This is a genomic window from Blautia sp. CGZ-1-C1, assembly GCF_056504575.1.
The window spans coordinates 1-48,495 of record NZ_JBWLUT010000009.1 but is presented as its reverse complement, the minus strand read 5'-3'; the positions used below and the strand labels follow the sequence as shown (position 1 = coordinate 48,495).

General features: G+C 42.4%; 42 protein-coding genes, 1 pseudogene and 1 riboswitch. Of the genes and pseudogenes, 3 read left to right on the top strand and 40 right to left on the bottom strand.

Annotated elements, in window-relative coordinates; translation table 11 throughout:
- Window positions 1–1,003, top strand: a 1,003-nt coding sequence (locus tag AC058W_RS00640) for a DUF1846 domain-containing protein (RefSeq protein ID WP_479389551.1), incomplete at its 5' end; no start/stop codon positions are given.
- Window positions 1,004–1,225: 222 nt separating this feature from the next.
- On the opposite strand, the gene AC058W_RS00635 is transcribed toward AC058W_RS00640, so the two are convergent.
- From AC058W_RS00635 to AC058W_RS00625, 3 genes are all read right to left on the bottom strand, one after another.
- Window positions 1,226–1,975 carry a glycerophosphodiester phosphodiesterase gene (locus tag AC058W_RS00635; protein ID WP_479389550.1) on the bottom strand — a complete coding sequence of 250 codons (750 nt, stop codon included), beginning with the start codon at window positions 1,973–1,975 and terminating at the stop codon, window positions 1,226–1,228.
- Window positions 1,976–2,123: 148 nt separating this feature from the next.
- Entirely contained in the window at window positions 2,124–4,226 is a 2,103-nt protein-coding gene (locus tag AC058W_RS00630; RefSeq protein WP_479389549.1) for a hypothetical protein, read from the bottom strand.
- 127 nt (window positions 4,227–4,353) lie between these two features.
- Complete coding sequence (locus AC058W_RS00625; RefSeq protein ID WP_117846094.1) at window positions 4,354–5,157, bottom strand: carbon-nitrogen hydrolase family protein; 804 nt, start codon at window positions 5,155–5,157, stop codon at window positions 4,354–4,356.
- 476 nt (window positions 5,158–5,633) lie between these two features.
- Here AC058W_RS00625 and AC058W_RS00620 point away from each other — a divergent pair, with 476 nt between their 5' ends.
- Window positions 5,634–5,873 carry a hypothetical protein gene (locus AC058W_RS00620; RefSeq protein WP_117677290.1) on the top strand — a complete coding sequence of 80 codons (240 nt, stop codon included), beginning with the start codon at window positions 5,634–5,636 and terminating at the stop codon, window positions 5,871–5,873.
- Window positions 5,874–5,993: 120 nt separating this feature from the next.
- Here AC058W_RS00620 and galE read toward each other — a convergent pair whose 3' ends face one another.
- The 6 genes from galE to AC058W_RS00590 form a co-directional block, all read right to left on the bottom strand.
- Window positions 5,994–7,010: a UDP-glucose 4-epimerase GalE gene (galE, locus tag AC058W_RS00615; protein ID WP_117677289.1), complete on the bottom strand. Its 1,017-nt coding sequence runs from the start codon at window positions 7,008–7,010 to the stop codon at window positions 5,994–5,996.
- Between the two features lie 352 nt (window positions 7,011–7,362).
- On the bottom strand, window positions 7,363–8,457 hold the full coding sequence (locus AC058W_RS00610) for an aminoglycoside phosphotransferase family protein (protein ID WP_182430664.1): 1,095 nt from the start codon (window positions 8,455–8,457) through the stop codon (window positions 7,363–7,365).
- A gap of 4 nt (window positions 8,458–8,461) precedes the next feature.
- Window positions 8,462–9,388, bottom strand: a complete 927-nt coding sequence (locus AC058W_RS00605; RefSeq protein WP_118516996.1) for a sugar phosphate nucleotidyltransferase — start codon at window positions 9,386–9,388, stop codon at window positions 8,462–8,464.
- Between the two features lie 158 nt (window positions 9,389–9,546).
- Window positions 9,547–10,425: a carbohydrate ABC transporter permease gene (locus tag AC058W_RS00600; RefSeq protein WP_019160841.1), complete on the bottom strand. Its 879-nt coding sequence runs from the start codon at window positions 10,423–10,425 to the stop codon at window positions 9,547–9,549.
- A 13-nt stretch (window positions 10,426–10,438) separates the two neighbouring features.
- On the bottom strand, window positions 10,439–11,344 hold the full coding sequence (locus AC058W_RS00595) for a carbohydrate ABC transporter permease (RefSeq protein ID WP_117677288.1): 906 nt from the start codon (window positions 11,342–11,344) through the stop codon (window positions 10,439–10,441).
- Between the two features lie 184 nt (window positions 11,345–11,528).
- Window positions 11,529–12,773, bottom strand: a complete 1,245-nt coding sequence (locus AC058W_RS00590; RefSeq protein ID WP_055153397.1) for an extracellular solute-binding protein — start codon at window positions 12,771–12,773, stop codon at window positions 11,529–11,531.
- Window positions 12,774–13,035: 262 nt separating this feature from the next.
- Between AC058W_RS00590 and AC058W_RS00585 the strand changes: the two genes are divergently transcribed.
- Window positions 13,036–13,935 (top strand): AraC family transcriptional regulator, encoded by a 900-nt coding sequence (locus tag AC058W_RS00585; protein WP_055153377.1) that lies wholly within the window; start codon window positions 13,036–13,038, stop codon window positions 13,933–13,935.
- Between the two features lie 40 nt (window positions 13,936–13,975).
- Here the strand turns inward: AC058W_RS00585 and AC058W_RS00580 are convergent, their stop codons facing one another.
- The 31 genes and pseudogenes from AC058W_RS00580 to AC058W_RS00430 all read right to left on the bottom strand — a co-directional run.
- Window positions 13,976–15,244 (bottom strand): ABC transporter substrate-binding protein, encoded by a 1,269-nt coding sequence (locus AC058W_RS00580; protein WP_479389548.1) that lies wholly within the window; start codon window positions 15,242–15,244, stop codon window positions 13,976–13,978.
- Between the two features lie 227 nt (window positions 15,245–15,471).
- Entirely contained in the window at window positions 15,472–16,815 is a 1,344-nt protein-coding gene (locus AC058W_RS00575; protein WP_119253747.1) for a sensor histidine kinase, read from the bottom strand.
- A gap of 33 nt (window positions 16,816–16,848) precedes the next feature.
- Complete coding sequence (locus AC058W_RS00570; RefSeq protein WP_055153383.1) at window positions 16,849–17,517, bottom strand: response regulator transcription factor; 669 nt, start codon at window positions 17,515–17,517, stop codon at window positions 16,849–16,851.
- A 370-nt stretch (window positions 17,518–17,887) separates the two neighbouring features.
- On the bottom strand, window positions 17,888–19,657 hold the full coding sequence (locus AC058W_RS00565) for a Na/Pi cotransporter family protein (RefSeq protein WP_118587932.1): 1,770 nt from the start codon (window positions 19,655–19,657) through the stop codon (window positions 17,888–17,890).
- A gap of 342 nt (window positions 19,658–19,999) precedes the next feature.
- Window positions 20,000–20,500: a transcription elongation factor GreA gene (gene greA / locus AC058W_RS00560; RefSeq protein ID WP_117677284.1), complete on the bottom strand. Its 501-nt coding sequence runs from the start codon at window positions 20,498–20,500 to the stop codon at window positions 20,000–20,002.
- 15 nt (window positions 20,501–20,515) lie between these two features.
- A complete protein-coding gene (locus AC058W_RS00555; protein ID WP_479389547.1) occupies window positions 20,516–23,221 on the bottom strand; it encodes an NYN domain-containing protein in 2,706 nt (901 codons plus the stop codon).
- Window positions 23,222–23,430: 209 nt separating this feature from the next.
- Window positions 23,431–24,336 (bottom strand): RpnC/YadD family protein, encoded by a 906-nt coding sequence (locus AC058W_RS00550; RefSeq protein WP_119242438.1) that lies wholly within the window; start codon window positions 24,334–24,336, stop codon window positions 23,431–23,433.
- 267 nt (window positions 24,337–24,603) lie between these two features.
- Window positions 24,604–25,359, bottom strand: a complete 756-nt coding sequence (locus AC058W_RS00545; RefSeq protein ID WP_118575284.1) for an ABC transporter ATP-binding protein — start codon at window positions 25,357–25,359, stop codon at window positions 24,604–24,606.
- Complete coding sequence (locus AC058W_RS00540) at window positions 25,359–26,444, bottom strand: FecCD family ABC transporter permease (protein ID WP_479389546.1); 1,086 nt, start codon at window positions 26,442–26,444, stop codon at window positions 25,359–25,361. The genes AC058W_RS00545 and AC058W_RS00540 overlap by 1 nt, the downstream gene beginning before the upstream one ends.
- 14 nt (window positions 26,445–26,458) lie before the next feature.
- Window positions 26,459–27,565, bottom strand: a complete 1,107-nt coding sequence (locus AC058W_RS00535) for an ABC transporter substrate-binding protein (RefSeq protein ID WP_181977728.1) — start codon at window positions 27,563–27,565, stop codon at window positions 26,459–26,461.
- Window positions 27,566–27,680: 115 nt separating this feature from the next.
- A riboswitch (cobalamin riboswitch) is annotated at window positions 27,681–27,960 on the bottom strand.
- Window positions 27,961–28,034: 74 nt separating this feature from the next.
- A complete protein-coding gene (locus AC058W_RS00530) occupies window positions 28,035–28,685 on the bottom strand; it encodes an ABC-2 transporter permease (RefSeq protein ID WP_479389545.1) in 651 nt (216 codons plus the stop codon).
- Window positions 28,682–29,527, bottom strand: coding sequence for an ABC transporter ATP-binding protein (locus tag AC058W_RS00525; RefSeq protein ID WP_117677640.1), 846 nt, complete (start codon window positions 29,525–29,527; stop codon window positions 28,682–28,684). Before AC058W_RS00525 ends, AC058W_RS00530 begins: the two co-directional genes overlap by 4 nt.
- A 3-nt stretch (window positions 29,528–29,530) precedes the next feature.
- Window positions 29,531–29,902 carry a GntR family transcriptional regulator gene (locus tag AC058W_RS00520; protein ID WP_118575280.1) on the bottom strand — a complete coding sequence of 124 codons (372 nt, stop codon included), beginning with the start codon at window positions 29,900–29,902 and terminating at the stop codon, window positions 29,531–29,533.
- A 137-nt stretch (window positions 29,903–30,039) separates the two neighbouring features.
- The gene (locus AC058W_RS00515) at window positions 30,040–30,906 is read right to left on the bottom strand and encodes a patatin-like phospholipase family protein (protein ID WP_181977746.1); all 867 of its coding nucleotides are present in this window, start codon (window positions 30,904–30,906) and stop codon (window positions 30,040–30,042) included.
- Window positions 30,907–31,118: 212 nt separating this feature from the next.
- Window positions 31,119–31,307 (bottom strand): 4Fe-4S dicluster domain-containing protein, encoded by a 189-nt coding sequence (locus tag AC058W_RS00510; protein WP_117677638.1) that lies wholly within the window; start codon window positions 31,305–31,307, stop codon window positions 31,119–31,121.
- Window positions 31,308–31,340: 33 nt separating this feature from the next.
- The gene (locus tag AC058W_RS00505) at window positions 31,341–32,726 is read right to left on the bottom strand and encodes a sodium-dependent transporter (RefSeq protein WP_117846105.1); all 1,386 of its coding nucleotides are present in this window, start codon (window positions 32,724–32,726) and stop codon (window positions 31,341–31,343) included.
- Window positions 32,727–33,248: 522 nt separating this feature from the next.
- Window positions 33,249–33,767: pseudogene (locus AC058W_RS00500) on the bottom strand (site-specific integrase); the annotation flags it as partial.
- Between the two features lie 455 nt (window positions 33,768–34,222).
- Window positions 34,223–34,636 (bottom strand): sigma-70 family RNA polymerase sigma factor, encoded by a 414-nt coding sequence (locus AC058W_RS00495; protein ID WP_479389544.1) that lies wholly within the window; start codon window positions 34,634–34,636, stop codon window positions 34,223–34,225.
- 456 nt (window positions 34,637–35,092) lie between these two features.
- Window positions 35,093–35,470, bottom strand: coding sequence for a metal-dependent transcriptional regulator (locus AC058W_RS00490; RefSeq protein ID WP_123158178.1), 378 nt, complete (start codon window positions 35,468–35,470; stop codon window positions 35,093–35,095).
- A 51-nt stretch (window positions 35,471–35,521) separates the two neighbouring features.
- Window positions 35,522–37,270: an ABC transporter ATP-binding protein gene (locus AC058W_RS00485; protein WP_479389543.1), complete on the bottom strand. Its 1,749-nt coding sequence runs from the start codon at window positions 37,268–37,270 to the stop codon at window positions 35,522–35,524.
- Complete coding sequence (locus tag AC058W_RS00480; RefSeq protein ID WP_479389542.1) at window positions 37,267–39,027, bottom strand: ABC transporter ATP-binding protein; 1,761 nt, start codon at window positions 39,025–39,027, stop codon at window positions 37,267–37,269. Before AC058W_RS00480 ends, AC058W_RS00485 begins: the two co-directional genes overlap by 4 nt.
- 68 nt (window positions 39,028–39,095) lie before the next feature.
- Window positions 39,096–40,715, bottom strand: a complete 1,620-nt coding sequence (locus AC058W_RS00475; protein ID WP_479389541.1) for an ABC transporter substrate-binding protein — start codon at window positions 40,713–40,715, stop codon at window positions 39,096–39,098.
- Between the two features lie 30 nt (window positions 40,716–40,745).
- Window positions 40,746–41,444: an ATP-binding cassette domain-containing protein gene (locus tag AC058W_RS00470; RefSeq protein WP_479389540.1), complete on the bottom strand. Its 699-nt coding sequence runs from the start codon at window positions 41,442–41,444 to the stop codon at window positions 40,746–40,748.
- Window positions 41,426–42,220, bottom strand: a complete 795-nt coding sequence (locus AC058W_RS00465; protein ID WP_479389539.1) for an ATP-binding cassette domain-containing protein — start codon at window positions 42,218–42,220, stop codon at window positions 41,426–41,428. The genes AC058W_RS00470 and AC058W_RS00465 overlap by 19 nt, the downstream gene beginning before the upstream one ends.
- The gene (locus tag AC058W_RS00460; protein WP_373213786.1) at window positions 42,220–43,011 is read right to left on the bottom strand and encodes an ABC transporter permease; all 792 of its coding nucleotides are present in this window, start codon (window positions 43,009–43,011) and stop codon (window positions 42,220–42,222) included. The genes AC058W_RS00465 and AC058W_RS00460 overlap by 1 nt, the downstream gene beginning before the upstream one ends.
- A complete protein-coding gene (locus AC058W_RS00455) occupies window positions 43,008–43,970 on the bottom strand; it encodes an ABC transporter permease (protein WP_479389538.1) in 963 nt (320 codons plus the stop codon). The genes AC058W_RS00460 and AC058W_RS00455 overlap by 4 nt, the downstream gene beginning before the upstream one ends.
- Window positions 43,971–44,096: 126 nt before the next feature.
- Entirely contained in the window at window positions 44,097–45,059 is a 963-nt protein-coding gene (locus AC058W_RS00450; RefSeq protein ID WP_479389537.1) for a helix-turn-helix domain-containing protein, read from the bottom strand.
- A 407-nt stretch (window positions 45,060–45,466) separates the two neighbouring features.
- The gene (locus AC058W_RS00445) at window positions 45,467–45,880 is read right to left on the bottom strand and encodes a sigma-70 family RNA polymerase sigma factor (protein WP_479389536.1); all 414 of its coding nucleotides are present in this window, start codon (window positions 45,878–45,880) and stop codon (window positions 45,467–45,469) included.
- 467 nt (window positions 45,881–46,347) lie between these two features.
- Window positions 46,348–46,536: a cysteine-rich KTR domain-containing protein gene (locus AC058W_RS00440; protein WP_479389535.1), complete on the bottom strand. Its 189-nt coding sequence runs from the start codon at window positions 46,534–46,536 to the stop codon at window positions 46,348–46,350.
- Between the two features lie 156 nt (window positions 46,537–46,692).
- The gene (locus tag AC058W_RS00435) at window positions 46,693–47,148 is read right to left on the bottom strand and encodes a hypothetical protein (protein ID WP_479389534.1); all 456 of its coding nucleotides are present in this window, start codon (window positions 47,146–47,148) and stop codon (window positions 46,693–46,695) included.
- 58 nt (window positions 47,149–47,206) lie between these two features.
- A partial coding sequence (locus AC058W_RS00430; protein ID WP_479389533.1) for an ABC transporter permease occupies window positions 47,207–48,495 on the bottom strand: 1,289 nt, incomplete at its 5' end.

Here is a 48,495-nt window from a genome sequence, read left to right as displayed (position 1 = left end):
GAATGACTATATCGAAACAACAAGACCACTGGTTGTCATTACTGCCCCGGGACCAGGAAGCGGAAAAATGGCTACCTGCCTTTCCCAGCTTTATCACGAATACAAACGTGGTGTCAAAGCAGGCTATGCGAAATTTGAAACTTTCCCAATCTGGAATATTCCGCTGAAACATCCGGTAAACTTAGCTTATGAAGCTGCAACTGCAGATTTAAACGATGTCAACATGATCGATCCATTCCATCTGGAAGCATACGGCGAAACTACCATTAACTACAATCGTGATGTAGAAGTCTTCCCGGTTCTTCAGGCTATGTTCGAGAAGATCATGGGTGAGTGCCCTTACAAATCTCCGACAGATATGGGTGTCAACATGGCAGGAAATTGTATCGTCGATGATGAGGTCTGCAAAGAGGCTGCACGTCAGGAGATCATCCGCAGATATTATAAGAGCATGGAAAATCTGGTACGCGGAACCGGACGCGAAGAAGAAGTTTATAAGATCGAGCTTCTGCTGAAACAGGCACATGTCAATATAGAAGACCGCAAAGTTGTTCCGGCTGCATTACAGCGTGAGGAAGAAACCGGTGCTCCGGCTGCTGCTATGGAACTTCCTGACGGACGTATCATTACCGGAAAAACTTCTGAACTCCTCGGTGCATCTTCAGCTCTGATTCTGAATGCCCTGAAAGAGCTTGCCGGAATCGATCATGACAAACATGTCATTTCTCCGGAGGCTTTAAGACCGATTCAGACTCTTAAGACAGAGTACCTTGGAAGCAAGAACCCAAGACTTCATTCTGATGAGACTCTGATTGCACTTTCTATCAGTGCTGCTGACAATGAAGATGCGAAACTGGCTCTTCAGCAGATTCCGAAGTTAAAAGGATGCCAGGTTCATACTTCTGTATTGCTTTCTCAGGTAGATATCCTGGAATTCCGTAAGCTGGGTGTTGAACTTACCTGTGAACCGAAATCTGAACATGCTAAGAAACCACAGAAATAACTAAGCAGAAAATACTACCAACGCATGCATAAATACTGAAATATCGATTTCAGAAGTTTTATCATCCACGCATAATAACTTTATAGTATTGATATACAAAATAAAATGATATGCAAAAAGTTCCTCTTTGATTATATGATTTATTCATATAAATGAGAGGAACTTTTTTAACACGCTCTATACAAAGCACTTCACAGCACATTGGGAGGATAATTATCTGATTTATTTTCCTACAATTTCCAATGCTCTGTCCGGATAATTGGTAATGACTGCTTCAGCGTCTGCATCTTTTACTAACTGGATATGTTCTGGTTTGTTTGCTGTCCAGACGTGCATTTTTAATCCTGCACGTTTTACTTCTTCCATAAACTGCGGATATTTCAGATGATAAACAGCAGGATGTACCGCATTGATTCCCAGATTCTTGGCATACATGGCAGGATTGATCCATCCATCGCTGAAAAGAATACCTGTCTGTACATGATCATCCAATTGTTTTAACTGCATCAGACTGTAATGGTTGAATGAGGAGTAGATCAGCTGATCTTCCATGTGCATTTCTTTTACCAGTTTCAATATCTTCTCTTCCATTCCTGGATAAAAGCAGATGCTGTTTTTTAATTCGATATTTACCATCATATCTGTGGTGCGCATCAAATCCAATACTTCTACCAGAGTTGGAACACGGTAAATCCCATTTGGTTCTACGTCTGTGCTGACCTTTAACTCTTTTAACTGTGCCAGAGTCATATCTTTGATCAGTCCTGTTTTGTCTGTGACACGATCTACGGTCTCATCATGCATAACGATCAGTTCGCCATCTGCTGATGTATGTACATCCAGTTCGATTCCATCTGCGCCCTGCTTAATGGCAAGTTCAAATGCTTCCATGGTATTCTCTGGTCTGTATCCGCTGGCACCTCTGTGTGCCCATACTTTTGTTGTTCTGTTTTTCCTTCTTATCTCTGCCATTTTCTATATGCCTCTCTTAAAATTATTCTAAAATGCCTTAATCGAGTAGGAGGGAGTGATTAGCTCCCTCCTACTCGATTCGTAACAGTTCAGTACTCTCGTGAGATAATAGAATACTGGATAGTTACTATCTTTCTATATTTAATAATCATAAAGATTCCGGTCTTTCTACCTCATAGTCTGACCAGTCATCAATGGAAGTGGAGGCAGATGTATCTGCGCTGTCCTGGTAAGAATCTACTGTGATCGTATAGTCACTGTCACCTTCTACATAAGTAGTTCCATCTGTGCCCACAACAGAGACTGTTTTACCGTCTGCATCTGTAATTGTTCCTGCATTTGACAGAGAAGTGATCTTGCTGTCACCGGTTACTGTCCATGTGGAATCTTTATCGATTACTACATTACAGTAGCCGTCTCCACCGTTTCCTGCATATGTTTCATCATTGACAAAAGCGCCTTCCAATGTGCTTCCATTAGTCATATAAAAGTCCAGATCACTGATAGAATCCCAGATTACATTTCCTTTCATATCCTGACTGTCCGCTGTGAAGTTACAGTCAGAACCGTTGGATCCGCTCTGTCCCCATCCACGCTGGTTATTATTTCCTGTGCACTGCAGGAAGAATTCGCTGTCATCATTATATGTGATGTCGACATCTTTTAATGCGATCGTACATTCTGTATTGGTTGTGTAAAATAAACCGCCGTTTTTGGATGTGATCGTTCCGCCATCCATCTGGAAAGTACTGTTTCCTACTTCAGAATCACCGGACATACTCTGATAAAGGATGACCGTCCATGTTGTATCATTCTGATCATCATCACTCATATTTCCGGTCAGGTTACTGTTATAGAGTCTCAGGGAATTTAATCCTTCAATGCAGACAGCTTCTGATCCGTTTGCTGTCAGCTCTGCATTATTGACAGCGATATCTGCTGTGCAGTAAACTGCCGGTGATCCTACTCCGTTAGATGTATAAGTTCCGTCATCTACCACCATTGTTCCGCCGCCTCTGTCACTTCGGATTGCCGCAGAGGATTCACCGTTTGTCTCTACGCTGAGATCCCATGCATAGAGTTTTCCGCCGCCAGCTGCATGAATACCGCCTGAAGTATCCTGCTGTGTGCTGATATCTGTATCTGCCGCATATACCGTTCCATCACCGTATGCAAAAAGTCCTGCGCCACCTTTGCTGTCAGTCGTTATCGTACTGTCTTTGACATAAGCAGTTCCGTCTGTGGCAAGGACTGCTGCACCTACACCATAAAAGCTGGAATTGTCACCGCCCTGACTGTCTGACGATGTTCTGGAGATTGCATCATTGTTAAATGTAACTTCTGCGCCGTTGGAAACCAATGCTGCATTCTCATTCGTTTCTGTGGACTCCAGGGATGTGTCGGAAACTGTTTCGTCTGAACTGTATTCATTAGCCGCTGCGTAACTGTCCACACCGGAATCCTGACCACCAGGACCTCCCTGGCCTCCACCTATTTCCATGGACTGAACTGTGATGGTTGCTGCGTTTCCGTCATCGTCTAATGTGATGGAGACTACATCTCCCTCTTTGATATCATTTAATGTAATCTCCTCGCTCTGATTTGCCCCTGATCCGTCTGGAGCTTCTCCATCTGGTTTCTCCGGAGCATTACCATCAGGTGCTCCCTGGCCTCCATCCATGGTCTGTTTTGTAATTATAGTACTATCGGTGACTGTAATTTCCTGTTCTTCGCCTGTAAGATCTAACATAGATGGAGCTTCGCCATCTGGTGCTCCCTGATTATCTTTGACTGAATCTTTATCTAAATTTTCTGCTGTATCTTCTTTCGTATCAGAAGTTTTATCTTTTGTCTCTGTATCTTTTGCTGCTTCGTTTGCTGTTTCATCTACATCAGCAGATTCATCAGTTCCATCATCAGACTCTTTCCCATTTTCTGGTTTTGCATCACCGTCTTCTGGTTTCTCAGGTGCTTCTCCCGGCTGTTCCATTTCTTTTCTGGTTCCTACTGCAATTGTGATTTTTCCATCCGCTACAGATTTCACTTCTCCCAGAATTTCATTTTCATCTGTTTCTTTCTTGCTGTCTTTATCTGTATTCTCGTCAGATGAATTAGTCGTATCTTCTGCAGTGTCACCTGCTTCTTTGGTGCTTTCTGTTTTACTGTCTGCTGCAAATGCTGTTGCTGTAGAACCCACGGATGTTGCTGTGATCATAACTCCCATAATCATTGCCAGATGTTTATACTTCATAGTGATACCTCTCTTTATATTTTTATACTCTCTTTGTTTTCTTTTGTTGATGGTATTACTATATCTGATAAATGTGTTTGAATTATGGGCAGTCTGCGAAAAAAATGTGTTCTGATCTGGATTAAAATTAATATAATTCTATTCTTCTATGCGTTAATAGAGGAAGCTGTTCTCTGATCTGTTCTTCCCATTCCAGATCAATTTCTTCTATTAAAATTCCTTCTTTTTCATCTAACTGATTTCTGACCTGTCCCCACGGATCTGTCACAATGGAATGTCCCCATGAAATATATCCCGCCTGTACGTTCCTGGAAGGCGCACATCCAAGCATATAAATCTGATTATCCAGTGCTCTTGCGCGAAAAGTCAGTTCCCAGTGTGCCGGTCCCGTCGTCATATTAAAGGCTGCCGGAACGAAGATCATCTTTGCCCCCAGCAGTACCATCCTCCGGGCAAATTCCGGGAAGCGGATATCATAGCAGATCATAACTCCCATTTTTCCAAATTCTGTATCAAATACGGTGGCGTGATTGCCTGGTGTAAGGGTATCTGATTCTTTAAAATACTGTCCATTTTTTACATTAATGTCAAAAAGATGCGCTTTTCTGTGTTTCCCGATCTGGTTTCCATTTCGATCAAAAATATAGGACGTATTGAAAACATTTCCAGCTTCATCTATTTCCGGCATCGAACCTGCGATGAGATAAATCTGATATTCTCTGGCATAATCAGACATTGCCTGCCAGGATGGGCCGCCTTCTTTTTCGGCATAAACCGGGAAATTTTCTGTCTGATATGGACAGCAGAACATTTCCGGAAGAACTACAAAATCCGGAGATTCTGTTTTTATCTTTTCTATATATTTCCCTGCTGTACGAATATTTTCTGTTTTATCTTCTACTGTTGGCATCTGAATGGCTGCTACTTTCATATTTGCTCTGTCCTTTCTATGGTAAATCAGTTATCTACAGTCTATCGGCTGTGCAGTTCTACAAGAATCAATTTTTACATATCTACTATATCAGTAAAAAAATACTCTTACAATCATACTCTATAAAGTTGCTTCTGTTTTTTTTATATGATATAGTAAAAACACCAGAATTTATTTCTGCTTTACGAAAGATAAAGAATTGACATAAAAATAATTTCGTAAAGGAGTGATATATCTGGAAATTAAATATTCAAAGCAGGCCCTTAAGTTTTTAAAAAAGCAGGATTCCATAACTCAAAAACGTATCATCAATGCCATATCCAAGATTCCTCAATGAGATATAAAAACATTACAGGGTGCCAGTGGATATCGATTGCGTATCGGTGATTATCGTGTGATTTTTGACTATATTGATAGCATTATATTTATCAAGGCTATTGGAAATCGTGGACAGATTTATAAAGGAGTGTGATTTTATGACTGCAACAAAAGAACGTATTATAGGTGCTGTATCTATTATGAGCGATAAAGACGCCGATATTTTCTGGCGCATTATTCAAAATCACTTTACAGCTCCTGATTTATTCGCAAACATTGAAGATACAGAACCTGATGAAACTGATTTAGCAATGCTAAAAGAAATAGAACATAATCCCGACTGCCATGAATTTATCTCTCAGGAAGAACTAATGAAAGAACTTAACATCGAAATTTAGTAACTATTCGGCAGGCTACTAACTGTGAACGGTACTAAACAATTACAGAATTTAAAATAACAGCCCCCAGACATGTACTTTTTTCCATGTCTGGGGGCTGTTTATACTTTGTATTATTTATTATTCATCATAACCATTCGGGTTATTGGACTGCCATCTCCAGGAATCTGCGCACATTTCTTTGATTCCGTTCTCTGCTTTCCAGCCAAGTTCTTTTTCTGCTTTGGAAGCATCGGAATAGCATGTTGCGATATCACCTGGGCGACGTGCTTTGATTACATATGGAATCTTAACACCTGTAGCAGCTTCAAAGTTCTTCACGATATCAAGAACGCTGTATCCTTTTCCTGTACCAAGGTTGTAAATGCTTAAACCGGAGTTGTCTTCGATTTTCTTAAGAGCTTTTACATGTCCTTTTGCAAGGTCAACTACGTGGATATAATCTCTGACACCAGTTCCGTCCGGAGTATCATAGTCATTTCCAAATACACCCAGCTCTTTCAGTTTTCCAACTGCAACCTGTGTGATATATGGCATCAGGTTGTTCGGGATACCGTTTGGATTCTCACCGATTGTTCCGCTCTTATGAGCACCGATCGGGTTGAAGTAACGAAGAAGAACTACATTCCATTCCGGGTCTGCTTTCTGAATATCTGTCAGAATCTGTTCCAGCATGGATTTTGTCCATCCGTATGGGTTTGTACACTGTCCTTTCGGGCATTCTTCTGTAATCGGGATGATTGCCGGATCTCCGTATACAGTTGCAGAGGAGGAGAAAATAATATTCTTTACATTATGCTTTCTCATCACATCTACCAGTGTTAATGTTCCGGCGATATTGTTCTCATAATATTCCCAAGGCTTTGCAACAGATTCTCCTACTGCTTTCAGACCTGCGAAATGAATGCAGGAGTCAATCTCTTCTTTATCAAAAATTTCATTTAAAGCATCACGGTCCAGGATATCTGCTTTGTAGAATTTCACTGGTTTGCCTGTAATCCTGGATACTCTTTCCAGAGATTTCTCACTTGCATTACTTAAGTTATCCAGAACTACAACATCATATCCTGCGTTCTGCAATTCTACAACTGTATGGCTTCCAATGTAACCTGCTCCGCCTGTAACTAAAATTGCCATAATAATTCCTCCTAACCTGTCTTCCTGCTACAATACCTGTTTTTTGCAATTTCTGTTTTTTCTCTTTCAACAATACCTATATTAATTCACAGCATCAGAAATATCCTTGATAATTCTGAGTGTAATCTATAAAATTCTGCGATATCCTGTTTCACATCTGCAAAATTTACCTCTGTATTTTACAGCACCCTATATTCAGAACTGTAAAATACCGTTGCCTGGCACGTCATGTATTGTAGAAAATCCTGCGAAAATATGATTTCTCTCATATCCCCGCAGGATAATTCTATCCGAACCAGTTCATAAACACAAGTCTTTATGGACATGTACGTTTTTTTATACCTATTTATACCTATTTATACTTATTTACAATCTCTTTCATCCGGGAAAGTTTTTCTTCCATGTCTTTCACCAGTTTAAACTGTGTTCTGCAACGATCCAGATTATGTCCCTCTCTGTGAATCTTGAAATAATGATCTCCTTCCAGATAGTCTGTGAGGAAACGCATTCCACATTCAAAGGTCATAAGAATTGCTCCCATGGGAAGCATATCCAGTTCTGTCTCAGTCAGCGCACCGCCGCAGCCTTCGATGAATCCCTTGACATAAACTTCATAAAGGTGAAGATCACAGGACACCTTCGTCAGGTCTTTCTCATCCTCTGCTCCGGTACTTGCGCCAAAGCGGATAGAATCACCGAAATCATTCACGGAAAGTCCCGGCATTACAGTATCAAGATCAATCACACAGATGGCTTTTCCCGTTGCATTATCAATCATAATGTTATTCAGCTTGGTATCATTATGTGTAACACGTAACGGCAGTTTTCCCTGATCCTGCATATCGCACAGGACATGTGCCAGTTCTGTGCGGTCCAGCACAAACTGAATCTCTTTTTCCACATCTGCTGCCCTGTGACATACATCTTTCTCCACAGCAATTTTAAACTTATCCAGCCTGTCCACCGTATTATGAAAATTTACGATGGTCTCATGAAGAGTTTCTGCCGGATAGTCTGCAAGCAGCCTCTGAAAATGTCCAAAAGCAACTGCACTCTGGTAAAAATCTTCCTCATCTTTTACCATATCATAGCATGTGGCATTTTCAATGAACAAATATACTCTCCAGTATTCCCCGTTCTCATCTACATAATAAGGAAGTCCATCCTTTGTCATCACAAGATTCAGAGTCTCTCTCTCCACATCTCCACCGTTTTCCTGGATCTTTTTCTTCAGCCAGGCAGTAACACCGCTGACATTCTCCATCAGTTCCACAGGTTTGGTAAAAATACTCTTGTTCATTTTCTGAAGAATATAATGTTTGCCTGTATCATAAGTCAGACGGTAAGTGTCATTGATATGTCCACTTCCATAAGGAACACATTCTGTCAGATTATCTTCCAGAACAAATGCACTGGTAATATTCTTTATTTCCCGGTTAATTTCCACTCAATTATTCCTCCCATAATTTCTGTGGATACAGCCCTCCATCTTTTAAATTCTGAATGGCAGCTACTACCACAGGTTTATCTTCTTTGTAAGTTACGCCATACCATTTATCCATAGATTTCAGAACTTTTACAGTTGCTCTCTTCTCACCGAGAAGTTCATCTACTACAAATGGCAGGAAATATTCACATTTCAGCGGGTTTACTTTCAGATTCTCATCCAGGAATCTGGGGAATCTGTCTTTCAGCTCTTTCAGGATACTTGCGGAAAATCCCCACATATTCATGGATACTGTACTGCCTTCCGGAAGCATAGTCCATGTTTTTCCATCATCTTCTGTATAAGCTGTGCCGCCGTCATGCTTTTCGATATGGGTACGCTCGTTGATCTTAAGAAGATGTCCTTCTTCGTCTGTCACGCACACACCTCTTGCCACATGGCCATTCTCTGTCAAAGTATTTTCCAGTTTATAGCCGACCATCATATATCTGTAAGTATCCGCGGTATCTTCATTCTCTGTCAGGAAATCATACGCCATCTTAAATGCATGGCTTCCGTAATAATCATCTGCATTAATCACAACGAATGGTCCGTCGATTTCATTGATGCAGCTTAATACTGCATGTCCGGTTCCCCATGGTTTCACACGTCCTTCCGGTACTTCATAGCCTTCCGGAATATTGTGAAGATCCTGGAAAACATAAGATACTTCTAGCTGGTTGCTGAGACGGTCACCAATCGCACTTCTGAAATCAGCTTCATTTTCTTTCTTAATAATAAACACTACTTTCCGGAATCCGGCTTTTACTGCATCATAAATGGAGAAATCCATGATGATGTGTCCCTCTTTATCCACCGGATCGATCTGTTTCAGACCGCCGTAACGGCTTCCCATACCTGCTGCCATAACTACTAATACTGGTTTCTTCATGATTTTTTTCCTCTTTTCTTTAAATGTTTTCGTTACTCTCAGATTGTCTGGTAACTTTTTTACATTCATCTTATCATACTATGATTTTGAGGTCAAAACGTGTTACATAATATCTTTCGCAATCGCACCAATCATTACTGCACTTCTATTCTCTATTATTATCCCTTAATACCACCGGTAACACCACCGATGATCTTCTCAGACAGGAAAATATACAAAATAAATGTCGGCAGGAATACAATGATCACCGCTGCAAACATTCCGGCCCAGTCACCTGTATATTTCATGGAGTTGATCATTCCATAAAGTCCGGGTGCAACAGGTTTCAGCTTATCCGAACTTGCGAAGATCAAGGACAGGAAATACTCGTTCCAGATATTAATAAAGTTAAAGATTGTCACTGTTACGATTCCTGACTGTGCCATTGGGAACATGATTTTCCAGAAAGTACGCATGGGAGGGCATCCATCGATTGCTGCCGCTTCCTCATAGGTTCTGGATATATTGCTGAAAAATGTAAGCAGGAAAATAGTCGTATAAGGTACGTTAATTCCCACATACAATATGATCAATACCGTTCTTCCTGCTGCCACATTATTCAGGATTCCCATACCGGAAATAATGCTGAAAAGGGGAAGAACAACCATGATCGCCGGAACACCCATGGCAGATACGAAGCTGGTCTGGATGAATTTATTTGCAATAAAATCAAATCTGGACAGTACATAAGCTGCAGGTGCGCACACCAGAATCAGAATTGTGCAGGAAATCACCGAATAGATCAGAGAGTTTCCGAAGAATCCTGCGACTCCGGCACCGTTCCATGCTTTTGCATAGTTTTCAAAATGTAATCCGGACTCAAACTTCAGAGCTTTTCCCTGGAAAATTTCTGCTGTTGTGGAAAAACTCGCCCCGAATACCCAGCCCAGAAGCGCAATGGTAAAGATTACCCAGAGCAGCAGGATGATGTATCCCGGCAGGAGTTTGACTTCTTTTTTCAGATTAAAGGGTCTGCGTGCCTCTTTTTCTTTTGCCATTTCTCATCCCTCCTTAGAATTCCAGATCATCATCTTTGATCACTTTGTTACAGATTGTAAATACAACGACTACGCAGACACTGAGCAGTACACCGATGGCAGCTCCCAGACCTGCATTTCGTTCTGTAACTGTATTACCGCCGCCGAAAATCTGCATGTACATATAAACATAAGGGGTAATTGTCTGTGTATCTGCAGTTACTGTGGAGAAAAGCTGTGACCATACAAAAAAACCTACACTGCTTACAGACCACATGGTAATGTTGGTCTTAAATACTCCCTTTAACAATGGAAGTGTCATATAGCGGAACTGCGCAGGTTTTGTCGCTCCGTCAATGGTTGCCGCCTCATAATATTCAGGGCTGATACGCTCAATACCGCTGAGCCAGATCAGCATATGGTATCCAACCATTCCGAAACAATATGCAAACAACAGTGCCCAGAATTTATGGTCATTATCCAGGAACTGGATCTTTGCCAGATTGTCCAGATGTAATGCCGTAAAAAGATCTTTCAGCAGACCATATCTTGGACTGTATACATACTGCAGCCACATAGTTGCAAGTGCTACTGCACTGACGATATTTGGCATATAAATGATCGCGCGGAAAAATTTCTTTCCTCTGATTCCGCTGGTAAGGATAACTGCAAATAAAAGAGACAGACTCATTACCACCAGACCGCCGATCAGCCAGATACGAAACAGGTTAAAAAATGAAGTCTTAAATAAGCTGGTACTCATCAGCTTTGTATAGTTTCCGAACCCTACAAATTTCCATAAATCCATGGAATCTGTAACTCCGTCAATCTTGAAAAAGCTCATGATCACTGTTCTGATAATCGGATAAAGAAAGATTCCCAGAAACAGCAGAACTGCCGGAGTCAGAAATACAACAATCATCGTTTTATTTTTCTTCAAACAAATACCTCCTCTGTAAGTAATACCATATCTACGGATTGCTACGCTTCGCTCCCGCAATCCTCCAGCCATTCGGAATCCGCTGATTTACTTCGTAAATTACTACTTCCTCATGTCTGTCGGTTTCAAAAAGACAGATGGTGGCAGCGTAGATACGATGCCACCATCTCTATAAATTCTTTATTTATTTCGCTGCGTCCTGCATAGTGGAAACAAATTCATCTGCTGTAATGGAACCTGCCATTAATTTGATGAAGTTTTCTTTGATAACCGGAGTCATATCTACATTGGATTCTACACCACATGCCCATGTGAAGCGGTTTGTGCTCTGCTCGATCACAGGTTTTGCGCACTCAACCATTGCCGGCCACTCTGTGTTTGTTGTATCAGCCGGAATACCTACAGTTTCATCAGCAAGTTTCTGGTCGTATTCACCTTTTGTAATGAATGTGATCAGATCAAATGCTTCTTTTGCAAGCTTTGTATCTTTGTTGACACCAAATACCTGTGCGCCGAAATTGTTTGTTTCGATTCCGTTTGCTCCGTCTGTAAGTGCCGGATATGCGAAGCATCCCCAGTGGAAGTCAGGGCCTGCCATCTCTTTTACTTCGTTTGGTAACCAGGAGCCATTCAGATACATTGCAGCTGTTCCAAGTGCAAGCTCTGTGTTCTGACCTGCAGGCCATACGTTGGAACCAACCATCTCTGAATAATATCCGTTAGATGCAAGTTCTTCGATATCCTGTGCCATCTGAAGAACTGCAGGATCATCCCATTTACCTTCAGTTACGATCTCTTTTACTTTATCTTCGCCAACCAGTCTTGCAAGATGATATCCGATCACACATGTTGCATAGGCATCATCCATAGTCATTGGTGTGATTCCTGCATCTTTTAATTTCTGGCATACATCTTTGAATTCATCCCATGTCTTCGGTTCTTCTGTAATTCCTGCCTGCTCAAACAGATCTTTGTTATAGAAGAAAGCAAATACGTTTGGCTGATATGGAATTGTTTTTAATGTGCCGCCACCAGCATCACGGCATGCTGCCATCAGACCTGCATTTGCAGTTGCTTCATAGTCATTGTCTTTCGCAAGGTCTTCCAGATCCAAAAGATATTTACCGTACATTCCGTTTACACGGTCAATATCTTCGTCAAAAATATCAATCTGTGTGCCGCCGTCCAGTGCAGGCTGAAGTGCTTCACGGTTTCCGGTACGTCCCTTAAACTGAAGGTCTACCTTAACTCCTGTCTGCTCTGTATAAGCGTCAACTGCTTCCTGAATTACCTGACCCTGTGGCTCTGTAGCTTCCCACATTGACCAGTAAACTAATGTGTCATCAGCTGCCTGAACAGTGAAAGCCGGTGCTGCAAGTGAACCAACCATAACCGCACATAATGTTGCACTAAGCATCTTTTTCTTCATACCCATAACCTTTTTCCTCCTTTGTCGGTTTTGACATTTTGTCTTCTTCTTTTTTCTCTCTTTTCGCTCTTTTGTTGATTTTCAACAATTATTTCTTTTGGTAGTTCTTATTTTATCATTTTTGCACAAATAGTATTTGCACAAACGTCCATTTCTTTTGTACAAAAATTCATTTTCAACTGGTTTTTCATCTGTTTTTGTTGTATACTTGTACACAACAACCATATTGCAGATTTCTGACAGCAAGAAGGAGGTGTCAGTAATGGCTTTTGAGAGTATGTATCTGGAAGAAGATATTCATATTGACCGAATTTATACAATCCACTATTTTGAATACAAAAGTGATTTTCACTTTGCAGGAGAACGCCATAATTTCTGGGAATTTCAATGTGTAGATAAGGGAAAGGCGGAAATAGAAACAGATAACGGTATCTACCATCTGACAAGTGGGCAGCTCATCTTTCACAGACCAAATGAATTTCATAACCTTATTGCCATAGGAAATACCGCTCCTAATATTGTGGTAGTTTCTTTTGAATGCGATTCTCCATGTATGAAATTCTTTGAGAAAAAATTGCTGAAACTTTCTGATTCTGAAAGAAATCTCATGGGAATGCTGATCGCTGAGGCCCGCCGCTGTATCAAAACCCCTCTGGATGACCCTTATACAGAAAAGATGGAAAAGAAAGAAGATTTTTTGTTTGGTTCTCAGCAGCTGATCCGAATTTATCTTGAACAGATGCTGATCTATATGATCCGGAGAAATTCTTCTCCTCCCATGACTGTACCTGTCAGCCAATTTGTGAATCTGAAAAATAATTCCGCTGTCTATAAACGTGTCATTGCTTATATGGAGGACCACATCCGGGAAAATATTACACTCTACGATCTGTGCCATGACAATATGATCGGACGCTCCCAGCTTCAGAAAATATTTCAGGAACAACATCAGTGCGGCGCCATGGATTTCTTTTCCCGTTTAAAGATTGCCTATGCCAGACAGCTGATCCGCGAGAACCAGATGAACTTTACACAGATTTCGGAATTTCTGGGATACTCTTCCATCCATTACTTTTCCAGACAGTTTAAAAAAATTTCCGGAATGACACCTACAGAATATATTACATCAATAAAGGCGCTCTCAGAACGAGAGCGCCAGTAATACCAGACCAGTATTTTCATAATATCGAACAGCCTTTTTCTTATTTCATACTGCTGAGATTCTCTATAAATTCATCCGATGTTTCTTCTAATCTTGTAAGCTTCAGAAGTTCGCTTTGTATCTGTTCTTTATAATCCGTATCTGACTCCAGACCTGCAGCCCACATGTACGGCTTGGACATTTCTTCCACATATGGAACTGCATCTGCCAGCATCTGCGGCCACTGAGTATTGTCCGCATCTGCCGGAATAGAATTTACTGCTTCTGTCATTTTCATATCTGTCTCACCAGTACAGATAGAATATGCAAAATCAAAGGCTTCCTGCTTCATCTGAGAGTCTTTTGTCACACCAAATCCCTGTGCGCCTATCATAACCCCTTCGGTACCATCTGCTCCATTCTTCACAGCTGGCCAGGGGAAAAATCCCCATGAATCATCAGTACCGGTGGCCTCTGTCACCTCATTTGGAACCCAGGAACCCTGAACCACCATGATTGCCTCTCCATCACCAACCTCATTCTGTCCATCCGGATGCTGCGCCGGTGCAATCTCACTCATATATCCGGCAAAAAACAGTGTTCGGATATCTGCGGCAGCCTGCTTTGCCTCAGGTATCTGCAACCAGGTGCAGTTACGGATCAACTGCTGCACTTTCTCCTGTCCAAGATATCTGGCAAGCTGATATCCATAAAGTAGATTTACGTATTCTTCATCACAGGTCATTGCACTTAAACCACTGTCACTGTTTTTGATCTTGCGACATACTCTGATCAGTTTCTCCCATGTATCGGGAATATCCTGTTCTGTAAGCCCCGCCTCTTCCCACAAGTCTTTATTGTACCACACGCCTGCAATATATGGCTGATAAGGCATGGCAAGAAGTTTTCCATTTCCCCAGCCCTCTACCTGTTCCAACAATACCGGCATAATGTGGTTCTCATAGTCTACGGTATCTGCCATTTCTTCTAATTCTGCCAGATACTCTTTATGTTCCTGTGCCATTCTCTGGTAATCGTCATCAAAAAGATCTATCTGCTCTCCGGCATCCAGTGCAGGACCTATCAGCGACTGGATTCCTCTGCCTTTCCACTGAATCTCTACAGAAATACCTGTAGCTTCTTCATAAGCCTGGGCTGCTTCTTTTATCACATCTGCCTGTGGTTCATCTTCTTCCCACATAGACCAGTATACAATACTCTGTTCCGGGATTTCTGTAATCTCATCTGACGCTGATACAGTAGTTGCTCCTGCTGTAAACAGCATTGACAAACAACTCATACCCACTGCAATGCTTCTCCATTTTTCCATACTGAAAATACCCTCCATTGTACCTGCTTTTACATGGATAACTGTCTGATTTTATTTTCTCCAATAATCACTTGTCTGTCAATCCCCAAAATTTATACATTTCTAACAACCATGTCGAATACTGTTCACCCTCTTTTCAACACCAGACAAAATCATCCGTTTCACTACGCAGGCTCTAGAGTGTGTTTGAAAAAGGCTCTACAACGAATAACTGCTCCGCAGGAGACTTACTTAGTTTGATCAAACAGGATTTCCATCTTCGTTCCCTTACCCGGCTCACTATCCAGAAGAATCTTCGCATGATGCAAAACCGCGCCGTGTTTTACAATAGAAAGCCCCAGGCCTGTACCTCCGGTTTCACGTGAATGACTCTTGTCCACTCTGTAAAAACGCTCGAAGATTCTCTGCTGTTCGCTTTCCGGAATACCTATTCCGTTATCTTCCACACGAAAGTACGGTTTCCCATTAAGTTTTCCCACAAAAACCTTTACGTCTCCACCATCCTGAGTATAGCGGATAGCATTATCTGTAATATTGTAGAACATTTCATATAGTACATGGCGTACCCCCTGCATCTGTGCAGATTCGCCTGTATATTCCAGATTAATCTTTTTCTTTGCTGCCCTGTTCTGCAGATTGTTTATCACATCTTCCCCAAGTTCTCCGATATCAACCTGTTCAAACATAGTTTCTCCGTTCTTCTCATCCAGTCTGGAAAGCTGAATAATATCTGCAACCAGATTGGATAAACGCTCGGACTCATGAAAAATCCTGCCGGAAAAATCCTGTATCTTGTCCGGCGGTACCATTCCATTCATCATAAGCTCAGCATATCCGGAAATGGACATTAACGGCGTTTTTAATTCATGAGAAACATTTGCGGTAAATTCTTTTCTTGCACTCTCTGCGTTCTTCAGATCTTCCATTTGTTTCTTGATCTGCCGGTTCTGCTGATCCAGCCGAAACAGTAACGGCCTCAGTTCTTCATAACAGACATTGTCCAGCGGCTTTTCCAGATTAATCTGATTAATCGGTTCGATGAGCTTTTGTGTCTGGTTCTGTACCAGAAAAAACTCGATCACAAAGATCACACATACCAGTCCTCCAAGCAGTAGAAAACTGGATAACATAGTCATCAAAAGACTGTCTGTGGTCCTGGCCACACGAAGAACCTGATCATCTTTTAATTTTATCGCATAATAGAAAGTCTGTTTTGACAGGGTATCAGAATATCTGACCATTTCACCGAATCCCTTTTTCTCAGCTTCAATAAACTCTGGTCTGTTGCTGTGGTTTTCCATTTCAGAAGGATTCTCAATGCTGTCAAACAACACATCACCATCTTTTCCCAGAAGAGTGATGCGGCTGCTGGTGGCATCCCCTATCTTATCTGTAAGAAAGTCCCTTCCATCTTCTTCCAGTCCTGTTTTAATGTATGCAGCTTCGTCTCTGACACCTTGCTTCATATAAATATCATATCTGTTATACATGACAGTTCCTGCTGCCAGGAATGTAAGTACTACGGATAAGATAATAAGTAAACTGGTGTGACTGAATATTTTATGCTTCATTTTTCCACTCCTGTTTTTCGTCTGTTTTATCTGTTATGCACCGATCCTGTATCCCACACCCCGGATCGTTTCGATCAGATTTCCTGCCTCGCCAAGTTTCTGGCGCAGGGTTCTCACATGGACATCCACAGTTCTGGTTTCACCGTCAAAATCATATCCCCATACATGACAAAGAATCTGATTTCTTGTCATAACAAGTCCTTTATTTTCCAGCAGATACTGAAGAAGTTCAAATTCTTTTCGGGTAAGATCGATCTTTTCTTCCCGGTAACGCACCTCATGACGTCCTACATTCAGATAAAGCTCGTCGTAATGCAGTTCCCTGTCTTCATTCTGACGGGTACTTCGTCTGAGAACTGCTTTTACTCTGGCAACAAATTCCATCATACCGAAAGGCTTGGTAATGTAATCATCGGCTCCGCCTTCCAAACCTTTTACTTTGTCAAATTCCGCTTCTTTTGCAGTAACCATAATCACCGGCACATCCTTTACAGATGGCATACTTTTCAGCTGTTCCAGAATGGTATAGCCATCATCTCCCGGAAGCATGATATCCAGCAGGATCAGCTCCGGTATCTCTTCTTTCAGTGCTTTCATCAGTTCATTGCCATTGCCAAAACCCCTGGCTTTAAATCCTGTTGTTTCCAGTGTATAAATAAGAAGCTCCCTGATATTCCGCTCATCTTCTACACAATAGATCATTCTGCTTTACCTCCCCTTTATTTATCACCTGTTTTATCGTCACAAGTGTATTTCTTTTTTCAGTATACTTATTTTTTTATCCCTGTACAAGTAGATATCCGGCATCTGCTTCATTTCTTTAAAGCAAAAATCCGGCCATTTTCTCTGAAATATCTCTCAGATACTTCAGAGTGCCCGGATTTCCTGATCATGCAAATAACATCATCCGTTACTGTTCACTTCGTTCTCAGTAACGTTGCCAAAATTCATTCCAAATTGCCTGCGGCAATGGAATTTTGGCTTGTATGTCTCGGGATTTTGGCATATTCATGCCAAAACACCTCGCGGGATAATGGCATGTGTACAGTAACCATCATCCATCTGTTTATTTTTATGAAAGCTGATATTTGATTCGTGCGTCTTCCAGTTCATGATAAAATGTTTCGTCCGGATGGCTCTTGACAATATTCAGATGACTGTGAGTATCATACAGATCTTCATTCACCTGCGTCACACAGACTCCAATATTGGAACAATGGTCTGCCACACGTTCCAGACAGGTTGTAATGTCTGAAAGGATAAATCCCATCTCTATTGTACATTCACCGTTTCTCAGTCTCTGTACATGACGACGTTTCACTTCTTTGGAAAGTTCATCAATCACTTCTTCCAGCGGTTCAATTTTCTCCGCAAGTTTCATATCCTGTTTGTCAAAAACTTCATATGCCGTATTTACGATATCTTCTACTGCCTGTCCCAGCACTTCCAGATCTTTCTTTGCATTTTCGGAAAACTTCAGTCCTTTTTCATAAAGCTCCTGTGCTGATTCCATAATATTTACAGCATGGTCAGAAATACGTTCAAAATCCCCGATACAGTGAAGCATAATGGAAAGGCTGTGACTGTCTGCTTCTGAAATATCTTTGTGGCTCAGCTTCACCAGATAAGTTCCCAGTTCATCTTCATAGCGATCAACCTTGGATTCCATGTTTTCCACACGTTCTACGCCTTCTTCACTGTATTTGTCCACCAGACTCAGCGCTGTAAACAGTGCATTGTGGGATTCTTCTGCCATTTTTCTTGCTGCATTGCGGCTCTGCTCCACTGCAAATGCCGGTTTCTCCAGGAAACGTGGTTCCAGGATCATAAATTCTCTGTCCTCTGCCGAAACAACAACATCCTCTTTTTTGTCCCGGATCGTAAGACAAGCAAGTTTCTCCAGCCCCTTTGCAAAAGGAAGAAGAATGATCGTTGCAGTAACATTAAATACACTGTGGATAACAGCAATTCCTGCCGGTGTTGCAGCCTGATGGAAGAAAGAAAATCCAACAACTGCATTTATAAGATAGAAAACAGTCATAAAGATAACTGTACCGATCAGGTTGAAATACAGATGTACTGCAGCTGCACGTTTTGCATTCTTCTTAGCTCCGATTGCAGAAAGGATCGCAGTAATACAGGTTCCGATGTTCTGTCCCATAATGATCGGGATTGCTGCACTGAATGGTACTGCACCTGTAAGACACAAAGCCTGCAGAATACCTACGGATGCAGAAGAGGACTGGATTACTGCTGTAAGAAGAGCACCTGCTATAACACCTAACAACGGATTTGAGAATTTAAGTAACAGATTTGTAAATTCCGGTACTTCTGCAAGGGGTTTTACAGCAGAACTCATCATATCCATACCGTACATCAGGATTGCAAAACCAATAAAAATTGTTCCGATATCTTTCTTCTTTGAATCATTGATAAACAGAATGAAAATCACACCAACGATCGCAAGCACAGGGGAAAATGATGTTGGTTTAAACATCTGAATGATAAAATTGTCACTCTGTATTCCTGTCAGGCTTAAGATCCAGGAAGTGATCGTGGTACCGATATTGGCACCCATGATCACTCCTACTGCCTGTGATAGTTTCATGATCCCTGAATTTACAAAACCTACTACCATAACAGTCGTAGCTGAAGATGACTGGATCACTGCTGTTACTCCTGCTCCCAAAAGTACTGCTTTTATCGGATTTGAAGTAAGATTTTCAAGAATCTTCTCCAGCTTTCCGCCGGAAACCTTCGCAAGACCATCTCCCATTGCATTCATACCATACAAAAATAATGCAAGGCCTCCGATCAATGTTAATATACTGAATAAATCCATGATTATTCTCCTTTTCCCTTTTCATAAGTATACGGTTATTTACTTTCTGCCATCTGCTGGCAGTCTCAGACATGTGCAGGTATATATATGTTTTTTGTGATACATATCCCTGACTTGTTTCTCATCATAACCATACTTTGTAAAATCATCCCCATGAGAATGTTAAATCCATGTAAAATTTCCAGTCATCCTATTCATTCTATGCAAAGTTCCCATAAATCCATCCGCATTGTTAATATAAAAATAAAAAGAACCATTGCAAGAGATATGACACTAACCGGTATTCATCTCTTACAATAGTTCTTTTATCAATCTGGATTCTGTATTTCGACAGTATTATTATCAGAATCCGCGGATTTCTTCATCTTCGGAACCGGTCTTATCAATAGAACGGATTTCCAGGAAGTAACTGTAATTATCATTTACCTTTACTTCCACTCTGTCTCCAACCTTATGACCTTTTAATGCCATACCAATGGGAGATTCAATGCTGATGCGGTTTTCCATGGAGTTTCCTCTTATGGAAGTTACCAGTTTATATTTCTCAATCTCATCGTCTTCCTCGAAATATACCTCTACAATATCGTCCATTCCAACTTCATCGTCTTTGGAATCATCAGAAACAATGGTCGCTGTTTTCAGCATATTCTCAAGATAACGGATACGGCTTTCATTCTGATTCTTATGCTTCTTAGCCGCATAATACTCAAAATTCTCACTCAGATCCCCCTGGGCTCTGGCTTCCTTTACAGCTTCTATTGCCTCTTTTCGTACAACCAGCTTGCGGTGGTCGATCTCCTGCTGAATTTTCTCAACATCCTTCTGTGTAAGCTTTTCTCTCATGACTGCATCTCCCTTTTACTGTTTTTCAAGTCGTTTCTCTTTCATATATTGTGCCATCTCATCAGAAATATTGTCAATCAGATAATTCTTACTGCTCTGACGTTTCTCATGCCATTGCTGGCGGATCTGATTTTCTGTAGCTTTTATTTCATCCCGAAGACCTCTGGCAGACATACGGTGGGCACCCTGTCCCATGATGATGATCTGCTCCAGTCCATCGGATGTTGCTACCGTTACCTGATTTTCCCGGCCAATCTTATGAACCGTTTTCTCAATGTATTGATCCGCTGTCTCAGCTTCTTTGGTGTAGACTACATGGATGTTATGATAAGTGATCACTTCCTCTGCATGGCCTTCTATCTTATAAGCGTCAAATACAAGAATTAACGTACATTTCTTAAAGCCCTGATAGTTGCTCAGGATATCCATCAGTTTTGTCTGGGCTGCATGGAGATTTGCATCTGCCAGTTCTTTTAAATCTTCCCAGGCATAGATGATGTTGTAACCATCTACAAGGAGATATTCTTTTTCTTTCTTCTTAGCAGAAGAACTGTTGCGGTAATAGCTTCCGCTGTCGGATTTTGAAGAAAATGTTCTCTTAAACTGTGGTTCTTTGTAACGCTTGACTGGCCCGAATGTGCGCTCAAAAATAGCTTTCAGTTCTTCCTCATCCTCATAGCTTCCTACGCCGGCATTCCTGGGTGGACGATAACCCGAATCTGTCTGATTGTTACTATTCCTGTTTCCTGCTATACTTTCTTCACTATCCGGTATGGTACTTCCCAGCTCAGACTCGTCAACCCCTTCTAAGTGCATATAATCCTCTACTTCATACCATGGCACCACAAATCCTGCTCCATGAGCACAGAATACAGAACCTGTGGGATTGTCCATGTCACGTTCGGAATCATATCCAATCTCCGCTACAATCTCATCCTGATTCTGACATGGTGCATAGCCCTTCAATGAACAGAATAATCTGCCACGTCCCTTTGTATAGGAGGTTACCTGTGTCTGATAATCTCGCATCATTGATACAGGTGCACTGCCTTTCAGAACCATCATATCATCCTCATCTGCTTCCGGCTGCTGGAAAGTTCCATTCATTTTCTGAATGTCAGTCATAGCACGCCCGATCATATCTCCCGGAATCTCAAGTCTGAACTCATAATATGGCTCAAGCAGAACGCTCTTTGCTTTCTTTAATCCCTGACGCACAGCCCTGTACGTCGCCTGCCGGAAATCGCCTCCCTCTGTGTGCTTCAGATGGGCGCGTCCTGTAATCAGTGTGATCTGCATATCTGTGATGGGAGAACCGGTTAATACTCCCGGGTGCTCCCTTTCTTCCAGATGAGTCAGAATCAGACGCTGCCAGTTACGGTCCAGCACATCCTCACTGCATGCAGTAAAAAACTGCAGACCGCTTCCCGGTTCTCCCGGTTCCAGAAGCAAGTGTACTTCTGCATAATGACGCAGCGGCTCAAAATGACCTACACCTTCTACCGGCTCTGAAATCGTTTCTTTATATACGATATTTCCTGTTCCAAACTCTACTGCTACATGGAAACGCTCCCAGATCAGATGTTTTAATATCTCAATCTGAACCTCACCCATCAGCATGGCATGGATTTCTCCAAGCTGTTCATTCCATACAATATGAAGCTCCGGTTCCTCCTCTTCCAGCTCTTTGAGTTTCTTAAGCATCTGGTGAACATCACAGTCCTCGGGAAGCAGAATTCTGTAGTTAAGAACAGGTTCCAGAACCGGCATCTCGGATTCCTGCTCTATTCCAAATCCCTGTCCTGGATGTGTCTGGGAAAGACCTGTCACTGCACAGATAGTTCCTGCAGGTGCCTCCTTTGCAAGCTCAAATTTCGCACCGGAATAGATACGGATCTGATCCGCTTTCTCTGTATCTGTCAGAAGTTCCTTTACCTTCAATATTCCTCCGGTGATTTTCATATAGCTTAAACGGTTGCCCTGATCGTCTCTGGCAATTTTGAATACTTTTGCGCCAAACTCAGACGGATATGTCGGTGTCTCGCAGTATTTTTCCAGCCCATGAAGGAATTCTTCTACACCTGTCATTTTCAGAGCAGAGCCAAAGAAACATGGGAAAAGTTTTCGCTCCCTGATCACTTTTTGGATATCTGATGTTGATATTTCCTCTGTTTCCAGATATTTTTCAAGCAGTTCCTCATCACAGACAGAAATATCTTCCAGAAACTGAGACTGCAAATCTGATTTTTCCCAGGTGAAATCAACGCAATTATCACTTAATCGCTTCTTTAATTCTGCCAGAAGTTTCTCTTTATCAGTTCCGTCCTGGTCCATTTTATTGATAAACAGAAATGTCGGGATCTGGTATCTCGCCAGAAGTCTCCACAATGTCATGGTATGTCCCTGCACGCCATCTGCACCATTGATCACAAGAATAGCATAATCCAGAACCTGCAGTGTTCTCTCCATCTCCGCTGAGAAATCCACATGTCCCGGTGTATCCAGCAAAGTTATCCCCCTGTTCCCCAGTTCAAACTCCGCCTGTTTGGAAAAAATCGTGATCCCGCGCTCCCGCTCCAGGTTATAGGTGTCCAGATAAGCATCCTTATGATCCACCCGACCCAGCTTACGAATCTTTCCCGTTAAATATAAAATTCCCTCCGACAACGTAGTCTTACCTGCATCTACGTGGGCAAGGATACCAATGACAAGTTTCTCCATAGTATATTTAAAAGCTCCTTTTTCTTTATAAAATCAGTAGTTATTCTTTTATCGCTTCATCTGTTAAAATCCTTTATCAATTAATTATTTTAACATACTGATATAGATAAATCCAATAGGGTTGTGTTTTTATGTGTTCATTTAGTCCAAAAAAGCCCACATTTACAGTTAATGTGGACTCCGCTTCCATTATTTTTAATATGTGGTTTTCATATTCTTTTTTCATTTAACCATTCTCGCACTGTCTTCTCCTCCACTTTTATTCCCTGAGCAATCTGCTGCACAGATAATCCCATTTCAGCAAAGGAAATTGCCACTTCTTTTTTAGTATTTATTACTCCAGCTTCATACTCAGCTTTCCTGAGTTTCCTTTTTTCCTCTTCTTCATTGTATTCAAATATACTCATAGCGACTACCTCCGCTCGATTCTTTTGCAGAAATTCTTTGAGAATTCCCTCCTGAATGCTTTCACTCACTGCACGTTCTACTGCCGTATTCAGTTCCATTTCATTAGAATATCTGCGTACTTTGTCAACATACTGAGCATATTCTCTTAGCGTCCGGCATTCTTCCATCAGTTTTTTATTATGTCCTACATTGATATTTAGTGTGATGACCTTTAATTCAAGATTTGGCTCTCCTGACATATTCTCATACGATTCTGACAGATAATCTACCCAACGGTCTTCTTTTTTCTCTGTTCCGTTATAGAATACGATAAAATTCGGTGTGGGTATTCTCAGTCTTGTTGATGTATACAGAGATTTCCAATCCACCAGTTTCTGATATTCACTGGAGATATAGAACAAATCTCTTAAAGGCATGTTCGGGTTATACGTAGACTGATGTTCATACAGAAACAGATTCGTATTTATAATAAATGCCAGATCATTCTTCATTCCCATATAGATTGCATTTTCAAGTGTCACAATCTCTAATTGAGTTGCATCTGTATAGGAAGTTTCATTGATTGCATTATACAGCGACAACAGATTCCTTCTGTCTGAAAACAGCATACGGAATACTGTATCTTTGTACTTACGGTTTGCAGTTGCTGTGTTGCCTTTCAATCGGTTTCTTTTCACAGTAATTTTTTTGTTCTTTCTTTTTGCCATTGCAATACCTCCTGTTTTCCGCAGGAGTTAAAGAACATATCGTGCTATTCTTATCACTTCTCAGCTCCTGCTTTTCATAATTAATTGGATTTAAAAGCATGGATTTCTGAAATGTGATTAGAATGATCAGACGGCAAAATGCCTTGAAATATAAGAGAAATATGCTTTGGATTTATCTTAGCATTGCTTACTCTCTTTTTCAAGGCATTTTAGATTCTTTTTATTAAATTTGCTACAAACTCTTTCGATTAATGGACATTGTCCACATTACAAAAACAAAATATGCATTTTCCCGCGACTATCATATACAACTTCCGCTTCTACCTTGTAGATTCTGCGGATCAGTTCAGGAGTGAGTACTTCCTGTGGAGTTCCATAGCTTTCCAGTACCCCATCTTTCAGCACATAAATCTTATCGCAGTACGCCGCAGCAATATTCAGGTCATGAATAGCGGAAATAACTGTCACATTCAACTTCTTTACCAGTTCCATCAGCATGATCTGATGTGTAATGTCCAGGTGGTTCGTCGGCTCGTCAAGGATCAAGGCAGGTGTCTGCTGTGCCAGTGCCCTTGCCAGAATTACTCTCTGCTGTTCTCCACCTGACAGAGTCGAGAATGTGCGGTCTGCAAACGTCTCCATCTGCACTGTTTTCAATGCTTCATCCACAATCTGATAATCTTTCGCATTATCCCGTTCCAGAGTTTTTTTATGAGGTGCTCGTCCCATAAGAACAACCTCTCGCACTGTGAAATCAAAATTGTAGTAATTATGCTGTGCCACAACCGCCATTTTCCTTGCAGAACTCTTGACACTCATAGAATGAAGTTCCTCTCCATCCAGATAAACAGCACCTGCATCTGGCTTCAGAATACGGTAGATACATTTTAACAACGTCGACTTTCCGCTTCCATTTGGCCCGATGATTCCTACCAGTTCTTTGTCCTGTGACTCTATGGAAATGCCTTTTAATATCTGTCGGGCGTGAAATCCAACCTGAATATCTTTTGTAGTGATCTTCATTACTTGCTACCTCCAAATCCATAGGATTTCCGCACAAGCAGATAAATAAAGCATGGAGCACCGATAATTGATACCAGCACACCAATCGGCATCTCAGAATTCTTCAGGATCACACGACATGCCACATCACACCAGATCAGAAAAGACGCGCCAAGAAGTGCGCTCAGTGGAAGTAATCTTCTGTGGTCAGTTCCAAACAGAATCCTGACTACATGAGGAATCACAAGTCCTACAAATCCGATCACGCCAGCACAATATACGGCAAATCCAATCATTACAGAAGCAACAATCAGGTAAAATGTTCTCAATCTGTGTAAATCTGTTCCAAGTGTGATAGAAACTTCATCTCCCAAAAGCATCAGATTCAGGTTTCGATACTGTGTCCAGAAGATGACCACACATATCAGAGTAACCGGAAGCATCACACCTACTCTGGCCCAGCTTGCCCCTGCAAGACTTCCCATGCTCCATTTCATAACTTCCGTAGCTGCATTTTTGTCATTCGTAATGTAAATAACAAAATTTGAAAAAGCAGAGCACACCGCACTGACCGCCATTCCGGCAAGGATCAGCTTAGCTGATGTTGCCTTTCCTCCCATATTTGCAATAGCAATAACTGCAAAGGAGGTGATCATCGCGCCAATAAAAGCAGTAACTCCGACAGAGTTCCCGCCAAGAAAGCTTCCGATTCCAAGCATGATCGCCAGCGTTGCACCAAAAGACGCGCCGGATGAAATACCAAGTACATACGGATCTGCCAGCGGGTTCTGCACGATTGCCTGCATTACTACGCCACATACAGAAAGAGCCATTCCAACTGCCAGAGCCAGCAGGACTCTGGGCAGTCGGATCAGCCATACAACATCGTGAATTGCACCTTCTGCATAGGCAGACAGACTTTTTATATGAAATAATTTATAAACAATGACACTGTACACATCCTTCAGCGACAGATCAGCATTACCAAAAGTAATCGCCGCAAGTATGGAAAAAATAAGAAATCCGGCAAGCCCGATGAGGACTGCCACATACATGGATGTTCTGAACACATTGCCTTTTTTTGTCTGTGAAACCTGTTCTTTCACTGTATTTTCCTCAATCAGTCAAGATTAACGTCTGGATATAATCCTTTTGCAAATGTTTCGATTCCATCCTGTGTACGTGTTGCACTTGCATACATCTCGCTGAGCATGATCGGATAAACACGACCGTTCTTTACAGCGTCAAGACTCTGAAGTGCTTCGTCATCCTGAATAACTGCAAGCTGGTCATTCTTAACTGTTTCTGGATCATCTCCTGCATATGGCATATATACTACGAAAATTACGTCAGGATTTGCTGCAATAATATCTTCTTTTCCAACTGTAGAAGCATCCGGGTTTGCCAGAGTCGCACCTAACTGTGTTACCATATCTCCACCAAGGCTCTTTGCACCATAGTTTGTGATATCTTCTCCAAGAGGTTCCAAAACCATTACGCTTGGTTTCTCTTCCACATCTGCTGTTGCTGTAAGAGTTTTATCGATCACTGCCTTTGCATCATCTACGATTGCCTGTGCTTTGTCCTGTACATCAAAAATCTTTCCAAGGTTTAAAATATCTGTAAATTCATTTTCCAGAGTTCTGTCTCCGTCAGGGCGTGTGTTTGTGTTGTAATAGGTGTTGCAGCCTTTGTCGATCCAGTCTGTTACATTTCCGAGGTTTTTATCAGAGAACAGGGAACTCCAGGATAAGATCATGTCTGGCTCCAACATCGTTACAGTCTCAAGGGATGGGGTAAATTCATCAAGATAATTTGTTTTAGAGAATGCTTCTTTGAGATCATCCGGAACTTCATTATCAAGACCCGCTGTAGCTACAAGGCGGTCTTCCAGTCCAAGTTTCAGCATAGTTTCAATGCTTCCCTGATATACAGCAAGAACTTTCTCCGGTGCCTTTTCATAGGTTGTTTCAATTTCATTTCCATCATAATCATAGGTTGTGATGGTCAGAGGATATTCTGTCTTTGTACCTTCTGCGTCTGCTGTTTTATCTGCATCTGCTGAATCCTGTGCGTCTGCATCTGCATCTGCTGCCGGCTGGTTGTCCTCTTTGATCGTCTCAGAGTCTGCTCTCTCTGCTGCAAAAGCTGCCGGAGCTGCGGAAACTACCATAGCTGCTGCCATCATAATTGCCATAATTCTTGTAGATAAATACCTGTTTTTCATTTGACTTCCTCTCTTTTCGTATATGTCGTTTACTTGTTCGTGTAACCGAAAAGATGGAACTTCAGAAAAAGTAAAATAGAAGTGATAAAAATAACGGATACTTTTTACGGAAGCTCCTTCTTTACACTGTCAGGCAGGTTTCCTGACTCACAGATCACAGAAAGTTTCCACAAAATAAAAACTGATACAACATCCATGCTTCAGCAGTTCATGAATGTTGTATCAGAAATATTTCCAGATACTCTCTGGCAGCCGGATTCCGCCTTCTCACATATTTATGCAATGACATATTACAATCCCGCTTTTTTCTGTATACAGTGGCCGCAACCGTTCAGGCATTTCACCTGATTCCCTCTCACATTATCATACACAAAATCTGCGTATGATAATGTTCACTTAACAGCTATTCAATTACGCTGATATAATTTTAGCACACTGCTTTTATAATTACAACTATATTCGAGACACATCAAAATTCTTTCTTCTCCATAAGCCGTACACTACCCCAATAAGACCCCATATATACAATTACTGTGAACAATGCAACTCCAGCCAATACCATTCCCCAGTTCAGTCCATTCAGCCATGCATCGACTGCGTCTGCTGAAAGTCCCATTGTTTTTATCAGAGTATAAACTACGGCAATTATAATAGCCCACATGACCATTGCAATATAACGTCCTTTTTCCGCTCCAAAATGTATTACAAGCGGGAGTGATGCCGCCAACATAAGAAGTGCCAGTGGAATGTATATCAGAGTGCCAATAATTTTCTCACTCAGGTCCCCCTGAAGCTCTGCCACGCCTTTGCAGATCACTCCCGTTATCGTTGTAATTCCCCACGCTGCAGCCGTAAGCCCTGCTCCCAGCAGATATTTCTCTGCCACATATTGTTTTCTGGTAACCGGCAAGGTCATAAGAAATGCAAGACCATTATCAAACTCATCATAACTTATAGTCGTAATGGCAAAAATTGCTGTGACAAACGTAAAATATCCTGTAGCAAAACTGATACTTCCGCTTCCTGCCAGATTCAGGATGACTCCCATTACAATAACCAGGATAAAAAACTGTTTCTGCTGTTTCATCAGTTCTATATCCTTTACAAATAATCCCTTCATACCTGTTCCTCCATCATCACTACCAGATCATCAATCTTTCCATTCTCAATTACAACATCCGGGTAATTTTCCATATAAAATTGTTTCTGGTTTGTCAGACACCTGTATCCATAAGCTTCTTTCCGGATCTTAATAAGGTATTGCTGATCCAGTTTTTCGTACTCTTCTTCTGAAACTTTAAGAACTGCATAATCTGACAGCAGTACATCTGTGTCCTCATGAAGGATAATTTTTCCGGCATGGATCATATAAAAATCGTCACAAAGACTCTCCAGATCTGATGAAATATGCGAACTGATCAGAATAGCACTGCTTTCATTTTCTTCCATATATTCTCTCAGCATGTTCAGCACCTCATCCCTGGCAATCACATCCAGGCCAACTGTAGGCTCATCCAGAATCAGCAGTTCTGCCTTATGGCTTAATGCTGCCAGTACTTTAAACTTTGCTTTCATACCAGTAGAAAATTCTTTAATTTTCTTGTCTGTGGACAGATTGAATCTCCTGCACTGCTGCAGAAATTTCTCTCTGTCAAAATCTGGATATATGCTTTTCATAATATTTGCCACGCCCTCTGCTGTCAGATACATACTGAAGCCTGAATCTGCAAAAACAACTCCTAGTTTCTGCTTATCCTCCGGCTTAAGCTCTTCTGCTTTTTTCCCAAAGACCTTTATCTCTCCGCCATCCGGATGAATCAGGCCAAGCAAAGCTTTAAATGTGGTGGATTTCCCGGAACCATTTCTTCCAATAAGTCCTGTAATCATCCCAGGTTGTACTTCCATAGAACAGTCCAGCGAAAAACCTCTGTAATTTTTCTGCAAATGACTAATTTTCAACATATCTTAGTCCTCCATGATCATTTCAAAAAGATTTCTGATTTCCTTATCGTCCAGTCCACTTCTTCTGCCCTTCATAATTGCCTGCTCCAGATCATGTTCTACTTCTTTGAGCTGTTCTTCCCTCATCAGGTCTTTATTTGTGGCTGCAACGTAGGTTCCTTTTCCATGAACAGTGACGGTAAATCCCTCTTCTTCCAGATTGTCGTAGGCTTTCTTCACAGTCAGGGCACTGATCTTCAACTCCTTTGACAGACTGCGTACTGAAGGTAATACAGTGTCCGGCTGTAACTCTCCTCTGATAATCGCAGACTTAATCTGGTCTATGATCTGTTCATAAATAGGTACCATGGATGAATTATTGATTATTATATGCATATGTTTCTCCTCCATCTGTAAACAGTATATAACAGTATGTAACTGTTGTCAACTGTTTTATACTGTTATATTTCATCTGTTTAAAGAAAAAAGGATATCTTCAGTCACATAACGTTTCTGAAAATATCCCTTTTATATTATTCTGCCAAATATGCCTTCAGTTTCTCCATATCAGCTTTCATTACTCTCCGTCCCACCTCATAAATCTCCTTTAAATGGGCGGGATCACGCTCAACCGGTTTGGCACTGATGTCTCTGTCCGGGCGGATAACGTGGATCCTGCCCTCTTTTTCCAGATATGCGATTTTATCCAACATACGGTTATACTGAATATGACGTTCATCCAGAAGCTTTACAAGCTCCGGATACTCCCTGAACTTCAGTCGGATCAGCGGCATCAGCTTATTATGTTCTTTTCTGTATCCCGGATGACGGGTACAGACTACCACATTTTTCTCATAACCCTGTGAAAGCATCCAGTTTACAGGAATCGGATCTGAGATACCACCATCCAGATACATTCTTCCATTCAGCTTTACCGGCCTGGCAGCCAGTGGCAGGGAAGCTGATGCGCGCATCCATTCCACATCCAGCCTGTCTCCCATTCTGCATTCCTGATAGCAGGGTTTTCCTGTTTCAATATCTGTACATACAACCGTAAACTTCATGGGTGATCTGGCAAATGTCTCTGTGTCAAAAACATCCAGCTTCCAGGGCACCTCCCCATATGCAAAATCTTTGCTGTAAAGATCGCCGGTAGTGATCCAGCTTTTCAGTCCCATATATCGTTTATCCTTGCAGAATCTGGTATTATAACGAAGGGTTCGTCCAATCTGGCGGGACTTATAATTACATCCAAAAATTGCACCGGCGGAAACGCCAACTGTAGAATCTGCATAAATCCCCTGCTCCATCAGCTCATCCAGAACTCCAGCTGTATACAGCCCCCGCATACCTCCACCTTCCAGAACCATTCCAAGGCCTTTCCTTTTATTGTCCTCCATAGTTTTTCTCACTTTCGTCTTTTTCTTAATGTCCTATAGCAATCCTCGTAAATAATGCATTTAAGACAGTCAATTGTATTTTTACTCATTTCATTTGAAAAACAAATTATTTAGAACATATTTTAACACCTTGAATGAAAATGTCAAACCTGTAATCTGTAAAAGCCCCCTGAAATTCATCCAGAAGGCTTAATACAACTCACAATTATATGTTATTTTCCAAGAAGTTTTGCTGCAACTTTCTCCAGCTCATCTCTGATCTTAATATGCTGCGGACATACTTCTTCGCACTTACCGCATTTCACACATTCATTGGCAGATTTCCTGCCATGTTTGCCTACCAGCCATTCTTTCTGGTGAACTGTGCAGTTGCTTCTTCTCTTGTCTTGTAGTTGATCCATGCTGCATTCTTTGTAAAAAGAGTCATATATTTTTTACATACTGATAATTCCCAAAACGTTTGCAATAGAACTCAGCAAAATAATGATCAGGCAAATCGGTGCAAAGTATTTGATAAATACTCTGTACAGTTTCTTTCTGCGGAATGGAGAAGACTGTTCAATTTCTTTTACCATTCCATCAATACCAACAACACGAAGAATCAGAACACAGGTTGCAAGTGCTGCCAGCGGCATCATTACTGAGTTTGTCATAAAATCGAAGAAATCAAGGAAGTTCATTCCAAAGATACGAATGAAATCCAGAAGTCCATATCCCATGGAAGATGCGGTTCCAAGTACAATCATGATCACGACCATCAGACCGCAGCATTTCTTACGGCTCCAGTGAAGTTCATCCATGAATGTGGAAACACTGGTTTCCATCAGGGAAACTGCACTTGTCAGGGCTGCAAGTAATACAAGTATGAAGAATACGATTCCTGTTGCAGTACCAAATCCCATACTTGCAAATACTTTTGGCAATGTGATAAACATCAGAGATGGTCCTGCCTGAAGTGTTTCAGGATTTCCACCGGAGAATGAAAATACCGCCGGGATGATCATCAGACCTGCAAGGATTGCGATACCTGTATCGAAAACCTCAACCTGTGTGGTAGATCTCTCGATATCCATATCTTTACGGACATAGGAACCGTAAGTATACAGGATTCCCATTGCAATGGACAAAGAATAAAACATCTGTCCCATCGCTGCTACTACTGTCATCCAGGAGAAATTTTTCACATTCGGGATCAGGAAATATTTCACACCTTCAACAGCGCCCGGACGTGTGACAGAATAGATTGTAACTACGACTGCCAGAACTACCAGAACCGGCATCATGATCTTTGACATTCTCTCTACACCGTTCTGTACACCACCGAGAATGATGATGAATACAAGCGCCGCAAATACCAGAAACCAGAGTTCCACCTGCCAGGAATCGGAAATAAAATTTCCAAAATATCCGTCTTCCGCTACTGCCTGGACATTTCCTTTGAAATATTCCACAAGATACTTAATTACCCATCCGCCAATCGTACTGTAATAAGGAACGATCAGCATTGGAATCACTGCATTTAACCATCCGCCGATTTTGAATGATTTCGTTTTTCCAAAATGCTCAAATGCACCTACCGGACTCTTTCTGGTCATTCGTCCAAGGGCTGTTTCTGACATGATCAGCACATAACCAAATGATGCTGTCAGAAGAATATAGATCAGCAGGAAAATTCCGCCTCCATATTTCGCTGCAAGATATGGAAATCTCCAGATATTTCCCAGTCCTACTGCAGAACCTGCAACTGCCAGCACATAACCAATCCTTCCGGAAAAGCTTCCTCTGTTATGGTTATGTGCAGAATTGTTTTCTTTTTTCATTATACACCTCACCTCGTTACAAAAACCTCCCATAGGATTTCTCCCATGGGAGGTCTGCTAGTTTTTTACTGATTCTATAGTATCAAAAAGATGCGGGAATGTCAAAGACTAATAATAATTACAGACTTAATTGTAACATATTTGTTACTGTTCACACACCACTATCCCAGTATATATTTCAAGTATAGTCTTTCTGTACGCATTGTTCTATGATATAATAGTTGAGCTACCACCCCTAGACAGGTGCAGAAAGGGGGTGTGTTGTAAATGGATATGATCTTATCATTTATGCTTTCTATCTTGGCAAGTGTAATCGCCTACTACATTTGCAAATGGTTGGATAGAAAATAACAGCTGGTAGCCAGCCTGGGGGAATAAGCCACCCTGCCCAAACGGAATAAAAAAGCCTCAGAGGTCGCAACTCTGGGGCTTTTGCTGTGTTATAAATGAATTTAACCTTATCATTTTGCCTACTGGCATTATATCATATGCATTTTTTGTTTGCAATATACTCAATATACTTTTTCGAATCAAGTCAAACTTTTGGTTACTGTTCACTTCGTTCACAGTAACGTGTTGGACGGTCTTTGGATCAACACCAGCATAGAGAAGATTGGTAATGTAAGTGTGCCGCAGCTGATGCGGGGTTACATCAAAGTCCAGCGTGTATCTGATTTTGGGTTGATTTTTCTGGGTCATGCCCAGCGTTGGGGTAACCGTGTATTTGATGCTCTGCCCATTCACGTACTTATAATAGTTCCGGGGCTTAGTGGAGCGGACAACGACATACTGCCACACTCTTTGAAACTGCAAAGCAGCCAGCGGCTCCCCTTTGCTGTCAGCAATCACATAATCTGATATGGAATTTTCTTTCGTTTCTCTCAGACAATCCACCAAACACTTCGGTATCGGTATATCCCTTTTTGCCGCCGGAGTCTTTAGCACCGTAGAAATCACGGGTCTGTTATGCTCTGTACGCCATGCCCGCCTCACCGATAGATAAGGTGTATCCTCGTCCAGAAATACACAATCCCATTGCAGCCTGCCTGTGATAATCTAGTTGATTAAAGTCTGCTGACTTTTCATCCCTTTCAACCCCTTACAAAAATCGGCATAATCAAGCCTATTGACCGGTATAATAACAGGTCTCCGCTGGCGCGGCTGTCATAACTCCGCAGCACCGTTCGTATCGTGTGCCGCAGGGTTCCCCCCAAGTCTTTGGCGGGCCGTGAGGAAGTATCTTTAAGCCCCCATGCAGTCATCGCGCCGAATCTGCCACAATCCGTTTTATGAAATCGTAGATCGCTCCGAAGCAGTTCTTTCATCACCTCCCTGACTGCTCCATCTTCGCGGCGTTTCATATTCGCTCGTACATGGGTTATGTACCTGTTATGCTGTCTATGAAATTGTCAAAGTGCTGTTGAAGGGGGAAAACTTGTCCTTCTTATTAACACTGACAAAAAAGGCAAAAAACAGGCGCATCAAATGAAATTTTATCAAAAATATTTTACAAGCTGCTTCAATCCACGGCGGATACTGTCTCGGACACGGCTTGGGTCTACACCTTCTACTTCGGCAATTTCATTTACCGTCATTCCCAGATAGTATCGGGCATAAATTCGCTTTGCCTGTTTCTCCGGCAGCTTCATCACAGCGGCATAGACCTGCTCCTGGAACTGTTTTTTCTCCAGAAGCATCTCCGGTATTTGCGGCTTCAACAGCACCGCATTTTCAATGCCATTCTCGCAATCCAGAGAATACTGTGCTTTATAACGATACATCTTCCGCTCATACGTAGCCTCCGCATGTTCAGCTGCCCGAATAGTCTCCATTACTTCCTCTGTCACATCTACAAAAAAGTCTGTTGTATAAACATCAGGATAAAGTTCCCGAAGGTTAATTTTCTTCATTATGTACCTCCATTTCGATTCACGGGTGAATCGAATGGAGGCGGAGACCGACACCGGCAGACAACCGGATCATCTCCGAAACAAAGGCAACAAAAAACGCCAGATTTCCGTAATGGAAAACTGGCGCACCAAGAACAGCCACGATTGTACTTAATTGCATAGAACGATAATGCCGATGCAATGCTAAACTTACCCGGAGGAGGAGCAATGCTTTTTTTAACTGGTGTAGATCATGTGAGCTTTGAAAAAGCAAACGGGACACGGCAAAATAACCTCCAATCGGCTACCGTGTCCCTGCAAGTCGTCATTGGTTTGTGTAAACGCAAAGAAACGGCGGCTCTGATTTCTCAAAACCGCCGTTAGGATAATAACTTAAAATGGGCGCGCAAAATCACCTGCCCCAACCAACGGTTTTTTTCTTTCCCCTTAATCGGGGCAGGTTCATGCGCTATGTAATTATTCTTTCGTGATAGATTCTTTCAGTCGTTCATAGGTTTCTGCACTAATATCGTGTTCGATTCGGCAGGCATCAGCCTCCGCCGTTTCAGGATCAACGCCTATGGATATAAAGTGCTTTGTAAAAAAGCAATGGCGTTCGTAAATTTTTTCAGCCACATCCCGGCCAAGGTCGGTCAGGTGTATATAATGGTTTTCGTCTGTTGTCAAAAAACCGCCCTCTCGTAAAGTTCCTACTGCGTAACATACGCTGGGTTTTGAAACTTCCATGTACCGGGCAACATCCACAGAACGCACCATACCGAGTTTCTTTTGAAGTATAAGCACGGATTCTAAGTAATCTTCACCGGCTGTGGTGGTATGTTGTTTGTTATTCATTTCTTTCTCCCATGCCATTCGTACCAGTAAAGAAAAACGCATTGTTTCTTTTTATTGCTGTATCTTACTACTGGATATTTTCCAATTAACTGCTTTTTCTCTAATATTTACGAAATCGGCATAAATTCCAGGCTGTGTCATCAACTCTTGATGTGTACCGCATTGGGCAATTCCGCCATTCGCAACAACAACAATCTGCTGTGCATTTCGGACCGTTTTCAACCGATGAGCAATAATAATAACCGTTTTATCCTCTGTCAGCTTCTCAATGGCCTGCTGGAGTTCTGCCTCGTTTTCTGGGTCTACACTGCTTGTTGCTTCATCCAGAATTATGATAGGGGTATCTTTCAAGATAGCCCGCGCAATCGAAATACGTTGCTTTTCGCCGCCAGATAAAGTAGCACCACTCTCGCCAATGACAGTATCATAACCGTTTGACAGTGCCATGATAAAATCATGGCAACACGCACTCTTTGCTGCTCGGACAACTTCTTCATGAGTGGCATCCGGTTTACCAAACTTGATATTGTTCTCGATGCTATCCGCAAAGAGAAAAACATTCTGAAAGACCATGCTGATATTAGAGAGCAAGCTATCCAGCTTATATTCCCGTATGTCAGTGCCGCCCAGTTTAATGCACCCTTCATCTACATCCCAAAAACGAGTAATCAAGCTGCACAATGTCGTTTTACCGGAGCCAGATGGACCGACTATCGCCGTAGTGGTTTTGGCCGGGATCGTCAGATTGACATGGTTCAAAATTCGGTGATCGCCATAAGAAAAGCCAACATTCTGTAATTCAATCGTGGTATCTTTCGGAGCAATATCTTTGCCGGACAAATCCATTACTGGAGTATCGTCAATAGCGTTCACCTTGTCGATGGAACTTTCTATTAACCGAAGGGCAAAGGACTTTCCCCCCGCCGCCTCCAGTTCACTGAAAATCAAGAAAGAAGCAACACACATCAGCAAACAGTACACCAACGTCATGCTGCCTTGCAAATAAAACAGGATAGAGCAAAACATGATTGCCACACTCGCCAATCGCAAAACAAACAGTTGTACCATTCCGTAAGGTCCAAAAACAGTTTCCAGTTTGGTATTGCGTGCGCGGCTTTCCTCAATGGCCTGTTTCATTTTCTGGTTCGATTTGCCACCGAGATTGAAAGACTTTACAATGCCCATACCCTGGATATATTCCAGTGTGGCGCCTACCAAATCCTCCTGTGCCGCCTGTCGTTTAGGAGATACTTCCTGTGATTTCTTTTGAAGTACGGAGTTACAGAGCAAAAACAGCGCAATCCCCAAGCAAGCCAGCAGACCAATCCTCCAGTCGAAGAAAAACATCACAATGGTAATGACCGTTACATGGATAAAACCGTGGATCACTGTAATCAGAACTGATGGCGCATTATTCTCTACATCGCTGATTGTTGTGGTGACGGTAGAGGTCAGATTCCCCAAACTATGGCTGTTAAAGTAGCCCATCGGCATATACTTCATCCTGTCGCCTATATGGATGCGCTTATCCGCGCACATAAAATAGCCAACTCTTGTTTGAGAAAAGTCTGAAATATAACTACAAACGATTTTTCCAATCACTCCTGCCAAAAGAAGCAGAAACGCGAACAAAATATCCTGCCCTTTGATTCCTTCCATCAATCCGTTGAGGATCAGAAAAAGAGCGCCGATCTGAAACATATCAAAGATTGAGTGCAGCAAGCTGAACACCACTGACTTTTTCAAAACCCCTTTCCAGTGGCCAGAAAAAGCATATATTTTCTTTAAGGCAGTAATCATGCTGTTGCACCTCCTTCATCGCGGCTCCCAATATGAGCCTTCCACATTTCTTCATAGAGCGGGCATTTTTTCAGAAGTTCCTCATGCGTACCGGTTGCCTCGATTCGCCCCTGATTCACCACCACAAGCTGATCCGCACCTGTCACCGTATAGAGTCGATGAGCGACCATAATCAGCGTTTTGCCCTGTACCAATTTAGAAATAGCTTCTTGAATCAGGCTTTCATTCTCAGGGTCAAGGTAGGCTGTTGCCTCGTCGAAGATAATAATAGGAGCATCTTTCAACATAGCTCTGGCGATGGCAATTCGCTGTCGCTCACCACCCGATAAGTGACCGCCTGCACCGCCCACAATCGTGTCATACCCATGCTCCAGGCCCATGATGAAGTCATGGCAGCCACACTTTCGGGCAACATCTTCCACTTCTTGATCGGTAGCCGACAACCTCCCCATACGAATGTTTTCACGGATACTTTCATCAAAGAGGTAATTATCCTGCGATACATAGGACACATACGAGGAAAGCTGCGACAGGGGAATATTTTTCAAATCCACCCCGCCAAGAGAAATAGTGCCAGATGTTGCCTCCCAAAAGCCGGTAATCAATTTAGTAATCGTTGATTTGCCTGAACCGGAAGGCCCAACTAAAGCCGTCATTGTTCCAGGTTGTATTGTCAAATTGATATGATCCAATATCGGCTTCGAGTCATTCAGGTCATAAGAAAAGGAAACATACTGGAATTGAATAGACTGATTGTGAATATCAGCATCATAATCCGGCCGCACCATTTCCGGTGCATCCAACAGATTTCCCACTTCTCCGACAATCGTGCCAAGCTGCGAAATATTGTCAGTAAATTTAATTGCTCCCAAAATCGGACCAACAATGCCCAGGGACAAAATCATAATGGTCAGAAAGACCGGGGCAGACAAGGTTCCATGTTGATACAGAACGGCACCAATGGGAAGAACCACCAGCCAAACACTGGGCCAGATAGTATTGCTCATGGACATAAACAACTGCGTGTCCTTCATCCAATCGACCGCATAACTGGCATCATCATTTACTGTATCAGAATACTTCTGATAAGAGTTAGCCGACTGATTAAATGCTTTAATAACCTCAATGCCACCTACATACTCGATAATGGTTGCGTTCATTTTTTGAACCCGTTTCATCAGGCCGGAAAAGCGTTCACTATACCCCCGTGACATTCCCATGTAGCACAGAAAACCAATAGGCAGAGTCACAAGAGAAGCCAGTGCCATGCGCCAGTCTAAAACAAACAGATATACAATAATGCACAGCGGGACGAACAGATTCGATGTCATTTCCGGAAACAGATGTGCGAGGATTGGCTCCATGCTCTCTACCCGATCAACGATGACATCCTTGAACCGGCCAGAGGATTGATCCATAATGTAACCCATTGGCACCCGTGAGAGTTTGTCGGCAATTTTAATACGGATCTCTTTCAAGGTCTGGAATGTCGCTGTATGAGATACCGTTGTTGAAAGAGTAGAAAAAAGCAGTTTCAATGTGAAACCAAGCAATATTACGCCGCACCACAGTGCATAAGTGTTTAGGGCAGTCACGCCATCAATCAGACAAAGCATGATATAAGCGATGGCGAAGTATGGAATCATCCCACAGGCCACACCCAAGATAGCCAGGATGATAGAGAGCGCATAGGCTCTACGATGTGTTCCAGTCAGCTCCCATAACCGCTTGACTGGCGATGGTATTTGTTTCATCATCTCTCACCTCCATAAAAGCAATACGGGGCAGCCGGTACCTCCCGACCACCCCGCATCGTCAAGCTGTGTTATTCTGCCGGAGTGATTTGTGTCACATCCAGGAAAGCATAATCCGAAGCAAAGTTATAATCTGCGATCTTGTCCGTGTTATAGACAATCATATCCATCTGATGGGTCAAAGGAACATCCAATACCTGATCGAGATCAGTATTGATGAGCAGTTCAAACAGTTCCTTCAACCGGGCATCATCGTTGCAGGTCTTAAACTCGCTCAATGCGGAAATAAACTCATCAGAATTATCTAACAGTGGGATGGAAACATCCTCTGGCATCTGAGCCATCATTGCAGAGAACCAGCATTGTGGCATTGCATAATTGAAGAAACCCGCAGTCATTGCGGTAATATCCCATCCTGTAGGTTCCATGTAACTTGCATACCACTCCATCTTTTCCATGCTCTTAATCTCTACTTCAATGCCAACTTCTGCAAGCTGGCTCTGGAACAACGTGGCAATGGAACCGATGGTACTGTCATCAGTAGGGCAGGTAAAGACCACATGAAGCGGTGTTCCATCCTTTTCCCGGATGCCAGTAGACTGATTCATGATCCATCCTGCCTCATCAAGAAGCTGATTAGCACGATCCACGTTATAGGTATAATCCTCTGTACCGCAAATATCTGAGTAAGGCGTGCCATCAGGAACAATCGTATTCGCCACAGGTTCATAGCCATAGGTCAGGCCTTCAGAAATCGCCTCTTTGTCGATAGCATACGCCAAAGCTTGTCGTACACTCAGATCAGACAGATTTCCATTGAAATTCAGAATGATATTACGAACCGTGGAACCAGACGGAGCAAATTTGCCCTCAATTCCATCAATAGCAGTCGCCTGGTTATAGTCCTCATAACTCAATTCAGCGGAGCCATAGATTAAATCAATTTCACCAGTTTTCAATGCCTGTACACGGGAGGCATTATCCGGGATATACTTTGCAACGATCTTGTCGTAATAGGGCTGCTCACCCCAATAATTCTCATTACGAACAAAAGTGGTGTACTGTCCTGCTACATACTCGTCATAAATATAAGGTCCGGTACCAGCATATCCGTTGACTGTCTGGAAGTCACCCTGCGTAATCTGTTTAGGAGAAATCATAGTGCATACATCCGGCCAGCAAAAATCGTTGATGTATGCAAAGTACGGTGTATCATAGGTCAGACGGATGGTGTATTCATCCACCGCCTCAATATTGGTATAATTGACAACACCAGGCAGCGCTGTAAAAGACGGGTTGATATGCCAGGCCTCAATATTGGCAATCGCTGCCTCTGCGTTAAAAGGTTCTCCGTCATGAAAAGTTACACCTTGTCGCAAGTAAAAGGTAAGCTGCTTACCATCCTCGCTCATTTCCCAATCTTCCGCCAGCACCGGCTGAATTTTTCCATCCACATATTTCACCAGACCCTCATAGAGCAACTTTTGAGTAGGGCGGTTATCCGCAATCATATAGAGGGGCGAAAGGGTTGTTGTTTCGCCAATCGTGGCGATATTTAAGACCTTTTCACTCGCTTCTGTCCCGCTTGCAGCATAAGCGGTATCGCTGTTAGCAAGCATCCCCATACACATAACAGCGGCAAGAGCTAGCCCTAAAACACGTTTGGTTCGTTTCAGCTTGGTTCGTTTCATCTTGTTTTGTTCCTTTCTGTGATTTTATATTTATCGAACGGCTTTTTTAGTAATTTTGCCGTGTTCGATCTCATAAATAATCTCGCAGAGCCGCGAGGCGATTTGCAGGTCATGAGTAATGACTAAATAGGCACAGTCATGTTCCTGCTCATATTTCTCCAAAAGTTGAAGAACCGCTTCTGTTGAAATCAAATCAAGGCCTGCGGTTACTTCGTCCAGAATTAGAAATTCCGGTGATATAGATAAGGAACGCAATAACGCAAGCCGCCGCTGTTCCCCGCCAGACAGTCTTCGAACCGGAGTATCAAGTAAACTTTGAGATAAACCGGTTTGTTCCATCAATTCAGCAATACGTTTTTTCCGCTGTGATGAGGAAAAATCCGTCAGGTTTACAAGGGCTTCCTCTACATTTTGGGATGTACTCCATGATGGATTTAGGGTTCCACCAGTATCCTGAAATACCGCTTGAATCTTGCCACGATATTTTCTCCATTCTCGCAGGCTCCATTTTGTGGTATCTACGCCATTGATAAGGATGCGTCCTTCAGAGGGGCGTTCCAATCCAATCATCAATCGAGCCAAGGTGCTTTTTCCGCTGCCGCTTTCTCCCATAATGGCGATGCTATGACCCTGCTCCCATATCAGAGCGGCATGATCCAATACACAAAATGTCTCCCCCTGCGCATCATAGTAGGTTCTGGTGAGGTTATCTAATTCAACGCGGTCCATTTCCAATTCACCTCCTCTCGGTGGCAAGCAGCTTCGGCAAAGCGCTTAGTCCATGGCTGTTGCGGGTGAATGAATAGCTGCTCAGTTGCCTGCGTTTCAATAATTTTGCCACGTTCCATCACATGAGTGATAGGGCATAGGGCTTTCATTGCCTCAGTATCATGGGAGATGAATAAAATCGCTGCTGTCTTTTGATATTTTCTCAGTAACTCCAGCAGTAAATCCCGATTTGCTTCATCAAGAGCACTGGTCGGCTCGTCTGCCAGAACATATTTAGGCTTCTTCCCCAAAATCAGTGCCATAGCAATCCGCTGGAGCATACCACCGGATAACTCTCCAGGATATGCACTCAACACTCGCTTGGTATCAGTCAGATTAACCTGTCGCAACACATTTTCCGCAAGTGCATAGGCCTGCTTTTTGTCCAAACCAGTGTGCGTACGGAGCGTTTCAATAATCTGACGTTCCATCTTTGCGTGTGGGAAAAACGCTGTCATTGGGTTTTGTGGAATAAATCCAATCGTCTTCCCGCAGAGTGCTCGACACTCTTTCGCACCATGTATCAGCAAATTATCTCCATCCAGGAGAATTTTCCCCTGTGTGATCTCCAGATCACCACTGTTCATACCCATAATGGATTTAATCAAAGTTGTTTTTCCAGAGCCACTAGCCCCAGTCAGTCCAATACAAGTCCCTTCATCAATAGATAATGAGACATCGGTTAAAATCGGTGTGTTATTTTTTACTTTCACAGTCAGATTTTTAATCTCAAGCATCAGGCCCCCTCCTTTTCCAAAAGCCTCCCTAAGTAGTTGAAACAGAGGGAGCTGATAAAAATAAAGAAGATCGGGTAAAAGAGCAACTGCGGATGAGTTCCAGCCAATGCCCTCGCATCGGAAAGCATAACTCCCCAATCAATTACATCATCACCCAGAGAAAGACCGATGAATGAGAAACCGGAAATCGCAATAATCATTTCTGCACAGGAAAGGCAAATAAATTGCACAACGTCACGGATAATATTGGGAAGGATATGTACCAGCATAATTCGCATTTTGCTTGCACCGCAGGCAATCGCGCACATGATGTATGCTTTGTCGTACTCACCCTCAATCAAAGTTTTAACCAACTTAATCATCCGAAGAACCAGCGATGCCGTCAGTGCCACTAACATGGTGGGGATACTATTCCCCCAAATACCAATAAAGATAATCAGATAAGCCACAGGCGGAATCGCTGTAACTGCGTTCAAAATACTTTCTGCAAGAATATTTCTGCGGCGTCCCGTCTTTGCCAGCAAGATGCCAAAGAAGATACCAAGCAAAATGACAATAGCTGATCCTACCAACACAATGCCTAAAGTTATTTTCCCGCCTTCGAGAATGCGTGAAAACTCACAACGGCCAAAATCGTCTGTACCAAACGGATATTCTGCGCTGCTGGATAGATATTTACCCCGAATATTTGTGGTCGTCGGATCGTGGGGTGCAAAGAACGATCCAAACAAGAAAAATAGCAATATTACAATCGGGATTGAATACGAGAGAATATGTTTTGTCCGGCTCATAGTCTGGCCCCCTCTCTCGCAGAAGCATCCCGTTGCAAAATCCGCCGTAATATATCCGAAAGGATATTGAACATTACCAGCGAAAACGCAAGAAACAGAATTGTTGCGTGGATAACTGGTGAATCCCGATACAACACGCTGTCGACAATCAAATAACCAAGCCCTGGCAATGAGAACACACGCTCTACAATCGCAGAGCCGGCCATACAAAGTCCGAGCATCTGACAGAAATTGGGGAGAAGTGTTACTACTGCGCTGGGGAGTGCATAGCGGAACAGAATCTTCCCCTCAGATAAGCCACGACAACGAGCATAAAAAGCACTATCCTGTTCCATCTCTTTTTTGATATTGTTTGCCAACATAGGAGAAAACAATGCAATACATCCGATTGCGATACATACTGCTGCGGGGAAATAGCGCACAAATCCTGTATTTCCCACTACCGATGTTACACCGAGTTTAACAGCAAAGATGTCAATATAGGTACTAGCAAAGAAAAACGAAGGAATAGAAACTCCGGCTATGCACAAAAAAATCAATGCACGACCAATTATTCGCTTTCTCGTCAAATAACAAAGGCATCCTATCAGCAAAATAAAAATGGCTTGAATAATAGCCGAAATTATAACGATTGTCACAGTTATACCAATGGCTGTTGTAACCTTTTCAAATACTGATTGGCCACTTACAAAAGATTTACCGAAGTCTAAATGAAATGCATCTCGAACCCATTTCACATACTGCACAGGCAAGGAATCATTAAGCCCCATTTTTTCTCGCAGAGCTTCCATTTGTTCATCCGTAAAACTAAATGCGGCCATAGAGCGCCTGGCATACGCTTCTGCTGGATCAATGGGTGAGAGACGAACAAGCAAAAACGAAAGAATAGTTACAATTAAAAGAGAAATTACCAATTCTCCCAGTTTATTTATAATAAAACGTCTCGTTGCTTTGCTCATTACCAAATTCCTCCTTTCGTAAATAAATAAGCGGTGTGGTTAGAGTTATCTAACTACACCGCCCATAATACTGTATTTTCCGAAAGGAAACCACTCCAAGAAGTCAAAACCTATCCAAAAAGCCAATTACTTTTTAGTGTTGCGATACTCTCTCGGAGACATCCCAATAATAGACCTGAAAGCAGATGAAAATTTATTTGGATTTGAATAACCTATTTTTCCTGCAATTTCAGATATAGATAATTGAGTTGTAAGTAATAGCTGTGCCGCCATTTGAATTTTGTATTCCTTTTGAAAAGCATATATAGGTTTTCCATAGATTGCTTTAAAGCAATCTTTCATTGTTGTCAAACTTAATCCATAACAAGCTGCCCATTCAGCCAATGAATATCTTGTATCTAAAGAATCCATCAGTTCTTGCTTCAATTCTTTTATTTTTCGGATTGTACTGCCTGGATAATAAACGGACACTTCTAAATTCTCTTGCGGAAGTATTTCAGACAATAGAAAGAAAATCTCTAATGCCTTTAATCGTAAGTAGCCTAATCGTTTTTTGTTTTTTTCCTCACAAACTTCTTGAAATACATGATTCAAGTCAGGAGGAGCTTTTACAACTGTGCAGCAGCGATCCGTACAAAATCTCGAGGTCAATTCAGATAAATCAATAGAAATTCCTTCTACAATATCCTTGAATTGACTTCCGGTAACACTCATATCTACAATCAAAGCTACACCATCGTACAATCCAGTAGGAAATGTAGGAGGTTCTCTATGAGGACTAAGGACACTAATTGCAATATCACTTTCCCCCAGATATGTAAAGTAATCCCGCTTATATTCACATTCATACCTTCCTGCGCTGCAATATGCAATTTCTAAAATATGAGGCATTGCTTTGTTTCTTGAAAAACAAGAAAACGCCTGAAAGGATGTATATGCTAAATCTATTCCAGGAAATAAATGAATACATTGCATGGTTCCATTGGGCGTATCGCATTCAATTTGATATTTTGTCCCATTATTATTCTTTTCAAGAATATGCGCCCCTGTGCTGAACAATGCAGGGTCGATCTCATTTCGCTCTTTCATTAAATCACCTCCCGGATTACTAAGACTATGATGAAGTTATCAAAGACTAACCAAAGTATATAATACTTGTTTCTCAAAGTCAATTTACCGTGCAGAGTAATCCACTCAACGGTATTCCCTTTGTCCCACAAAAGCTCCGTAACTTCCCCGCCATCCTTGAACACCGGAAAATTCAGACTCGTCATTCCTGTAAATTTCAATTTCCTTAATCAAGGCTGTGACCACATTTCTCTTTTCTTCGTCATTTATGGCATTCAATATTTACAGCTAATTAAATGGAAAAAAACTCCTGCTTTCTTCACTCAAAGATAGCTTTACAAAATACACCTCTAAGGCTACTACAATAGGTAGGGCGCAAGGTCTTATGCAGAAGCACTTTGAGACCTTGCGCCCTCTGTTATTCTACCCTAAAAATACTTTGCCAGCTGCTTCAGACCACGCCGGATGCTGTCATGGACACGGCTTGGATCTACACCTCCTACTTCGGCAATTTCATTTACCGTCATTCCCAGATAGTATCGGGCATAAATTCGCTTTGCCTGTTTCTCCGGCAGCTTCATCACAGTAGCATAGACCTGCTCCTGAAACTGTTTTTCCTCCAGAAGCATCTCCGGTGTTTGCGGCTTCAATAGCACCGCATTTTCAATGCCATTCTCGCAATCCAGAGAATACTGTGCTTTATAACGATACATCTTTCGCTCATACCCAGCCTCCGCACGTTCAGCTGCTCGAATAGTCTCCATTACTTCCTCTGTCACATCTACAAAAAAGTCTGTTGTATAAACATTAGGATAAAGTTCCCGAAGGTTAATTTTCTTCATTATGTACCTCCATTTCGATTCACGGGTGATTGACGGGTGAATCGAATGGAGGTGGAGAACGGCAGCGAAACAAATCGGGACCATTCCACAAAAAACGACAAACAAAAACGCCAGTCTTCTCCAAGAGAAAACTGGCATCATGACGATTCCATAGTCTATAATCGCCGATTAACCGGCAGGATAATACCGGTTGAGGTGCGTAAGGAGCAGAGACATCAGAAAAGCTTTTTTTGACGAATTACATATTGCTACTCTCATGGCGGCTCCCTCCGTGGGCCGCCGATCCTGTGTCGGGCAAAGAAAAGCGGCGGCCTTGATTTCTCAAAACCGCCGCTGGGATATATAGAGTGAGCACACAAACTCAACCTGCCCGCAACGGTTTTTTTCTTTCCCCGTCGGGCGGGGCAGGCTGTCGTTGTGTATTGGATAAAAAAGGCCGATAACCACAAGGGATCAGACCTTGTGTGTTATCGGCTCTGCGTCTGTGCGTCTGGCTCTTTGATAACAGATATATTTAGTTGTCGAGCAGAAATCAATGTTTCATGCTTGCATTTGGGACAATACAACGGGAAGTTTTCAAGAACTGTATCTTCCCGGATTTTTAATCGGGTTTTGCAGCCACAGACCGGGCATAAAACCCATTGCTCACGTTTCATTCTTCCTCCTTTGAACAAAACACTTCGAGGGTCGAGAGTGAGAGAACATTATTGCAAATTTGTTTTGCAATCCGGTTACATGGAACTCCAGTCCGAAACATGAATAATAGGAAAACACCGGGTGCAGGGCCAGCAGGCCGCCGCACTCGGTGTTCCTTAGTATTCAAGCACTAATGTTTCCTGTCGGCCATCCGGGAACGTATAGATAAACTTCGCGGTAGTATCTTTGCAGGCCCAAAAGAACAGATCGTTGCACTCCATGTCCAGCTCCACATTACCCTGGAAAGTGTCGGTCAATCGTATGGTCTGAAAACAAGGAAATCGCTCCGTATTGGTGCGGGAAAGCTGTTGCCGTAAAATCTCATACATCCCTTTCTTTGTAACAGGATTTTCTAAAATGTAGCGATAGCGGAACCGTTCATTGCTAAAGCGGTTGCTATTGATTACCCGAAGCAGATAGTCGGTAAACTTTGGTGGCATGATGCTCTCAATACTTACCACAACTTTTCGCTCCGGGCTGTTATGGATTTGAGTAATCAGGGAAGAAAGCACCTGCGGAGATAAGATGATAAAATCCATTTCTCCCTTGATAATTAGCGTGTACTCTTTCATTTCAGGCCCCTTTTTCATACGGCCAGTGTAACCGACACTGGCCGTATGTTAGAACACATCAATCAGTTGCCCGCAGTCTTTCCACGATACTTTGCTTCTCCAAATTCTTAAAGCAGATATAGGGAATAACGATTGCAAACGCAATCAAAATCGGCGTACAGATTACCAGCGGCAATAGTGTAAAGTGGAATGTTGCCGTCCAGTCACCGGCTACCATCATACGGACACCAACAGCTACTGCCACAGTGCCTAATACATAAGCTGCCAACAAAGTGCTTCCCGCGTAATACAAGCCCTCGTCGATCAGCATACGCCGGAGCTGCCGTTTTGTCATGCCGATGCTCTGAATCATGGCAAATTCTTTCTGGCGGGAAACAATCGCTGTTACCATCGAATTGACGAAATTCAGAATACCCACAAAAGCAATGATAAGGCTGATTGCAAAGCCCATCACAGTGTTCGCCCGTGTCTGTTCCTGATAATGCTCAATCAAAGTGGATTTCGCAGTATAATTCAGGCTCTTGTCCACGTCTTGTTGATATTGGATCAGCATTTCTTCCGCCTGCGGCTGGTATTCCTCGGCTACATCAAAGAACAGCTTCCGCAGAGTGTTATCCGGGTACATAGCCCGGAATGTATCGGCAGGAAGATAGAAAGAAAGGAAATCTTGTGTGCTGCTGTTTACGCCCTCGGTAATGGTGGGAATATCCGCCACAATCGCCATAACCTCGTATTGCTGGCCGTTCAACTCTACCGTATCACCAACAGAATAAGTCGGCTGTGTTTCTTTCTCACTGTCCTCTGCACCGGTAGCCGCTTCCATCACTACATAGCCCCCGGACAAGAATTTCTCTTTGTCAAAGGTGCCATCCAATATCCTGCCGTCCTGTGCAAAGGTGTCCAGAATCAGGCCGTCAATGCCGTATAGAATGGAAGTACATTCGCTGCTGTCGATCATGTCGTGATAGGCTTCTGCCAGCCCTGCATCCGTTGCTTCAATATAGGTCAGCCGGTCATCAGCGTTATAGTAGGTCTGGATATTCTCAAGAGCAGACGCCCCGATTTTATGCGTAAATACCTGCGAATACAAACGCCCTGTTGCTTCCAGCCCGGAAAGTCCCTCAATGTTCTGTACCAGCTCCGGGGAAATGGTGGTGCCGTAGGGATTGTAGGTGCCAAAGGTGGAAGAAATCGAACTGTCCTCTACCTCAAAATCACTGATAACTGTCTGGCTCATGTACTTATCAATATCAAAGCTGGCATTTTTCGCATAGACACAGGAAAGTAGCACAAGCCCCAGCGTCAGGGAACAGATTACCGTAATGGTGCGCTTTTTGTTCCGGCCTA

Bases quoted from the DNA above. Each gene is read 5' to 3' on its own strand.
- AC058W_RS00485 (WP_479389543.1), bottom strand. From the start codon at position 37,270: ATGATTACTGCCTTAAAGAAAATATATGCTTTTTCTGGCCACTGGAAA.
- AC058W_RS00600 (WP_019160841.1), bottom strand. From the start codon at position 10,425: ATGGCAAAAGAAAAAGAGGCACGCAGACCCTTTAATCTGAAAAAAGAA.
- AC058W_RS00625 (WP_117846094.1), bottom strand. From the start codon at position 5,157: ATGAAAGTAGCAGCCATTCAGATGCCAACAGTAGAAGATAAAACAGAA.
- greA (WP_117677284.1), bottom strand. From the start codon at position 20,500: ATGAGAGAAAAGCTTACACAGAAGGATGTTGAGAAAATTCAGCAGGAG.
- AC058W_RS00460 (WP_373213786.1), bottom strand. From the start codon at position 43,011: ATGAGCCGGACAAAACATATTCTCTCGTATTCAATCCCGATTGTAATA.
- AC058W_RS00570 (WP_055153383.1), bottom strand. From the start codon at position 17,517: ATGATCTATTGTGTAGAAGATGAGCGGAATATCAGGGAGCTTCTTATT.
- AC058W_RS00505 (WP_117846105.1), bottom strand. From the start codon at position 32,726: ATGAAAAAAGAAAACAATTCTGCACATAACCATAACAGAGGAAGCTTT.
- AC058W_RS00630 (WP_479389549.1), bottom strand. From the start codon at position 4,226: ATGAAGTATAAACATCTGGCAATGATTATGGGAGTTATGATCACAGCA.
- AC058W_RS00575 (WP_119253747.1), bottom strand. From the start codon at position 16,815: ATGAAGCATAAAATATTCAGTCACACCAGTTTACTTATTATCTTATCC.
- AC058W_RS00590 (WP_055153397.1), bottom strand. From the start codon at position 12,773: ATGAAGAAAAAGATGCTTAGTGCAACATTATGTGCGGTTATGGTTGGT.
- AC058W_RS00465 (WP_479389539.1), bottom strand. From the start codon at position 42,220: ATGCTTGAGATTAAAAATCTGACTGTGAAAGTAAAAAATAACACACCG.
- AC058W_RS00480 (WP_479389542.1), bottom strand. From the start codon at position 39,027: ATGATGAAACAAATACCATCGCCAGTCAAGCGGTTATGGGAGCTGACT.
- AC058W_RS00490 (WP_123158178.1), bottom strand. From the start codon at position 35,470: ATGAATAACAAACAACATACCACCACAGCCGGTGAAGATTACTTAGAA.
- galE (WP_117677289.1), bottom strand. From the start codon at position 7,010: ATGGCAATTTTAGTTACAGGCGGAGCAGGTTACATTGGAAGCCATACA.
- AC058W_RS00530 (WP_479389545.1), bottom strand. From the start codon at position 28,685: ATGAAGGGATTATTTGTAAAGGATATAGAACTGATGAAACAGCAGAAA.
- AC058W_RS00470 (WP_479389540.1), bottom strand. From the start codon at position 41,444: ATGGACCGCGTTGAATTAGATAACCTCACCAGAACCTACTATGATGCG.
- AC058W_RS00585 (WP_055153377.1), top strand. From the start codon at position 13,036: ATGGCTTTTGAGAGTATGTATCTGGAAGAAGATATTCATATTGACCGA.
- AC058W_RS00555 (WP_479389547.1), bottom strand. From the start codon at position 23,221: ATGGAGAAACTTGTCATTGGTATCCTTGCCCACGTAGATGCAGGTAAG.
- AC058W_RS00450 (WP_479389537.1), bottom strand. From the start codon at position 45,059: ATGAAAGAGCGAAATGAGATCGACCCTGCATTGTTCAGCACAGGGGCG.
- AC058W_RS00520 (WP_118575280.1), bottom strand. From the start codon at position 29,902: ATGCATATAATAATCAATAATTCATCCATGGTACCTATTTATGAACAG.
- AC058W_RS00605 (WP_118516996.1), bottom strand. From the start codon at position 9,388: ATGAAGAAACCAGTATTAGTAGTTATGGCAGCAGGTATGGGAAGCCGT.
- AC058W_RS00525 (WP_117677640.1), bottom strand. From the start codon at position 29,527: ATGTTGAAAATTAGTCATTTGCAGAAAAATTACAGAGGTTTTTCGCTG.
- AC058W_RS00455 (WP_479389538.1), bottom strand. From the start codon at position 43,970: ATGAGCAAAGCAACGAGACGTTTTATTATAAATAAACTGGGAGAATTG.
- AC058W_RS00515 (WP_181977746.1), bottom strand. From the start codon at position 30,906: ATGGAGGACAATAAAAGGAAAGGCCTTGGAATGGTTCTGGAAGGTGGA.
- AC058W_RS00635 (WP_479389550.1), bottom strand. From the start codon at position 1,975: ATGGCAGAGATAAGAAGGAAAAACAGAACAACAAAAGTATGGGCACAC.
- AC058W_RS00535 (WP_181977728.1), bottom strand. From the start codon at position 27,565: ATGAAAAACAGGTATTTATCTACAAGAATTATGGCAATTATGATGGCA.
- AC058W_RS00475 (WP_479389541.1), bottom strand. From the start codon at position 40,715: ATGAAACGAACCAAGCTGAAACGAACCAAACGTGTTTTAGGGCTAGCT.
- AC058W_RS00550 (WP_119242438.1), bottom strand. From the start codon at position 24,336: ATGGCAAAAAGAAAGAACAAAAAAATTACTGTGAAAAGAAACCGATTG.
- AC058W_RS00435 (WP_479389534.1), bottom strand. From the start codon at position 47,148: ATGAAAGAGTACACGCTAATTATCAAGGGAGAAATGGATTTTATCATC.
- AC058W_RS00445 (WP_479389536.1), bottom strand. From the start codon at position 45,880: ATGAAGAAAATTAACCTTCGGGAACTTTATCCTAATGTTTATACAACA.
- AC058W_RS00510 (WP_117677638.1), bottom strand. From the start codon at position 31,307: ATGGATCAACTACAAGACAAGAGAAGAAGCAACTGCACAGTTCACCAG.
- AC058W_RS00545 (WP_118575284.1), bottom strand. From the start codon at position 25,359: ATGAAGATCACTACAAAAGATATTCAGGTTGGATTTCACGCCCGACAG.
- AC058W_RS00495 (WP_479389544.1), bottom strand. From the start codon at position 34,636: ATGAAGAAAATTAACCTTCGGGAACTTTATCCTGATGTTTATACAACA.
- AC058W_RS00580 (WP_479389548.1), bottom strand. From the start codon at position 15,244: ATGGAAAAATGGAGAAGCATTGCAGTGGGTATGAGTTGTTTGTCAATG.
- AC058W_RS00620 (WP_117677290.1), top strand. From the start codon at position 5,634: ATGACTGCAACAAAAGAACGTATTATAGGTGCTGTATCTATTATGAGC.
- AC058W_RS00440 (WP_479389535.1), bottom strand. From the start codon at position 46,536: ATGAAACGTGAGCAATGGGTTTTATGCCCGGTCTGTGGCTGCAAAACC.
- AC058W_RS00565 (WP_118587932.1), bottom strand. From the start codon at position 19,657: ATGGATTTATTCAGTATATTAACATTGATCGGAGGCCTTGCATTATTT.